We start from the raw sequence: 57671 nt of genomic DNA on the forward strand, positions 1-57671 counted from the left end.
CGCGATTTCCAACGAAACACGACGAATAGCCGCAACGGGGTTGCAACGCAACCCGGAAATCCGGCGGGCCGGCCGGGGGAAAGAAGCGGCCCGCAACATTGTATAGTCCAGTGGCATCAAATGGACTCGGACGGAGATCGAAAGGGACGGGTGGGTCAGCGACGGGGGCGAGTAAGCCCCCGGCGTTACGGACGGGAGGGCAACGCGATGAACGCTTTCAAATACCCCGCGATACAAGAGCTAACGGACCAGCAGGTCCGGTTCGCGCCCCCGTCCAAGCGGCGGGAACAGATCGCGAACGCCGAGAGGCTGTTGGCCGAGATCGAACCCACCAAGCAGTACCCGTATCAGTTCGTCTGCTTCCGCCTCACGGAGTTCCGGTCGAACGCATACCCGGAACTGCTGATCCGCGGCGACCGGCTGAAGCAAGACCTGGCGCTGTTCATCATCCAGGTCGAGCGCTCGCTGCCGCCGCTGCCCCGCGATCAGGTCGGGGAGGAGATGCTGACGCTGGAGGAAATCTGCCAGCGGTTCAACGTCTCGACCAAGACGATCAGCCGGTGGCGGCTCCGCGGGCTGGTGGCCCGCCGGTACAAGGCGAACGGCCGCAGCCAGCTCGGGTTCCCGCTGTCGAGCGTCGAGGCGTTCGCCAAAGCGCACAGCGACCGGGTGAGCAAGAGCAGCCGGTTCAGCCACCTCACGGACGCGGAACGGGAACAGATCGTCCTCACGGCCCGCGACCTCGCGGCGAAGGGCGACTCCCTCGTGGACGTGAGCAAGAAGATCGCCCACGACTTCCACCGTTCGCCCGAGGCGATCCGGTACACGATCAAAAACTTCGACAAGACCCACCCCGACGCGGCGGTCTTCCCCACGCACACCGGCCCGCTGGACGCGACGGCCAAGGAGCAGATTTTTAACGCCCTCCAGGAGGGGACATCCGTGGACACCATTGCCAAACAGTTCAACCGGACCCGGTCGAGCGTCTACCGCGTCGCCAACGAGGTGAAGGCGGAACGGCTCGTCGCCCAACCGGTTGACTACATGTATAACGCCGAGTTCGACGACGCCGGCCGCGAGGCCGACATCCTCGGCCCGATGCCGAACGAGGAAGAGTTCAACGCCAAGGTCCAGTCCATGCGGCCGCCGAAGGACGTGGAGGCGCACATGGCGTACCTGTACGAGAAGCCGCTGCTCACCCGCGAGCAGGAGGCCCACCTGTTCCGCAAGATGAATTTCTTGAAGCACAAGCTCCACAAGCTGCGGCAGCGGATCGACCCCGCGCGGGCGCGAGTCAACGACATCCAACAGGTGGACGCGCTGCAACGGCGGATCAAGGCGACCCGCGACCTGCTCATCGAGTGCAACCAGCGGCTCGTCCACTCCCTGGCGACGAAGCACATGCAGCTCGGCCAGAACCTGGACGAGCTGAAGTCGGACGCGAACATCTCGATCATGCGGGCGGTCGAGAAGTTCGACTACAGCCGGGGGAACAAGTTCAGCACCTACGCCACCTGGGCGGTGATGAAGAACTTCGCCCGGAGCATCCCGGACGAGAACACCCGCCGGCAGCGGTACATGACCGGCGCGGAGGAAGTGTTCGACTCCCGCCAGGACGTTCGCACGGACGAGCACGAACTGCTCGCGGTCGCCGACATGGCCCGCGAACGAGTGAACAACCTGCTCGACCATCTGGACAGCCGGACGCGGGATGTCATTAAGATGCGGTCCGGCCTGGCCGGCGGCGGCCAGATGACGCTGGAACAGATCGGCCAGCACTTCGGCATCACGAAGGAGCGGGTGCGGCAGATCAACGTCCGCGGCATGAAGCAACTCCGCGAGTGGGCCGCCGAGCAGAAGGTCGAACTGCCGTAACGTTCGCGCCCGAGGCGCAGTCATGAGGGCCGCTCTTAATGAGCGGCCCTTCATTTTTGCCTTGCTTTCTCAGGGATTTCTCAGCTTCGTCTCACCCCTTGCTCACCACCCGGATGCTATCGTTCCCCGTGTCGGACGCTCCCGTCCGCGCACCGGGGACACGCAAGACATGGAATCGTTGGGCGACTTCGATCAGCAACTCTACTTCTGGGTCTCGACCGGGATCGGGCTGTGCCTGATCGGGTTGGCGAACCTGTTCGGCTCCCGCCTTCCCGTCCTCGGCCGCGTCGTGGTGTCGGCCGTCGCCGCCGCCGTCCCCTTCGGCATCCTGTCGTCGCTGGACGCCGACCGGTTTGCGTACCGGCTGTCGGCCGCGGTCCTCGCGGCCGGCCTCGCCGTCGTGGGCGTGCTCCAGACCCGGCTACCCGGCCGGGTCATCGAGTTCGTCCGCCGCCCGGCCGCCGCGTGGGGGCTGTTGCTCGCCGTCGGGGTGGGCGTCACGGTCGTCGGGATCGTCCGCCACGAGCGGGCGTTCGACGCGGCCGTCGATCGGCAGATGGAAGAGTTTAACGCGCTCACCTACGTCCCGGAGCGGGAATTCGTCCAGGGCGTCGCGGCCGTGACCGACCGCGGCTACGCCGTCCCGGTGGCCGTGGCGAAGCCGACACACACGAAGCGGCAACTCGACGAGGTCGAGCGGCGGAGCGGGACGCTGGAACAGTTCGGGGACGCCACCATCAAACTGCGGCCGTGGGATGTGAACTCGAACTGCCACGGGTGGGTGTTCACCGGCGGCCGGTACATCGTCGGCGGTGACGCGGTGGACGCGATCCTGCAGGACAACGGGTACGTGCCGGTGAAGGAGCCGGGGCCGGGCGACATCGCCGTCTACCGGGCCGACGGCGAGGTGACGCACACCGGCCTCGTCCGGTACGTCGGGGCCGACCGGTCGGTCGTGGTCGAGAGCAAGTGGGGGTGGATGGGCGTCTTCCTCCACGCCGCGGACAAGAGTTGCTACGGCACGAACTACACCTACTACCACACGGCCCGCGGCGGCAACCTGCTGAAGGGGATCGAGTCCCCGGCCGTGCCCCTCGCCGCGGCGAACGAGCCGGACGCAGACGCGGTGGACGAGTAACGTAGGGCGGGTCAAGGCTTTGCGCCGACCCGCCGGGACACGCGCGGCGTCGGCGGTCTTGTAGGGCGGGTCAAGGCTTTGCGCCGACCCGCCGGGGGTGGCTGGCACCGACGGCGGGTCGGCGCAAAGCCTTGACCCGCCCTACAAGTCACCCGACGAACACGCCGCCGGGCAGGATGGCCCCGAACGGGTCGAACTCCTGCAACAGCGGCGGCTCGACGCCGTTCGCCTGCGGGACGGTCGAGCCGCGGTACACCCGCACCCGGCTCGGCAGCCGGTCGCCGCTCCCCGTCACCAGGTCCGCCCGGTCGTCGCCGTCGATGTCCGTCACCGCCAGCCGCACCCCGCCCCGCGACACGGAGTCGTTGTTCACGAAGAAGTTCGCGACCGGCTGCGCGTACACCACGTCGAGCGGTTGCGTCAGCATCAGCCGCCCGTCCAGGGCGTACACCCGCGGGCCGCCGCCGGGGCCGCCGCCGAAGACCAGGTCGCCGAACCCGTCGCCGTTCAAGTCCCCGACCGTTACGAACACGCCGTTCCGCAACGTCGTCGCGTCCGGGCCGGGGAACGCGAAGAAGTCGGGGACCAGCTTCGGCGGGAAGGTAATCCCGGACAGCGGCGCGAACAGCGTCGCGCCGTCGAACACGGCCACCCGCGGGCCGCCCCGGAACCCGGCCCCGACGACGAGGTCGGCCCGGCCGTCCGCGTTGATGTCGCCGAGCGCTACCCGCGCCCCGCCGCGGAAGTTCGGGTCGTCGATCCCGAAGAAGTTCGTCCGTACCGTCACCTTGTTGTTCGGCGTCAGCGAGTAGACCGTCACCCGCGGCCCGCCGCCCACGTCGGGGCTGACGGCGAACTCGGCCCGGCCGTCGCCGTCCACGTCCCCGGCCGCGACGAACACGCCGCCGTTGAAGTTCCCCTCGAACGCGTCGAAGTCGATCGTCGCGCCGCCGCCGAGGCGGACCCGGACCCGCGACCCGCCGCCCGGCCCCGCGCCGAGGACCTGGTCCGGTACGCCGTCGCCGTTCAGGTCCGCGACCGCCGGCCGGACGCTCGCCGCGGCCGCCGGGCCGGGGACCGCGCCCTGGTTCGCGAACCCGGTCGCCACGGCGGTGTAGCTCAGGGCCTGGCCGTTGGTCGGCCCGCCGACGACGAGTTGCGACGACAGCCCCGTCGTGCCGATCAGCCGGGCGACGCCGATGTCCGTGTCGTTCGCGGTGGCGGTCGTCACCGTGCCGACGACGACGATCCGCCCGCCCGCGTCCTGGGCCACGCCGCCGGCGGCGTCCGCGTTCGCCCCGCCGCGGTCGAACGCGACGACGGCCCGGCCGTCCGTGCTGAAGCTCGGGTCGAGGCTGCCGTCGGCCGTCAGCCGGGCGACGCCGATGTCCGTGTCGCCCGCGGCCTCGGAATCGACCGTCCCGACGACGAGGATGTCGCCGGTACTCGCGTTGACCGCCACGCCGCTCGCGCGGTCCTGGTTGCTCCCGCCGAGGTCGAACCCGAGCGCGAGCTTGCCGTCCGCGTCGAACGACGTGTCGAGGGAGCCGTCCGCGTTCACCCGGACCACGCCGTAGTCGATGTCGCCGTCCGACCCGACCGTGACCGTCCCGACGACGACGATCCGCTCGCCGGTATCCAATGCGACCGCCTTCGCCGCGTCCGCGTTCGTGCCGCCCTGGTCGAACTCGACCGTCACCCGGCCGTCGGTGTCGAACGTCGTATCCAAGATGCCGCCGGCCGTCAGCCGGGTGATGCCGAAATCCGTGTCGCCGAAGTTGCTGATCTGCACACTTCCCACGACGACCACGCGGTCCTGCGAGTCGATGGCGACGCCGAACGCGAGGTCGGCATTCGCCCCGCCCTGGTCGAACGCGACCTCCTCCTTCCCGTCGCCGTCGAACGTCGCGTCCAGATCGCCGGCCATCGTCAGCCGGACGATGCCGAAGTCGAAGTCCCCGGCCGTCGGCTGCGCGACCGACCCAGCGAGGACGATCCGCCCTTGCGAGTCGAGGGCGACGGCGTTCGCCTTGTCCTCCAGCGTGCCGCCGAAGTCGAACGCGACGGTCTGCCGGCCGTCGGTGTCGAACGTCGCGTCGAGGTCGCCGGTGGAATTCAGGCGGATGACGGCGAAGTCGAAGTCGTTGCCGTCGCCGGCCTGGGCGTACCCGGCCACGACGATCTTCCCGTCGGCCTGGACCGCGACGCTCGTGGCGACATCGACGTTCCCGCCGCCGAGGTCGAACCCGATGGCCCGGATGCCGTTCGTTCCGAACGTCGCGTCGAGCGTGCCGTCCGGGTTCAGCCGGGCGACGGCGAAGTCCACGTCCGTCGGCCCGTTCTGCGCCGACCCGACGACGACGATCTTGCCGTCCGGCTGCACGGCGACGGCCGCGCCGAGGTCGGCCTTCGTGCCGCCGAGGTCGAACGCGATGTCGGTCAGGCCGGTCCCGTTGAAGGTGAGGTCGAGGCCGCCGACGGCGGCGGGGGTCGAGCGGTCTTCGAGGCGGACGAGCTGCGGACGTGCCATGAGTGCGGACTCCGGGGGAAGGTGGATGTCTAATGCGCGTCCCGTGCCAAGTTGCGCGGTAAACTGAGCGGCTGGGGAAGTTTACGGGAGGCCGCGCCAATGTCGCCGGACGAATTCGCGTTACTCCAGGCCGTCCGCGCGACCCCGGCCGACGACACGCCGCGGCTGGTGTACGCCGACTGGCTGGAGGAGCGCGGCGACGAGGCGAGCGTGGCGCGGGCGGAATACATCCGGCTGGAGTGTGCGGCCGACCGGTTGAAGAAGGGCACGCCGGAATGGCAAGAGTTGGATAAGAACGCCTCCGAACTGGCGGAAGTCTTCGCCGACCGATGGCGGAAGGAATTGGAGGAAGGGATTCAATCCCGGTATCCGACGATCCGGTTCGGCCGACCGCCGGACGGGGATGTGTTCGACATGCTGTACGACCGCGGGTTTATCACCACGTTGGCCATGAGTTGGGGCGGACTGAGGGCGTTTCCCGATCTCGCGCCCCTCGTCGGCCCAATCGAGTTCCTCAGCCTTCACCTCGCCGACGGGGAAGGTTTCTCCGACGATGTGTCCGAGAACTGGAACGTCCGCCGGCTGAAGGTTCTCGAACTCCGCAGTGAATCGTTCTCGTTCGGCGAGATGCTATTACGGTTTCACGTTCTGAACGTGCGAGCCCGTGGGGGTCTTTCGTCCGTGCCGATCTTGCGGCTGGTTACATCGCTCACACACCTTGAGGTTACGATGGCCGATGTCGTCGGGAGCATCATGGGTAGCGAGGTCAACCCGGTCGTGATTCACGCCATGCCGATGTCTCACTCGGTCGTCGTGGACCCGCTCAACCTCTGGCCGCTCGTCGGGCCGTGGGCGGAACGGTTTGCCACCTCACGGTGGCACTTCGCCGACCACGTGCTGTCGGCCGCGCAACAGCAACGCATCCCTTCGGCCCGCTACCCGCACCTCGTCCGGTACTACCAACTCGCCGGGCTGCCGCCGCCGTCGCCGACGGGCGAGCGGGTCCCGAAGGGCGTGCCGCCGAAACGGGGTATCCTGTCGCGGGCCGCTCGGTGGTTTCGCCGTCGCGGGTAGGAAAAGAAGTGGGGCGTGAGATTCGGCCGGAGACTCGCATACCCGGCTAGTCTCACGCCCTATTGGTGTGATGGGAGGGATTGAATTTCTTCAATCCTCGCCAAGCGGGACTCGCATACCGCTTGACGCCGGTGTTAATGGCATACCCGATGCCAAAGTGTCCAATCGGCCCGTGAAAAGGCTGTGTAGTTCAGCATAAGATGATTCTGGTGAACGATTTAAGAATTTAGTTTCAACTAACCGACGAGTGCGAGAGTGTGGCAAGATTTCGCTGTGGCCTGAAGTGTTGGATCAATCTGAGACAGGTTGTTGTGTAATTCTGCGGGGCAATCTCGACCGCAATGGTCGTGGTTTGTGTCTTTCCATTTACTTCACCTGCGGCAACGCCACGCGGCCCGGCTTCGCCGGTTCCGCGACGCACTTCCCGCCACAGCCGGAGCCGCACGCCTTCTTGCCGCGGACAGTTTGCCACGCCGACCGCGCGAGGTACGCCGCCGCCGCCGCCACGAGAATGCCCACAACTAGCAACTGCGTGTCCATCACGCCACCCCGTCCACGACGAGCTTGCCGCCCTGGAAGACGACGAGCGCCGCGACGTAGGCCAGCGCCGTCATGTACGCGAACGTGAACGCCGGCCACGCCCAGCTCTTCGTCTCGCGGCGGATCACGGCCAGCGTCGAGGCGCACTGGCAGCACAGCGCGAAGAACACCATCACCGACAGCGCCACCGGGACGACGTACTTCCCCCGTGCGGGGTCTTCGGCCCACTGCGCTTCGAGCGTGTCGCCGAGTTTCTTCCGCTGCTCCTCGTCGTTGGGGTCCACGTCCCCCTCGTCGTAAAGGATGCCGAGCGTGCCGACGATCACCTCGCGGGCCGGGAAGCTCGCCAGCACGGACACGCCGATCTGCCAGTTCCAACCGAGCGGCCGGAACGCCGGCTCCAGGGTTTGTCCGAACCGGCCGAGCAGCGAGTTCTTCTTCCACTCGCCGCGGACGGCGTTCGCCTGCTTCTCCAACGCTTCCTTCTGGTCGTCGCCTTCCGCCTTCTCGACTTGCTCGGAAATCTCGGCGATGCGGTCCTCGTACCGCTGCCCGCTCGCGTCCGTGTGCGGGAAGTAGAGCAGCGCCCAAACCACGATCATCGACGCGAGGATGATCGTCCCGGCCCGGCGGACGAACGCCCAGCCCGCTTCGATCACCCGCCGCAGGATGGCCCGCAGCGCCGGCCGTTTGTACTGCGGCAGCTCCATCACGAACACCGGCGTCTCGCCCTTCAGCAGCGTCCGCTTCAGCACGAGCGCCACGAGCGGGGCGACGACGAACCCGATCATGTACATGGCGAACATGGTCAGCCCCGGCAGCCAGAACGGGCGGCCCTTCGTGAGGAACGCCCCGATGAGGAGGCTGTACACCGGCAGTCGGGCGGCGCAGCTCATGAGCGGCGCGACGACGATGGTGGCGAACCGGTCGCGGCGGTTCTCGATCACCCGCGTCGCCATGACGCCGGGGATGGCGCACGCCACGGACGACAACAGCGGGATGAACGACTTCCCGCTCAGCCCGCACCGGCTCATCACCTTGTCCATCAGGAACGCGGCACGGGCCATGTACCCGCAGTCCTCGAGGACGGCGATGAACGCGAACAAGAACAGGATTTGAGGGAGGAAGACGAGGACGCCACCGACGCCGCCGATGATGCCGTCCACGACCAGCGACCGGAGCGGTCCCGGCGACAGCCCGGTTTCCACCAGGCCGCTGAGCCACTTCATCGCGTTCTCGATCCACTCCTTCGGCTTCTCGGCCCCGACGAACATGAACTGGAAAACCAGGAACATGATCGCCAAGAAGATCAGCGTGCCCCACAGCTTGTGCGTCAGCACCTTGTCGAGCTTGTCCGTCGTCGTCACCGGCCGCACGCTCGGCTTCGTCACCGCCGGGGCGACGGCCTGCCGAATCCACCCGTACCGGGCCTTCGCCTCGGCCGCGGGAATAGGGTGGCCCGCGTCTTGAAGGCGCTGCCGGGCCGCGGCGAGCGTGTCCGTCAGCGACGGGCCGTGCTTCTCCGTCAGCCACTTCTCGGCGTGCCCGCCGACGTCCAGCAGCAGCCGCCGCGCGAGGAACGGCGGCAGGTCGCCGTTGAACGTGCCGTGCAGCGCACCCGCCTCGGTGTCGATCACCGCGGGCAGCGCCGGCGGCGTCGGCGGCGACCCGGTGGCCGCTTCCAACAGCTTCTTCTTCAGTTCCTCCAGCCCGACGCCCTTGTTCGCCTGGATCGCGACGACGGGCAGCCCGGTGGACTGAGACAGCTTCTCAACATCGACGGCGACGCCCTGCGCCTTCGCCACGTCGATCATGTTCACCGCCAGCACGACCGGCGTGCCGAGGTCCATCAGCTGCGTCGTCAGATAAAGGTGGCGTTCGAGGTTCGACGCATCGACGATGGCGAGGATCACGTCCGGCCGCGGCTCCTCCGGCCGCCGGCCGAGGAGCAGATCGACCGCCACCATCTCGTCCGGGCTGCGGGCCGCCAGGCTGTACGTGCCGGGCAGGTCGATCACCTGCACGTCGCGGCCGTCGATGGCCAGGTTCCCCTTCTTCAGCTCCACGGTCACGCCGGGGTAGTTCCCGACGTGCTGGCGGAGGCCGGAAAGAGCATTAAAAAGGGTCGATTTCCCCGCGTTCGGGTTACCGACGAGTGCGACGGTGAGCGGCTTGGCGGTCATGGGTGGAAACGAGTTGTCACCGCAGAGGGCGCAGAGAACGCGGAGTTGAAATCCGTTTTCAAACTCCGATTTCTGTCTCTTCTCCGCGCACTCTGCGCCCTCCGCGGTGAATCGGATTTGTTACTTCGGTCGAACGTGGACGCCGGCGGCTTCGGCCTTCCGCAGGCTGAGGCGGGTGTTGCCGAACCGAATCTCGATCGGGTCGCCGAGCGGGGCGGTCGTCAGGAACTCGACCGTTTCCCCCTCGAACAGCCCGAACTCGCAGAGCCGCTGCACGACGGCCGGCGGGCCGGTGACGGACAGCACCTCGGCCGTCTGGCCGGGCGTCAGGTCGTTGAGCGTGGGCATCAGCCGTCGGCCCCGCAGACCGGCCGGACGAGGATTTGCGCACTCTCCGTGCCCCGGAGGCAGAGGCGGCCGTTCGCGACTTGCAGCAGGCACGGCGTGCCCGGCTGGAGGACGCAGAGCCGTGCGCCTTCGCGGAGGCCCAACTCGGCGAGCCGGCCGACCCACGCGGGATCGCCGGCGAGTTCGGCGACTTCGCCGTGTTCGCCGGCCCGGAGCATGTCTAAGGGCATCAACATGAACCACCGCCGCGGGGCTTGTTGAGATTGCGTCTCAGTCATTATCGGCGACCGGCCGGCCGTGTCAAGAAGAAGTGTTGAAATTGAACTTCTTCCGGAATTCTTGGCCGGGGCGGGCCGGGACCCGGATTCTGAGAGTGAGCCGACAAAATCTTGTCCCACACGTGGAACCCGGTTGAGGTCGCAAACGGGGTCATAACGCCGTCGCCGCCGCTCCGGGTTCCACCGAAAAACAAGCGGGCCGTCCGCCGGAGTAGGCGAACGCCCGAACCGATAGATCGGAGCCGTCCCATGGTCACGACCGCGCGTTCCTTGTCTACGGCCGATTCCACGGATCGCGGGGCGTGGCTGTTCCACACGGGGACGGATCGGGTGACGGCCGGGTCGCGGCAGCCGGCGGTTCGCCGCGAGCGGCCGGCCGCGGGCGTCGTGATCCGCCGTTGCCCGACCTCCCCGGACATTCTGCGGCACGCGGTCGTCGTGATGAACGCCCTGTACGGCGACGGCGTCTTCCCAAGCCGCGAGAACGGCGAGCACGGCGAGTTCCAAATCTTGATCGACGGCGTCGTCGTCGCGGAGTCCGCGGGCGAACAGTTGCCCTCGGTCGAGGACGTGCGGGCGGCCCTAGATAGCCGCCGGCTTGCCGGCGGGGTTCTGGAGTCGCAAAATCCCGCCGGCAAGCCGGCGGCTATCTAGGGATCAACCCGGCCAGGGCTGCATTCCGTCGCGGGCCGCTGTATCCTGAGTTCATGCACCACGCCGTCCGTTGCCCGTACTGCGACGAGCTGTCCCGCGTCCCGGACGCCGCCGTCGGCCAGTACGTCGCCTGCCCGAACTGTCGGCGGCCGTTCTCCGCCGTACCCGAACCGGTCGCCGAGGAGGTCCCACGCCGCGACGTGCCGACCGTCTACCCGCCGAAGAAACGCCCCGTCCTCGCAGACGACGACTTCGACACCGAGGCCGACGCCGGCGGCAAGAGCGTCCTGTTCGGCCTCGCGCTGTTGCCGTTCGTCATCCCGTTGCTGTGGATTCTCGGTCCGACGCTGACCGGCAAGGAGGCGATCTTCACGTTCGCCCTGCCGATGGCCATCGCCGTGTCGTCCGCCGCCCTGTGCCTGGGCGTGGTGCTGGCCGCCGACTGGTCGTTCGCCACGAAGGTGAAGAGCATCCTGGCGATCGTGTTCGTCATGCACTTCCTGGCCGCGTTGCTCTACTTCATGAAGGCCGAGTGGGTCGAGGCGCTCCGCAAGCGGGTCGGCCGGAACGCCGACCAGGTGTGGCAGCCGTTCGCGCCGCCGGACGGGAAGTACAAGGCGGCCGTGCCGACGGCGATGCAGAAGGACGAGGGCGAGTTGATCGCCGGGTGCAAATTGGAGGCGTTCCGGTCGGCCGACCGGGCGGACCTGGCGACGTACTTCCTCGCCCACGGCCGGCAGCCGGCGGACGTGACGAACGAGCCGGACGACGAGAAGTTCTTCGCGGCGGTGAAGGCGAAGGCGATGGAAGCGGCGAACGGCACGGCCGCGGCCGAGCCGGAGAAGAAGCGGCTGTCCGGGCATCCGGGCCGCGAGTTCGTGTTCGTGCTACCGGACCGGAACACGAAGCGGATCGTGCGGGTGTTCCGGATCGGCGGGGCGCAGGGGCTTGTCTTCGTGGCGGCCGTCGAGGGCGTGTTCCTGACGCCGGACACGGCCGACGTGAAAGAGTTCTTCAACCGGTTGGCGTGGGCGGGGAAGTAGTTCTTGTAGGGCGGGTCAAGGCTTTGCGCCGACCCGCCGGGGGACCGCAACCACACGGGAGAACCGTCGAACCGGCTTGGACCGTGACGGCGGGTCGGCGCAAAGCCTTGACCCGCCCTACGTGTTTACGAATCGTCTTCGCCGAAGTGCTCGAACAGGAACACCTCGCCGTCCGTCAGCGCCTGCTCGAAGTACGGCCGGAACTCGTCGCCTTCCTCGTAGTCCTCGACGCCGCACGGCCGCTGCTCGGCCAGTTCCGTCGCCCGGTACTCCTCGCCGGCCTCGATGTTCCCGACCGCGATGAACACCGCGTTCGCCTCCGTCTGGTCCGCGATCCAGCCGTGGACGGTCACCGTCGGCCCGCCGGCGACCGGCTCGGCGTCGAACCGCACGTACTGCATTGGCCACCGCCGCCACCGGGCCGCGTCCTCGCCGGTCGGGTCGCTCAACTGGCTGCCGGCCAGCACGACCTCGCGTGCGAGTTGTAGCGCCTCATCCTCGGTCAGTAGCGCGCCGCCCGCCGGGGCGGTCAGCCGCACCTTCTGGTCCTCGACGGCGATGACGACCTCGCCGTCCGCGAGCGGCAACCGAATCGGTTCGGCCATGATCTGTTCCCCTGGGGCGGTGGGGGCATTATCGGCGTAAGATAGGGTTCTCGCAAAAAAACTTCAGGGTGAACCCGATGCCGATGCCGGTCCGGTCGCTGCCGGTACTCCAGAACTGGGACTGCCACGGCTGCTCCGACTGCTGCCGAACGTATGCCGTTCCGGTGTCGTTGGAAGAGAAGGAACGCATCGAGAAGCAAGGTTGGGACGCGGACCCGGACCTGACGGGCGTGGCGATGTTCACGACGGTCCGCGGGAACACGTCGCTGGCGCACCGGCCGGGCGGCGGGTGCGTGTTCCTCGGCCCGGACAGCCGGTGTCGGATTCACGCGAAGTTCGGGTCGGCGGCGAAGCCGCTGGCGTGCCGGGCGTACCCGTTCGTGCTGATCCCGACCGGCGACCACTGGCGCGTAGGGTTGCGGTTCACCTGCCCGTCGGTCGCGGAAAATAAGGGCCGGCCGATGGGCGTCCACGCGAAGGACGCCGCTGTTTATGCGGCGGAGTTGGAGCCGCGGAGCGGCGCGGCCGAGCTGCCGCCGCCGCCGCTGCAGCCGGGGCAGGCCGTCGCGTGGTCGGACGTGCAGCGGTTCGTGGCCGCGTTCATCGGGATCGTTTCGGACGAAAGGCGTCCGATGGAGACGAAGTTGCGGCACGCCCTCGTGCTGTCGAAGCAACTGCGGAAGCTCGTCTTCGACAAGGTGACCGGCCCGAAGCTGACGGAACTGCTCGACGTGCTAACGCAGGCGACCGCCGAGGAGGTCGTGCCCATCGACGCTGTGCCGCGGCCGGGGTGGGTCGGGCGGACGGTGTTCCGGCAACTCGCGGCGATCCACACCCGCGTGGACCTCGGCCCGAACCGCGGCACGATGACCGAGGGCGGCTGGGCCCGCCGGATGCTCGCCGGGTACAAGTTCGCGTGGGGGTCCGGCCGCGTCCCGCCGGTGAACGGCCTCTTGCCGCCGGGCGTGACGTTCGAGGCCGGCGAGCGTCCCGCCGGCCCGCTGCCGCCGGAGTCGGAGCAACTGCTGACGCGGTACTTCCGCACGAAGCTGGAGTCGTTCCAGTTCGCCGGGGCGATCAACTTCCACCTGCCGTTCTGGGCCGGCCTCGACTCGCTGGTGTTGATCTTCCCGATGACGTTGTGGCTGTCGCGGCTGCTGACGACGGCCGACCGGCCGCGGCCGGTCGCAATCCGCGAGGCGCTGCGGGTGGTGGACGACAGTTACGGGTTCAACGCGCTGCTGAAGGGGAAGCTAGCGAGCGGCCTACGGTCGCTGGCGATCAAGGACGAACTGCCGCGGCTGGTCCCGTGGTACGGGCGGTAGATTTGTAGGGCGGGTCAAGGCTTTGCGCCGACCCGCCGGGACCGCAATCACCCCGAGCGACGCCGAGCGGGTTGGGCGAAACGGCGGGTCGGCGCAAAGCCTTGACCCGCCCTACAAGAACCGCGTCCGCCCGTCGGAAAACCCGTAATTATACGCCACGCGTCAATGTCTCCCCGCCACGCCCCCACCCCGTGGCGGTGGCGGCGGTGGCGGCGGCGCTGTCATCCTGGCAGCCGACGTGCGAAAACAAGGCGAATCGGCCCACCGAACTTTTCCCACATTTTTCCGAGGTTCCCTCACATGCTCCGTCTTCTCCCCCTCGCCGGAGTCTGGCTCATGGCCGTGACCGCGTCCGCCGCCGACTACCCGCCGGCCGCCAACCTCCCCGCGCGGCAGGGCTTCCCCGACCCGCTCACGGCGTTCGACGGCAAGAAGATCACGACGAAGGACGAATGGGAGAAGACCCGCAAGCCGGAGCTGAAGGAGCTGTTCCAGCGGTACATGTACGGCCGCCTGCCGCCGACGCCGAAGGTCATCGGCTTGTTGAAGCACGAGGACAAGACCGCGTTCGGCGGGAAGGTCACGCTCCGCGAGGTCGAGTTGCAGTTCGACCTGTTCGAGAAGAAGAACCCGCTGCCGATCTACCTGCTGATCGCGATTCCGAACGAGCGGACGGGACCGGTCCCCGTGTTCGTCGGGGCGAACTTCGGTGGCAACCACCTGTACTGCCCGGACCCGAACATCCGCGTGCCGGACTCGTGGATGTACCCGAAGTACCCCGGCGTGAAGAACAACAAGGCGACGGCCGAGGGCCGCGGCAAGGAACCCGGCGTGTGGCCGCTCGAGTACGCCGCGTCCCGCGGCTACGCCGTCGCCACGTTCTACAACGGCGACGTGCAGCCCGACCGGCCGGAGGTGGCGGAAGGCTTCCGCGCGCTGATGGCGACGACGGACGGGAAGGCGGCGGACGACCTGACGGCGACGATCATGAGCTGGGCGTGGGGCGTCCACCGGTGTGTGGACTACCTGACGACACTGCCGGAACTGGACGCGAAGCGGGTCGCCGTCGTCGGACACTCGCGGCTCGGCAAGACGGCCCTGCTGGCCGGGGCGTTCGACGACCGCATCGCGCTGGTCGTGCCGAACCAGGCCGGGTGCGGCGGGACCGGGCCGAGCCGCCACTCGGACCCGAAGGCGGAGGGCGTGAAGCGGATCAACACGAGCTTCCCGCACTGGTTCAGCGCGAGCTTCAAGGCGTTCAACGACGCGACGGAGAAGATTCCGTTCGACCAGCACTGCCTGGCGGCGTTGTGCGCCCCGCGGCCGGTGCTGTACACGAACGCGGCCGAGGACCTGTGGGCGAACCCGAGCGGCCAGTTCGAGATGCTGAAGTTGGCGTCGCCGGTGTACGAGCTGTACGGCGTGAAGGGCGTGGAAGCGGCCGCGATGCCGCCGGAGGGGAAGCTGCTCGACAGCCGCCTGGGTTACTGGGTCCGCGCCGGCAAGCACGCGATGACGACTGAGGACTGGAAGGTGTACCTCGACTTCGCGGACAAATGGCTGAAGTGAAACGATTCGTGAAACGTCATCCCTTGTGAAAGCCCCGGCACGGCCGTGCCGGGGCTTTCGCCCCAACCACCATGCGCACCCTGTTCCCGCTCGCCGTCGTCGCGCTGATCCTCTTCGCCCTGCCCGGCGTCGCGGTGTTCGCCGCCGACCTCGTGGGCTACGAGGCCGCCGTCAACGAGTGGCTCGAAACCCGCCTCGGCGTCAGCCACCGGATCGCCGTCGCGCTGCCGGCCGCCGTCGTCCTGTTCTGCGTCCCGCCGCTCATCGTGCTGCTCTACTTCCTGCGGCTCCGCCGCAAGCCGGTGGCCGTGTCGTCCACGTACCTGTGGAAGAAGAGCATCGAGGACCTGCACGTCAACCGCCTCATGCAATGGCTCCGCCGTAACCTGCTGTTGCTTTTGCAACTGCTCGCCGTGTTCCTGTGCATCTACGCCGTCCTCGGCCCGCGGCTGCACGGCTCGATCTTCGGCGGCCGGCACTACATCCTCGTCATCGACAACTCGGCCAGCATGTCCGCGACCGACGTGGCCCCGACCCGGCTGGCGTGGGCGAAGCAGCAGGCCCTCCGCGAGATCGACGCGGCGACCGACGAGGACACCGGCATGGTCATCGTCTTCAACTCGACGGCCGAAATCCTTCAGTCGTACACGAACAACCGAGGGGAACTCCGCGCCGCCGTCGAGCGGATCGAGCCGACGGAGAAGCCGACGCGGATCGAGGAAGCCCTCGGCCTCGCGGCAAGCCTGGCGAACCCGATCAAGTCCACGGAGAACGAGAACGCCACGCCCGGCGGCGTCGAACCCGGCAAGGAGCGGCAGTACGTGCCCACGGAGGGCATCCCCGCGGACGTTCACCTCTTCTCCGACGGCCGGTTCCCGTCCCCCGGCGAGTTCGCGCTGACGAACCTGAACCTGACGTACCACGTTCCACCCGCCGACGGCGCGAACAACCTCGCGATCTCGCGGCTGACGCTGGATCGGGGCTGGCTGAAGCCCGTGCCGGACGACGACGAGAACGACCCGGCCGACCCGTCGCCGAAGGTCGCCGACCGCGACGCGGACGACCCGAACAAGGCGACCGTCACGGCGTTCGTCCGCAACTACCGGGACAAGCCGGTCGAGAAGCTGGTCGTCCGCCTTGAAGTCCTCGACGCGGACGGCAACCTCCAGCGGAGTTACGCGAGAACTCTCCGCCCGGCGGCGAAGCGGGACCAGAACGCGGCCGGCAAGGCGGTGCAGTTCTTTCTGCCGGAACTCGCGGAGGGGGCCGACGTGACGCTGCACGCCCGGCTCGAAGGGGCGAACGACGCGCTGCCGCTGGACGACGACGCGTGGCTCGTCCTCGGCGTCGTCCGCCGGGCGAAGGTGTTGGTGCTGACGCCGGACGACAACAAGCTGCTCCGCGCGTTCTTCGACAGCCCGGCCCACAAGGCGCTGGCCGACGTGACGTGGGACGCGCCGGCCGCGCTGACGGACGCCGCCCGCTACCAGACGCCGGCCCGCGAGGGGAAGTTCGACCTGATCGTGTTCGACCGGTGCGGCCCGCTGACGGACGACCAGATGCCGAACGCGAACACCTGGTTCGTCGGCCACCCGCCGCCGCCGTTCAAGCCCGCGAAGGCCGTGGACGACCCGCTCAGCGTCATCCCGGCGAAGGGGCCGAGCGTGCAAGGGGCGCTCGACCGCCACCCGATCATGCGGAACCTCCGCGGGCTGTACGACATCGCCATCGACGATGCGTTCCAACTGCCGTCGCTGCCGAACGGCACGCAGAAGCTGCTCGAAGCGGCGAACGGCCAGGTGCTGATCGCGGGCATCCCGCGGGGGCCGTTCACGGACCTCGTGATGTGCTTCCCGCTCATGAACTCGCCGACCGACTGGAACACGCTCTGGCCGTTGCAGCCGAGTTTCGTGCTGTTCGTTCGGAACGTGGTGACGACCCTCGGGAACGTCCGTGACGCGGCGTCGGAAGACCCCATCGCGCCGGGGAAGGAAGTGCCGATCGCGACCGGCGTGGTGAAGCGTGTGACGGTGACGGCCCCGGACGGCCGGACGCGGGCGTTCGACCGCGAGGTCGCGCGTCCGGAGTTCACGTTCACGAACACGGACAAGGTCGGCCCGTACACGGCCGCGTGGACGGAGGCCGGCACGAACAGGGCGGCGACGCGGCGGTTCGCGGTGAACCTGATCCCGACGGCCGACCACGACGAGAGCGACATCGCGGCGACGACGGAAATCCGCATCGGCGCGGAGACGATCGCTGCGAACGAGGCCCGCAAGCAGCCGCGGGAGTTGTGGAAGGCGGCCGTCCTCGCCGGGCTGCTGGTGCTGGTGCTCGAGTGGTGGGTGTACAACCGCCGCGTGCAGATTTAGCACGACCGGCACGATCCCCAAATTCGCCAAAGTCTTCCCATCTTTTCCGCCGATACCTTCGATGTGGGTCCGTACCGTCGAGGGGTGGGAATGCCGCGGGGGTGGCCGGTCGCGTTGATCGCGTGCGTCGTCGGGTGTCACGGCCCGTCGGTCGTCGTCACGTCCCCGCCGCCGTCGGCGGCGCCGCCCGCCGTTTCGACCGACCTGCCGGCCGTCACGCCGGCGAAGATCGAGCCGCCGCTCGACAGCCTGCCGACCATCGACCCGAAGAACGCCGACGCTACGAAACTCTTCTCCGCGAACGCCGCCAGCTTCCGCGGGCTGAGCGAGCAAGCCTGCGCCGCACTCGCGGCCCAGCAATCGTCCGTCGGCAACCTTCTCGACAAGGAGAACGCGAAGCCGAGCGTGCGCATCGTCACGAAGCGGCAGCCCTGTCCCGAAGAAGCCAGCGACCAACTGCTCCGCGACGTTCGCGAGCTGGCGGCGGCCGAGGCCCGCAACCGCGACGCGGCCGAGGCCGTCGAGCGGTTCTACCAACTCGCCGACGCCGAGGCCCGCACCGAGTTACTCGCCGCCGGATTGAAGTCGTTCGACGAGTTGCGCGACCTCGCGCCGCGGGCGCGGGCGGCCGGGCTGCCGGTCCCGGACGAGGACGAACTCCTGCGACAGCGGTCGAAGCTGCTCGGCGACGTGGAGGCCGCCGAGGCGGGCATCCGGCTTTTGAACGTGGAACTCCAGGCCCGACTCGGCCTGTCGGTGAAGGGGGACGAACGCCTCTGGCCCACGGGGTCGTTCGAGATTTCGGCCGACCCGCCGGACGTGGAAGCGGCCGTGCAGACGGCCCTCGAACAGCGGCCGGACCTGCGGCTGCTCCGCCGCCTCTACCACGGGCTGACGGCCGACACGCTGCCCGCCGCACGGGAGCAACTCCGGAACGTGAACGGCCTCGCCGGGGCCGCCGCGCCGCCGTTCGCCCGGCGGCAGGCCCGGCGGGTGACGGAGCAACTCAATGCGGCCGCCGAGGGCGAGGTGAACGTCCGCAAGGAGCAACTCTTCGCGCTGACGGCCGAGCGGGAGAAGCTGGCCGCCGCCGAGGTGCGGGTCGCGGCCGTGCAGATGGCGAGCGCCGCCCGGCGGGTGGCTCTCGCGAAGAGCCGCGCCGAGAGCTGGCAGGCGAAGATCGAGAAGGTGAGGAAGGACGACAAGCCGCTCGACCGGTTGCCGCTGGAGGCGGAGTGGTACAAAGCCCGCGCGGAGGTGGTGCAGGAGGTGATGGCGTGGCACCGGTGGCACGCCAAGTTCCGGGCCGCGCAGGGAAGGTTGGTTTCGAGCGCGGTTGAAGGGCGGTGAGTCTTGTAAGGCGGGTCAAGGCTCTGCGCCGACCCGCCGCACTCCCAGCCCGCTCGTCGGTTCCCCCTGTGGTTGCGGTCCCCCGGCGGGTCGGCGCAAAGCCTTGACCCGCCCTACAAGACCCGGCCCTTCGTGCTACACTTCAGGCATCAACTCTCTCCCGGAGACTCGCGATGCTCTCCCGATTCCTGGCGGTGACGCTCTGCGCTTTGATGGCCGTCTCGATCAACGCGGCCGAGGACAAGAAGAAGGCCGAGGAGAAACCGGAAACGGACAAGATGTTCACGAAGCTCGACGCCGACACCGACGGCAAGGTGACGGCCGAGGAGTTCGCGTTCCTGCCGAACGTCATGAAGGACGCGAAGCGGGCGAAGAACACCGAACTGACGGCGGCGTTCGCCAAGCTCGACAAGAACAAGGACAAGAAGCTGACCGCCGAGGAGTTCAAGAAGGTCGGCGAACTGTTCGTCGCGAAGACGGACCCGAAGAAAAAGAAGTAGGCGCGGGTTCAAGGCCGGGGTGACCTGGGACCGCGGGCGTCCCGCCCGCCACGGCCCCAGCCACGAAAGATCGATCCCCGAAACCCCGCGGGTTGGCGGGCGGGACGCCCGCGGTCCCAGCACGGACGCGCCCAAGATTTCGTCCGGGGCCGCGTCGTTTACTTCTCCGTCACCAGCTTCTCGTCCAGCTTGCTGTGGAAGAACGCGGACGCCGGGATGAGTTCCTCGGACTTGCTGCCGGGGCGGAGCCACTTCAGCTTCAGCCCGTGCTGCTGGCCGCGGATGAAGCCGGCGAACTCCACCACGATCGGGACCGGCCGCTCGCCGAAGACGTGGTACGCCTCCTTCGGCGTGGACACGCCCTTGCTGATCGCCTCGATCAGCTTCTTCTCGTCGGGCTTCGCGCCGACGACGACCCGCACGTCGTCGCGGGTCTCGGCCACGATCTTGTACCGGCCGGCCGTCGGCGGCACGATCACCCCGCTCCACTTCGCCCCCATCGTCGGGCTGCCGAGGTTCTGGAACTCCGGCACGTCCGCCGTGAAGTCGATCGTGTACTCCAGGACGCCCTTGAACTTCCGCCCGCCCCGCGGGACGTACAACTCGGTAACGAGGCCAGGCAGGTAGTCCACGCCCAGCGCCGTGAACTTCAGCCGGGCCTCCGCCGCCGCCTTCTCCGGGCCGCCGGCGCGGTTCAGCACGAGCGCCTTCGCGTACCAGAACTTCGCCCGCGCCGTGGCCGGCGGCCGGTCCGCTTCCGGCAACTTCGCCGCGTACTCCCGCCACAGGTCGCCGCGCTTCATGTCGCTCAACTCCGCATCCGTGTCGGCCTTCAGCTCCACCTCGGCGAGTCGCTTCAGGTCCGCGTCGGACCCCTGGGCGAGCATCTTGAACGCCTCGTCCCACCGGCCCTGCCAGAACCCGCGGAACTTGCCGACCGCCGCGTTCGCGTCCTTGTCGTCGGGGGCGGTCTTGAGTTTCTCGGCGGCGGTCTTCACCGCCTCGAACCGGTCGCGGAGTTTCTTCAGGTGCGCGAGCCGCTGCTCCAGTTCCCGCTGGTGGGCGCTCGCGCCGGCCCGGCTGTAGCAGGACACCGCCACGGCCGCGAGCTTCGCCGCCTTCTCGTACTCGTCCTTCTCGACGAGTTCCTCGACGAGTTCCTGGATCGCCTCGGCCGCGGCCCGCAGCGGCCCGGCCTGGCCGGCCGTCCCGGCGACCTTCTCGAGTGCCGCGAGCTTGATCGCGAACCCGTCCACCTCGAACACCTCGTTCGTCGCGTCGGCCGCCTTCAGGATCAGCGCCGGGTCGATCGTCTCGACGCCGACGGCCGTGGCCTCCTTCAGCATGAAGTATTGCTCGGCCGGTTCCTTCGCCTTCTCCTTCGCGTCGGTCAGGAGCTTCTCGCCGAGCCGCTTCCGGTCGTCCGGCGTCTTCTTCGCGAAGTCGGCGGCGTAAGTTTCTTTGACCGCCTTCTCGGCGACGGTTAGCTCGGCCGCGGTCGGGACGGCCAACCGCTTCGGGGTGGCCGGGGTGGCCGGCGGCGGTTCGACCGCGACCATGCCGGGGCCGCCGGCGGTGCGGTAGATCGTGACGCCGATTCCGGACCCGAAGACGACCACCTCGCCGCCCGGCCCCGGCACGGGCGTCATCGTGCCGCCGAGCGTCCGCGGCGTGACGCTGAACACCGGCCGGCCGGCGGCCGCGTCGTAGAGCGTCAGCCGCGCGTCCTCGGACACGACGACCCGCCGACCGTCGCCGACGAACCGGGCCTGCACGGCCGTGCCGGTCGCGGCCGTGGTGATCGTGGCCGGGTTCCGGCGGTCGGCGAACGCCATGACGTAAAACTTCGTGCCGACGCCGTCCTCGCCGCGGGTGCGGAACACGACGGCCGCCGCGTCCGGCGACACGTCCTCGATTTCCAGTTCCGGCTGGTCCTTCAGGAACGTCGGGACGACCCACGAGAAGTTCGGTCGTTTCGCGAGTTCGTAGACGTGGACCCGCTTGCCGCAATTCGCGATAACCTTCGACCCGTCCGCGTTCGGGAACGCCGCAATCGCGACCGGGTCCGGGTGGTACGTGTAGAGCAGCTTGCCGTTCTTGAGCGTGTACACCGCGACATGGCCGTTCGCCTTCACGACCGTGGCGAGCGTGCCGCTGGCCGAGACGTTGACGTGCTTCGGCGAGTCGTCCGCGATCGTCACCACTTCCGCGCCGGTCGGCTTCCCGGTCGCCGGATCGACGACGTGCAGCTCGGCCTTGTTGTTCCCCTTGCGGACTTCGAGGACGACCTCGCCGGTAAACGTCGCCCACACGCCGCGGATGCGGCCGTCGGTCGTGTACTTGCTCGTGACCTTCTTGTTCGCCACGTCCACGGAATGTAGTTCGGTATCTGTGGCCAGGAACGCCGTCTTGCCGGTGCGGTCCACCGCGGCGCGGCGAATGAGGCCGATCCGTAGGTCCGTCGTCAGCAACGACGCAGTTTCGATGAGCCGGTTGATCCCCGCGTCCGGCGCGGCGGGCGTCACAGCGACCGGATTGCCGCGGGCCGCCGTTTGGTAGATAACGGTGCGGGCGGCGTTCGCCACGATTGCAACGTCGCCCTCGCCGCCGACGGCCGCGACCGGCGATTGGCCGGGCGTGCGGTAACTGACCCGACCCGCGTACCGGGCGAGCGCCGTGTCGTACACGGAAGTGTCCATCTGGGAGGCGATCAGCACTTTCGTGTCCGAGACGTAGCGGACCTTGTAGTTCGCGTAGGGTTGGGCCAGGCCGAGGAACGACGTCTTGTTCCAGTCGTCCACCGAGCGGAACTGGAACCGCGCCCGCTCCTGTTGGGCTTCGAGTTGCAGGACGACGGACTTCCCACCGGGGGAAACGTCCTCGACGCCGACGACCTTCGTCCGCGGGCCTTGCACGAGGGAGATGGTCCGCGTCGCGTCCTGGCCGGCCGTGTCCACGACGAGGAGGTCGTCCCCGCAGTGGGCGAACAGCTTCTTCCCGTCGGCCGTGAGATGGGCCGTCGTCGCCTGCGTGGGAACCTTCGGGTTGGGCAGTTGTCGCTTGCCCGTGAGGTCGTGCAGTTGGACGCTGCCGTTCGCCTGCACGACGGCCGCGACCATCGCGGCCGGGGCGACGTGGACGTGCTTCGCCGGAGCGTTCCCGCTCACGATCACCGACGCGCGGGTTCCCGGCTTCAGCGCCTCGCCGTCCAGGGCCATCAGGTACGTGCTGTTCGCCCCGTCGAGCATTTCGAGAACCAGGTCGCCGTTCGCGATGCTCCAAAGGTTCTGAACCAGCAGCCCCGGCGTGTACGTCGCCGTTACCTTCTTCGTCGCGAGATCGACGCGGGACACGGCCTTCTCGTCGGCCGCGTAGTAGACCGTCCCGGACCGGTCCACGGCGACGGCCTTCGGGGCGGGAAGCGGGATGTCGGTCGGCGCGACGACGGCGAGTTCCTGCAAGGCGTTAGCCGCGGTCGGCGGGTTCCCCGGCGGCAGGACAGAGGGGGCGTCGCCGGCGAACGAGACGAGGTAGTGCGTCCGCTGGTACGTCGTTACCACGGCCCGCGCGCCGTCGGGCGTCACGTCCAGGTCGGTCAGGTTCTCGTTGCCGGCCGCGGCGAACTTCGCGGTCGCGGCCCGGTCCCAGGTGGCCGTGTCCAGCAGCTCGACCGCGCCGTTCTGCGCGACGGCGAGGTGGCGGCCGTCGGCGGTGAACGCGGCCGGGATTTGGTGCGAACCGACGAGTTCCTTCACCACTTCGCCCGTCGGCACGTCCACGACCAGCACGCGGCCGCGGAGGGTGTCGCCGTCCAGTTCGCGGATCGCCGCTAGCTTCCCGTCGGCCGACCACGCGGAGACGATCCCCGGCTTCTCAGCCTTGATCGGCTTCTCGCTCGTCACCCGGCCGGACGGCAGCGCGACGACCTTGAGCTTGTAATCGTCGGTGATCGTCAGCACCGCGGACCCGTCCGGCCGGATGGCGGTGGCGGCGTGGTTGTGCGGCGGCTTCGGCGTGGTGAACGTCTGCACCGCCCGGCCGCTCTCGATGTCCAGGACGGTCGCCTTTTCGTCGCTGACCAGGACGGCATACTTCCCTTGCTGGTCGGCCCGCACGGCGGTGAGGCCGATGATCGGGTTCGCCATCGGGGCGCGGGCGGCGGCCTTGCCCGTCTCCTGGTCCCACACGAGCATCACCGGCTCGCGGGCCACGGACATCGCCTTGCCCTGCGGCAGCGGGAACGGGAAGGCGTTCGCCGGCGGTTCGTGGTCGCGGAACGTGGCGACCTTCTGCCCGGTCCGGGCGTCGAGGACGTCGACGAGGCCGGCGGTCTGCGCCGCCGATAGGACGCGGCGGCCGTCGAGCGTGAACTTGCCCGTCCGCCCGCGGTGCTCCGGGTTCGCGGACGCCGGAACGGACCAAACGAGCGTGCCCTTCTTGACGTTGTCGGCCGGCGGCTTCTCGGGCGGATCGACCGGCTGGGGCGCGACCGGTTTCGGATCCACGGGCTTCGGGTCCACCGGCTTGGGATCGACCGGCTTCGGGTCCACCGGCGGGTTCTCGTTCTCCTTTTGAACGACCTCCGGCGGCTTCTTGCCCGTCGTGAAGTAGACGGTCGCGGCGACGATGCCGCCGAGCACGATCACGCCCGCGATGATCGCCGGGACGAGGTTCGAGGCGTTCGCGGCCGGCTTCCGGCGGCGCGGCCGCCGCACGTCGTCGGCGTCACCCGCCGAGTCGAAACTCAAGTCCTTCCGCGCCGCCGGCTGGGCCGGGACGGGTACGGGCTGCGGGGCGTACTGCGGAACCGGCTGAGCGTACTGGGGCGGCGCGACCGCGACCGGGACCGGCTGCACGGTCGGCAAGCCCGGCGCGGCGACGGCCGGCGTCCCGCCGGGGATGTTGAACCCTAAGACGGCGGCCGCCTGCCGCTCCTGGCTCGGCGTGAGGATCGGCGGCTGGCCGCCCGGCATGAGCTGGTCCAGCCACGGCGTCTGGTGCAGCGGCTTCGTGCAGCTCAGGACCATGTGCCCGACGAGGCCGACGGTGAACGGATCGCCCGTCTCCCACAGTTCCTTCATCAGCTTCGACTGGCCGGGGTTCTTGAAGTCCCGCTCGGTGAACAAAAGGTTGTCGCCGTTGTCGTACCGGTCCCAGAGCGCCTTGCCGCCGATCAGCAGCCCGCGGAGGGCGGTCGCGACGACGAGGTGCGGGAACCGGTCGAGGTCCGCGGAGTAGACCTGCGACGGAACCCGCTCCGGGTGCTGGAAGCTGGCGTGCCCCGCCTCGCCGGTCGGCTGGTTGGCGAGGGCCGGGACGAACATGCCGTCGTAGTCCACCAACTTCAGGCCGAGCGAGTTCCCGCCGGCCGGCACGAGCAGCACGTTGCCGTGCTGGATGTCGCCGTGGGCCATGCCCGTCTCGCGGAGGCGGCGGCAGAGCCGCACCCACAGCGAGAGCATGTTCTCCAGGATCGTCGAGCGGTTCAGGTTGTCCCGGACGAACGCATTAATCGGGAACCCGTCCACCCATTGCATCTTGACGATGGGATACCACTGCCCGCGGATGCGGATGCCCTGCGGCAGGAAGTTGAACCCGACGGTGAACGGCAGGTTGGCGGTCGCCAGGTGCTCGCTGACGGCGGCGTACCGCGCGTCGAGGCCGGCGGACGTGGCCCGCGTGAAGCACTTCACGGCCCACTTCGTCCCGTTCGCGGCGGTGATCTGATATACGTCGGCGTAGTTCCCCGACCGCGGGACGGGCATCCCCATCGGGTTGGTCGTGACCGTGCCGCCCTTGAGGTCGGGGTCGCCGAACGCGGTGGACGGGTTCTGGACCGCCTCGTTGAAGTCCTGCGACAGCGGCCAGCTCATGGCGAATCCTGGGAAGGTTGTACCGCGATCCGAACCGCCGTCGAATCGTCGTTCTTCATCTGTTTCCCGTCTCGGAGCGATTTTACCCAGACGGCGAACGCGGCGGGCGGCAGTGACGAACTCGTTACCTGGTCCAACTCCGCCCACGGCATCTTGTTGGCGTCGCGGGTGCGGAGGAACCATTCCGCGACGGCATCCGTTAGAAGGTAGAACACGTCGCCGAGTTCCGCCCGGCCCGCGAACCACTCGACTTCCGGCCGCGGGGCGGTCTCCGCCGACCCGACGAGGTTCGGCCGGTTGGAGAAGTCCGCCACGGATTCAACCGGGAATTTTGTGAGAAGTTTCGCTCCGCGGACCTGGAACAGGCAGGAGTCGCCGACGGCCGCGGCCCGCCACTTGATGCCGCCGTCCTTCGTTTCCTCGAACGCAACGCCTAGAAGCGTGGCGAACGACCCGAGGGCGGATTTCTCCTCGGCGTACCACGACTTCGCCTCGGACCGTGGAGCCTGTTCGCGGGCGGCGGCGGCCCATTCGTCGAATGTCGGTGGCTCCGGCGGCGTGCGGACGTAGGCGGTGGCGAGGACCTTCGCCCACGGCCCGGACTGCCACCCCTCGGACGCGCCGTCCGCGACGGCGACCCGCCGCAGCTTCGCCGCGACGGCGGCCGCGTCCTCGTTCTGGGCGTCCGTGTTCCCGGCCTTCGGCACGGTGCGGACTTGCACATCCAACGCGAACGGCATCCTGCTACCTCATCGTGGTGGTGACGCGTGTGCCGATGTCGAGGAACCGCACGACGGCAACGAGGTCGGCGTTGAACACCACGCCCCGCGCCCCGGTGTTCACCGGGAACCCGTCGGCCCGCGCCGCGTGCAGCAGCTTCGGCGGCAGCGGACTCGACATGCGGAACAGCAACTTCGAGTACGTGTCGAGCAGTAGGCTCTCGTCGTCGATGAAGTAGATCGGCGGCTTCGGTTCCGCGGACAGCAGCAGGTTGAAGATCAGTACCGACCCGTCCGTGCTGGCGAGTTTCTTCAGCCGGTTGGCCACCGCCAGTGGGTTCGCGTCGCTCGGCCGGCCGTCGGTGATGTTCAGCACGATCGGCGGGTACGACTCCGGGTACGACAGGATGAAGCTGGAGACAATCAGTTCCGCGGCCTCGAACGCCGTGTTCATGAGCGTCCGGCCGCGGGCGACCGGGTCGTACCAGACCGGGAACTTCACGTTCTGTTCGAGCGTGCCGCCCTCGCCATCCTCGACGTACCGGACGCGGTTCTCGACCCGCAGCGGCTTGTCCGCGAGCTTGCCGATCGGCACGAGCACCTCGTCCGGCAGCTTCCCGCCCAGCCCGGTCGTCAGCTCGCCGCCGTAACCGATCAGGCCGACATGGAAGTAATCGCGCACGCCGTCGATCTTGGCGCACTTGAGGACCATGTTCTGGATGAGCCGGTTTACGGCGTCGGCCACGCCCTCGGACTTCAGCTTGTCCGGCTGCCCGGCGAACGGCTCCTCCATCGACTTCGACTGGTCGATGAGGATGAGGACGCACGCCGGGTTCGTCCGGCTGATTTCGGCGGAATAGGGCATGACGACGCTCGCGCGGATCGGGATACCATGAGTCTACCGCGAACTGGTACACCGGGGTATCGGGAACCCGACTTCCGAAGTCCGGCTTCGAGTTCGGGAGTCGATCCGGGCCGGCGAGCTGTTCGGACGCCGTCGGAAGCACCGCCTCGGCCCCTGGTCCCGTTCGACTTCCGAACTCGAAGCCGGACTTCGGAAGTCCAAAGCAAGGAGCACGAATGGCAGCACCGGTATCGTCCACCGGCGGCCCGACCGAGGCCGTCCCCGGCGCGGGGGCCGCGCTCGGCCTGCTGTTCGTCATCAACCTGTTCAACTACATCGACCGCCAAGTCCTCTCGGCCGTGCTGCCGAAGCTGCAACTCGACGCGACGCTGTTCGACCCGACCGACCCGAACCTCCAGTTCAAGCTCGGCCTGCTCACGTCGGCGTTCCTCGTGTCGTACACGCTGCTGTCGCCGGTGTTCGGGTGGTTCGGCAACCGCGGCCGCCGGTGGTGGGTCGTCGGGTTCGGCGTGATCGTCTGGAGCCTCGCGTCCGCCGGGTCGGGGTTGGCCACGGGTTTCGTCGTCTTGCTCTTCACCCGCTGTCTCGTCGGCATCGGCGAGGCCGCGTACGGGCCGGTCGCGCCGTCGATGCTCTCGGACATGTTCCCGGTGTCGAAGCGGGGCAAGGTGATGGCCCTGTTCTACCTCGCGATTCCCGTCGGCAGCGCGCTCGGCTTCGTCCTCGGCGGGCAGATCGAGGCACACTTCGGCTGGCGCACCGCGTTCCTGGCAACCGTCGGCGGGTTGGGGCTGGGCGTACTTTGCTTCTTCATGCCGGAACCGCCGCAGCCCGCCGCGGCCGCCGGTCCCAAGCCGAGTTACGGCGGCGTGCTCCGCGAACTGCGGACGATCCGGTCGTTCGTCCTGTGCTGCCTGGGAATGACCTGCACGACGTTCGTACTCGGCGGCGTGGCGGCCTGGGCACCCACGTACATCTTCCAGCGGGAGGCCCGCTTTGCGGTGAGCGACGCCACGTTCGAGGCGTTGGAAAAAGAAAAGACGACCGACGACCGCCCGCTCGTGCCGGCCGACGTGGTGGCGAAGCTGCAACCGCTCAAGGGCACGGGTGTAGATTCGTTCGCGGGCTTCAAGTCGCGTCTGCGCGACGCGCTCGGCGACGACCACCTGAAGCAGTACGGCGAGCGCGTCTTCACGGCCGCGACCACCGGCGATTCGATGTCGCTGGGAAAGATCAACTTGATCTTCGGCGTCATCGTCGTGGTGTCCGGGCTTGGCGCGACGATGCTCGGCGGGTGGGTCGGCGACAAGCTCCGCAACCGCGGCGTCCGCGGCGCGTACTTTCACACCATCGGCTGGTCCACACTGCTCGCGTTCCCGTTCTTCGTTGCGATGCTGCTCGTGCCGTTTCCCTACGCCTGGGGGTTGTTCTTCGTGGCCGTGTTCTTCCTGTTCTTCAACACCGGGCCGGCGAACACGATCCTGGCGAACGTCACCCGGTCCGAGATTCGCGCGACGGCGTTCGCGGTGAACATCCTGGTCATCCACATGCTCGGGGACGTGATCTCGCCGCCGATCATCGGCCTCGTCGCGGACTTCGCCAGCTTGCAGGCCGCGTTCCTCGGCGTGTCCGCGTTCATCCTCCTCGGCGGCACGCTCTGGGTGCTGGGGGCCAGCTCGCTCGACGCCGACACCGCGAAGGCGGGGTCGTAGAATCTCGAAATGAATTGGACGCCACCGCCCGGCACGCGGGCCTTGATCTTCGACTGTGACGGGACGCTCGCGGACACGATGCCGATCCACTACCGGGCGTGGACGGCGATGCTCGGCCGGCACGGGATCGCGTTCGCCGAGAAGCGGTTCTACGAACTCGGCGGGATGCCCACGAGCCGTATCATCCGGCTGCTTTCCGACGAGACCGGCGTTCCGGTGGCGGACGTGGACGCGATGGTCCACGAGAAGGAGTCGATTTTCCTCGACTTCCTGCACGAGGTCCGGCCGGTGGCGCGGGTGATGACACTGGCGGAACAGTTCCGCGGCACATTGCCGATGGCCGTGGCGAGCGGCGGCTATCGCGACGTGGTCCGGCAGACGCTGGAAATCATCGGCGTGTTGTCGTGGTTCCCGGTGGTGGTGACGGCCGAGGACACGCCGCGGCACAAGCCGGAGCCGGACGTGTTCTTGGAGGCCGCGAAGCGGCTGGGCGAGCGGCCGGCAGCGTGCGTGGTGTTCGAGGACACAGACCTGGGGCTGGAGGCGGCGCGACGGGCCGGGATGCTCGGCGTGGACGTGCGGCCGTGGTATGAGCGGTGAATTACTTAAACAGCTTGAGGAACCGGAATGACTTGGGATACTCTCCCCGCGGTCTGAACGCAATCGCGACTTCTTGGCCGTCGATGGCCGACTCCGTCAGCACCACATGATCGGTCACTTCCTTTGCTCGTTGAAACTCTTCATCCGTAACCCGACAAACAGTTTTGTAGAACGGGCCGCTTAGCCAGTCAGCGACTTCTGGAGATTCACGGAATCGCAGATACGCGGCGAGCGAGGCGTGGGCGGCCGCCAAAACCGCGAAGCCTGTCGGTACGGATTCACGGATGAGGATGTACATGCGGAGTTTGGGCGGGGCCGATAGGTCCACGACTCACCTCACGTTGGTCAAAGTTCGGAATGTGCCTGCAAGAATCCCTCGTGCGTTTGTCGAAGATATTTCAGGAACGCGCCGGCAAGCGGTTCGGGACCGTTGCCAAGTTGCCAATTGACCCGATTGTGGACGGCGCGAACCGCCGTGCTGCCGTCAACTTCCTCGCTGAGTACGTAGCAAACCACTTCGTCCGTTTCTCGATCCAGTACCACGGCCGCAACAGAAATCGCTGGCTTGGCCCCTCCCGGTAGTCGCGGGAACTCGATCATGTAGAACTCGCAATCCTCACCGAAATCGCCGAAGTGCGAGCGCAGTTGCTGGGCAACTGCGTCGTCTCTTGGGAACCCCATCCCTCGAGATGCTTCGCGGAAAAGCCGGGCGGTGAACCGTTCTGGGTTCACCATGTAGTTCGCGATGAACTCGACCGGCTTGCTGCCAACACTCCTCGGCAGAACTTCAAAGGCCAGATGCCGAAACACCTGTTGCAACGGGTTCGGGGCAGCCGTCGAAGGTTCGGCGCTCATCGGTTCGCCCCTTGGATCAACCCCTCGGTCGGGCTGCTCGCGGTCGCGTACAGCCGCTTCGGGATGCGGCCGGACAGGTACGCCAGCCGGCCGGCGTCGGTCGCGTACCGCATCGCCCACGCCATCCGCAGCGGGTCGGCGGCGCTCGCGACGGCCGTGTTCAGCAGCACCCCGTCGCAGCCGAGCTCCATCGCCACCGACACGTCGCTCGCCGTGCCGACGCCGGCGTCCACGATCACCGGGTAGTCCGGGTCGCCCTCCTTCAGGTACTCCAAGCAGATGCGGATGTTGTTCGGGTTGAGGATGCCCTGCCCGGACCCGATGGGGCTGCCCGCCGGCATCACGCTCGCAGCCCCGGCGTTCTTCAGCCGCTTCGCCAGCACCGGGTCGTCGCTCGTGTAGACCAGGACCGTGAAGCCTTCCTTCACGAGTTGCTCCGTCGCCTTGAGCGTGTCCACCGGGTCCGGCAGCAGCGTCCGCTTGTCCGCCAGGCATTCGAGCTTCACCCAGCCCGCACCGGGGTTTTCGAGGTTCGTCAGCAGCTCCCGCGCGAGGCGGGCGTGGCGGATCGCGTCGTCGGCGCTGAAGCACCCGGCCGTGTTCGGCAGGATGGTCAGCCGCTTCAGGTCGAGGAAGTCGAGGAGGTTTTTGCCGTCCTTGTCGATGAGCCGCTCCCGCCGCACGGCCACGGTCGTCACCTCGCAGCCGCTCGCGTCCATGCACTGCTGCATGAGTTCATAGCTCGTGTACTTCCCGGTCCCGGTGAACAGCCGCGAGCGGAAGGTGAACTTGCCGACCTTCAGCGGCTTGTCCGCCGGCGGGTCGAGCGCCGGCGACCCGCCGCCGACGAGGGTGACTATCTCGACGGCGTCGCCGTCGCGGAGGGGCGTCGTCGCGTGGTCGGCCCGCGGCACGACGTTCAGGTTCACCTCCACGGCCAGCTTCGTCGGGTCGCGGCCGAGGTCGGCGAGCAGTTCGGCGACGGTCAGCGGGCGGGGGAAGGAGCGGGCTTCCGCGTTCACGGTGATGGTCGGCATGGCTCTGGTCCTGTCGGGATACGGTCAAGATACCAGCCCGCGAACGTGGCGACTGTCGCGATTTCTGCACTAGAGTAGGGGCGTGACGCAGCAGCCCGAATATCGCACCTGCCCGGTGACGGGGCGGACGGTCGTACTCGCCCCGGAACGGGCGGACCGGCCGATGACGCTCCGGCACGCCGAGCCGCACCACCGCACCCGCAAGTCGGACGGGCCGTGCCCGTTCTGTCCCGGCCACGAGGCCGAGACGCCGCCGGAGGCGTTCGCCGTCCGCGACACGCACGGGTGGCAACTCCGCGTCGTCCCGAACAAGTTCCCGGCCGTGCGGCCCGACACGCCGGAAGCGTTCGGCTTCCACGAAGTCGTCGTCGAATGCCCGGACCACCTCGCGAACCCGACGGAACTATCCGACACCCAGTTCGCGAACGTCTTCACCGCCTACCGCGAACGACTGCTGCACTATTCCGCCGACCCGCGGATCGAGTCCGTGTCCATCTTCAAGAACGTCGGCGCGGAGGCGGGGGCGTCGCTCGACCACTTGCACTCACAACTCGTCGCGCTGCCGTTCGTACCGGACGCACTGCGGGAAGAACTCCGGTCGCCGCGATGCCACTTCTGCGAAATGATTGAGCCGGCGCGGTTAGTTGTGGAGTCGGAGAACTTCCGGATCGTCTGCCCGTTCGCGCCGCGGTTCGCCTACGAAACGTGGGTGCTGCCGAAGGACCACGAGCCGCGGTTCGAGACGATCTCGGATGTGGCGGAACTGGCGACGCTGATGAAGCGGGTGCTCGTCGCGCTCGACCGGGTGCTGCACTTCCCGGCGTACAACTGGTTCCTGCACACCGCCCCGCGGGGCCAGTGGCCGCGGTTCCACTGGCACGTCGAGCTGATCCCGCGGCTGAGCCGGGTGGCCGGGTTCGAGTGGGGCAGCGGCGTGTTCATCAACGACGTGTTCCCGGAGCGGGCCGCCCGCGACCTTCGCGATAAACTACCGGCATGAACATCGGCATCTTCGGCGGGACGTTCGACCCGATCCACCTCGGCCACCTCATCCTGGCGGAGCGGTGCCGGGCCGACGCCGGGCTGGACGAGGTCTGGTTCCTGCCGAGCTACCAGCCGCCGCACAAGCAGGGGCAGCAGATCACGCGGTTCGAGCACCGCTGCGACATGATCGCCCTCGCGACGACCGGGCAGCCGCTGTTCCGCGTCGAGCCGATCGAGAAGGAGCTGCCGCCGCCGAGCTACACGGCGAACACGCTGGCGGAACTCCGCGGCCGCCACCCGGAGCATTCGTTCAGCCTGATTGTCGGCGCGGACTGCCTGCCGGACCTGCCGGGGTGGTACCAGCCGAAGCGGGTGCTAGAACAGGCGGCGCTCGTCGTCGTGCCACGGCCCGGAACGCCGCTGTGGACGCGCGAGCAGCTGGCGGCGGCGCTGGAAATGTCGCCGAACGACGTGCGAATGACGGTCGTGGACTGCCCGCTGATGGAGATCGCCAGCCGCGACATCCGCACCCGCGTCGCGGCCGGGAAGTCGATCCGCTTCCTCGTGCCGCGGAGCGTCGAGGAGTTCGTCCGCGAGCGGAAGCTGTACGTTTCGTAGGGCTGTGCGATGCCCCAACTCGTCGTCATCTCGGGTGTCGATCAGGGGAAGAAGTTCACCCTGAAGGACCTCGCCGTCGTCGTCGGCCGGCACTCGACGAACCCGATCCAGCTCCTCGACAACCGCGTCTCCCGGCGGCACGTCGAACTGCGGGCCACGCCCCGCGGGTACGTGCTGGCCGACCTCGGGAGCGGGAACGGCACGCGGCTGAACGGCCAGCCGGTGCAGACCGCCGAACTCCGGTCCGGCGACCACATCGCGCTCGGGGACACCGTCCTGCTTTTCACTACGGACGGCTCGACGGGGACGGCGTCCGTGCGGCTCACGCCGGACCCCGGCTCGAGCGCCATCTCCGGCGTCGTCCGCCGCGTCCCGGCCGACGCCGGCAGCGTCATCCTCAAGGACCCGTCGCAGGCTACGACGCCCTGGCTGCGGACGCGGCTGTCGAACCTCGCCGTGCTGTACGAGGCGGCCACCGCCGTCAGCCACATCCTCGACGTGGACGAGCTTCTCGACCGCATCATGGAGCTCGTCCTGCGGACGACCGACGCCGACCAGGGCTGCTTCCTCGTGAAGGACGTGGAGACGGCGGCGCTGATGCCAAAGGCGGTGAAGGCCCGCGGCCGGGAGAAGTCCGACCTGACGGTCAGCCGCACCATCGTCGATCACGTCCTGAAGGACCAGACCGGCATCCTCGTGGCGAATGCCGCGGCTGACGACCGGTTCCGCGAGGGGCCGAGCATCGCGAAGCACCGGCTGCGGGAGGTCATCTGCGTGCCGATGCGCGGCCGCCACGAGACCGTCGGCGTGCTGTTCCTCGACACGCAGTCCGGGGCCGACGAGCCGCGGTTCACCGACGACCACCTCCACCTGGCCATCGCCATCGCGCACCAGGCCGGGTTGGCCATCGAGGAGACGCGGTACTACCAGGCGATGGTGAACGCCGAGCGGCTGGCGGCCGTCGGGCAGACGATCGCCGGCATGTCGCACCACATCAAGAACATCATGCAGGGCGTCCGGTTCGGCAGCGACATGGTCCGCACCGCCCTCGCCGAGGACGACAAGGAGCTGCTGGCGAAGGGCTGGCGGCTCGTCGAGAAGAACCAGGGCCGGATCGACGACATGATCCTCGACATGCTCAGCTACTCGAAGGAGCGCGACCCCGCGATCGAGCCGACGGACCTGCCGGCCCTGATCGCGGACGTGCTGGACGTGGTCCACGGCCGGGCGGCGGAGCAGGGGGTCGAACTCGAATACCACCCGCCGACGAACTTCCCGCCCGTGCCGTGCGACCCGGACGGCGTTCACCGGGCGCTTTTAAACCTCGTGAGCAACGCCATCGACGCGCTCGACGGCCGCGACGGGGCGAAGGTGAGTTTGGAGTTGCGAACGACGGCGGATGGGAAGTGGATGGAGCTCGACGTGCGCGACAACGGCCCCGGCATCCCGGCGGAGATGCGGGACGAAATCTTCAAGCCGTTCGTGAGCACGAAGGGCAACCGCGGGACCGGCCTCGGCCTGCCGGTCAGCCAGAAGACGATCCGCGAGCAGGGCGGCGACCTGCTGCTGTTCAGCGAGGAAGGCGTCGGCAGTTGCTTCACGATCCGGCTGCCGCTCGTCTTGTAGGGCGGGTCAAGGCTTTGCGCCGACCCGCCGTCGGGATCCAGGCAGTACGGCATCTCTTCGGCGCGGTTGCGGTCCCCCGGCGGGTCGGCGCAAAGCCTTGACCCGCCCTACAAGACGCATCGTCGGAACACCTTCGCCAGTCCCGCCCCCTTGCCCGACCGGGCGACTCTTCGCGGCCGGCGCGTCGCGCTGCCGACCTTCCTCCGAATTGAAAACTTTTCATCAAGTTCGGTTTCGCCCGGCGTTCCCCGGTCGCAGAATGCAGCACGTATTCTCACCCAGCAGCGGCCACCGCCATGCGAATCACACTCCTCACCCTGTTCCTACTCGCCCCGCTCGCCCGCGGGATCGAGCCGCCGGCCGCCGGCCGCGTCTCGGACGCCGAACTCACCCGCCGGGTGCAGACGGTACTCCAGACGGATGCCGTGTTGAAGGCGCGGTCGTTGATCGTCAGCGTGGTCGATGGCGTGGCCGTCGTCGGCGGGCCGGTCGCGTCCCGCGACGAATCGGACCGCATCGGCCAGCTGCTCCGCGTCGTCCCGGACCTGACGGACGTGAAGGTGTCCGCCTGGGTCCCGGCCGTGGAAGACCCGTTGAAGAAGAAGATCGCCGAGAAGTTCCGCGGCGTCGAGCAACCGACCCGCGCCCCGGCCGCCGACCCGCGGCCGAGCGGCCAGGTCGTGGTCCAGCGGGCCGCGCCGGCGGCCCCGGCCGTGCCGCTCCTGCAAGACCCGGTCGCAAGATCGGAGAAGCCGCTCCCGTCCCGCGCGGCCAGCGGGTACTCGCCGATCCCCGCCCCGGCCCCGCCCGCGCCGGAGGGGCCGCCGCAGTACCCGACGATCCCGCCGACGGCCGTGCCGGTCGCGCCGAACCAGGACGTGGAAGCCGCGATCGAGGATGTGCAACGCGGGCAAACCCGGTTCGCCGGGCTGACCGCGCGAGTGCGGGCCGGCGTCGTCACCATCGACGGGACCGTGAACGACCCGGAGGACGGCTGGGCGTTCGCCGCGGAGGTCCGGAAGGTCCCCGGCGTGGACCGCGTCGTGTTGGGCCGGATCACCGCACCGTAAGGCTTCTGTCGGTCGCAGGGGTCCCGCGACCGACAAAATCGACACGCCCGGCTAGACCGTTGACTTGACCCGTTCTAGGATCAAGATCAACGCCTATCACGGACGGGTCGATGCGAATACTCCTCGTCTCCGACATCCACGGCAACTGGCCCGCCCTGGCCGCCCTCCGCGAGCCGCACGACATCTGCCTGTGCATGGGCGACCTCGTCGAGTACGGCCCGGAACCCGGCAAGGTCGTCCAGTGGGCCCGCGAGAACTGCGCGTACTGCGTCCGCGGCAACCACGACCACGGCGTCGCCCAGAGCGTGGACGTGATGGGCGTCGGCGGGTTCCGCTACCTCACGATGGCCACCCGCGTGCCGACCCAGCAGATGCTCAACTCGGCCGACCGCCGCTACCTCGCCGACCTGCCGACGATGAGCCTGTTCACCCTCGCCGGCAAGCGGTTCTTGCTCGTCCACGCCACCCCCCGCGACCCGATGGACGAGTACGTGATGGCCGACCCGGTCCAGTGGGCGAACCGCGTCGCCGGGTGGAACGCCGATTACGTCTGCGTCGGGCACACGCACGTTCAGTTCGCGCTCGACGTGGTCGGCACGAAGGTCATCAACCCCGGCAGCCTCGGGTTGCAGCGGGACGGCGTGCCGCTCGCGAGGTACGCGGTCATCGACGGCGACGAGGTGCAGCTGAAGCAGATGGAATACGACGTGGAGGCGACGGCCGCGGCCGTGGACGGCAGCCCGTTCGACGACAAGGCGAAGAAGATGCTCAACGAGGTCTACCGGTACGGCCGCTACCAGCACCCGCTGCCCGGCGCGAACGGCATCTACAACCCCGTCCCCGAGCGGGTCGGGGCGTGAGGCTCACGTCAAACTCGCGTGCGACCCGACGGGTCGCACGCCGATCGCGTTTCTTACTTCTTGTTCGTCGGCCGGACCATGACGAACGCGCCGGCGTGGCCGGGGACCGCGCCGCGGACGAGGATCAGGTTGTTCGCCTCGTCGATCTTGATGACCTTCAGGTTGCGGATCGTGATGCGGGTGTTGCCGTACTGCCCGGCCCGCTTCAAGCCCTTCTTCGGCCGACCGCTACCCCGGTTGCTGGCCAGCGACGAGGTCGAACCGGCTTGCCGGTGGACCTTCTTCGCCCCGTGCGCGGCGGGCAGGCCGTCGAAGTTGTGCCGCTTCATGACGCCCTGGTAGCCGCGGCCCTTTGACGTGCCGATCACGTCCACCGCGGCCACGTCCTTGAACACCTGACCGACGGCCAACACGTCGCCGACCTTCGCCTCGGTGCTCTCGACGCGGAACTCGCGGACGTACCGCTGCGGCTCGCAGTCGGCCTTCGGCGGCAACTGCACGCCGGCCTTCTGCCGGGCGTCCTTCCGCTTCGACTTCAGCCCGGCGGCGACGTGCCCCTGCTCGGAGCGGATGGCGTTCTTACGCGGCTTGTCCTTGAACCCGAGTTGCACGGCCGCATAGCCGTCCTTCTTCGGGTCCTTGTCCTTGATTTGCAGCACCCGGCACGGGCCGAGTTCGATGACGGTGACGGGTTCGGCGTCGCCCTTGTCCGTGAAAACTTGCGTCATCCCGACCTTGAGGCCGAGCAGTCCGAGGGCCATGTGCCCCCTCCTTTAGTTGTGGCATCCGGCCGACCTGCGGTCCGTCACGAGCGACGCCGCACCAGTCGGGTTGTGTGCCGGATGGCGTGAACGGGGATTGTAGAAAGTTGCGGGGGAACGACAACTCGGATAGCGGCGACCTAAACCTGACTTCCGAAGTCCGGCTTCGACTTCGGAAGTCGATCCCGCGCGGGAGCCTTCACTGCGATCGGATTCGCCGTTCGGTCAGATCGACTTCCGAAGTCGAAGCCGGACTTCGGAAGTCGGGCGCTAAGGATTCTCCCACGACAGCACCACCCGCGACAGCGGACCGGTGACGCGCAGCCGCACCATCGGGATCGGGTCGTAGGGGTCCGGGTCGCGCTCCACGACGAGCACGCCGGGGCTGGCCCGCAGGCCGGCCTGGTGGTGCAGGCTCAGCACGACCACCTTCGTCGGGACCGGGCCGCCGTCCGGGTTCGGGGCGTCCGCCGGGACCACGTCCGTCAGCACGATCTTCCGCCGGTCGGCCTGTTGGAGCGTCGCCTGCCCGGTGAGGACGAACGACCGCGGGCGGTTCAGCTCGAACAGCCGCACGTCGCCGCCGTCGCGGTACTGCCGGACCTCGCGGGCGAACAGCGTCCGCTGCCACCGGTCGCGGGCGGCCTGTGATCGCGTCACCACCCACCCGACGTTGTACCGCCGACAAAACTCCTCCAACTCCGCGTCCGACCAGTCGACCAGCCGCCGGCCGTTGAGCGTGTCCCCGCGGAGGCGGCAGAACGCATGCTCGAACTTCGCGTCCGGGTCGAGGCCGCCGATGTACGCGCGGTTCGTCAGCCACGGCAAGAGCGCCGTCCAGTTCCACCCCGGCTCCCCGGTCGGGGATTCTTCAAACAGAATCCGTGCCTCCGGCGTCGTGCGTTCCATCAGCCCGCGGACGAGGTCGGCCTGGTCCCGCGTCAGCCCGACGGCGAGCGGCTCGTTCCGGACGCCGAGGTATTGGCGGACCGCCGCCGCCCAGTGCCCGCCCCAGCCGAGCGCGACCACGCCGCCGACGAGGGCGAGGACGACGACCCGCGTCAGCCCGGTCCGCTTGCACCAGATCGTCACCCACCCCGCCGCGGGCAGGACGGCCAGCCCGACGACGAGCGGGGCGGCGCGGTCCGCCTCGCCGTTCGTCAGCGGCGACCAGACCGCGCCGAGGCGGGCGACGAAGAACGCCCAGCACCCGGTGAGGATCAACAGGAGCGGACCGCTGCGGTGCTTCTCCAGCCGCGCCAGCCAGACGCACCCGATCAGCCCGGCGGCGACGACCGGCCAGCCGAACGGGGCGGGGCCGAGCAGCTTCGCGTGCCCGGCCCACGAGTCGAGGACCGCCCCCCACGTCGGCAGCGGCGCGATGTCGTCCACGGACGGCTGCCGCAGCCACCAGAACTTCCCCCAGTCGAGCAGCCACCAAATGTTGGGCGCGAGGCCGAAGAACGTGACGCCGAACAGGCCGAGATGCCACGCCAGCCCGTGCCGCGGGGCGACGGCGAGGTAGTAGAGGCCGAGGACCGGCGCGAGGCCGAGCCAAATGACCGGGTGGCCGAACCACCCGACGGCGGACGCGACGGCGAGGATCAGCCACGCCGTCACGCCGGGTTCCCAGTGGTACCGCGACAGCCACGCGACGTAGACGAGGACCGCGTGCCCGGCGAGGAGGAAGTCGAGGTGGCCGGCGTCGAGCAACTGCCGCACCGGCGGCGACCACCAGACGCCGCACCCGAGCACGCCGGCGACGCACGCCCCGGCCGCGGACAGCCCCACGCCGCGGGCCGCGAGGACGTACACCAGCGGCACCGCGAGGCACATCAGGAACAGGCCGAACTTGTACGCCCCCGGCCCGGCCCCTTCGCCCGACAGGTACAGGACCAACTCGGCCGGCCGGCAGCCGCCGTCGAACACCGGCGTCTTCGGGTAGCCGGCCTGGAAGCTCGGGTCGAAGCACTCGGACGCGCCGCGCTGCCGGAACGTCTCCGCCCCGAGCGTGCCGTGGTAGAAGTGCAGGGGGTGTCGCCCGGCGACGACCGGCCGCGAATCGTGCAGCCCGACCCGGCCGCCGAACAACTGCAGCGCCAGCCCCGCCTGGCCGACGACGAGCGCGACGACGACCGCCAACCACAGCGGCTGCGTGCGGAATCCCGGCATCGGCGGAGGCTCTTCGTTCATGACCGCGTCCGTGCGAATCACCGGCCGGATGGTAGCCGTTACGGGTGGGCCACAACAAGCCGAAGAATATTCACCGCGGAGGGCGCAGAGGGCGCGGAGGAAAACAGAAACGAGTTCAAAGGACAACTCTTTGAAATCTCTTCTTGGTTTTCTCTGCGTCCTTTGCGCCCTCCGCGGTGAAATCGGTTTTCGTTTTCCCGCGCAAGGGTCTTTCAAATCACCGTTCCACTGGCAACAATGAGCCAACCGGTTTCGGGGTTTCCCATGACGTTGCCAGCCGCCAAGATTGCCCAGCCTTCCCTCGCGGACCTGACCGCCCGGTTTCTCGCGCGGCCGGCGACGGACGACGCGACGGCCGCGGTCGAACCCCACGAGGTGATTGCCGGGTTCGCGACCGACGCCCGCGCCGCGTGGGTGGAAGCGACGGCGACGGCGAAGCTGCTCGGCGTCAAGGACTTCCCGGCCGCGACACCGGGCGAGTGGGCGAACCACGTCCGCCAGTCGGCGACCGTCGATTTCCTGCCGATGGCCGTCGGACACTTCCCGCAACAGGTCCGCGACGTTTCGGCGCTGATTCATGGCGCGAAAAAAGCGGCCCCCGCCGAAAGTCGCGGCTGGTCCGTTTCGACGGCGAAACAATCGACCGCGGGTTTGATCCTCGCCGCCGCGTCGGCCCGGGTTTCCGGAAATACGAGCGAGACGGAACGTTTGCTGGACCAAGCTGAGAGCGGCGGTGCGGACGCCACGCTGGTTCAAAACGAGCGGGCCGCGATCCTGTGGCAGACGGGCGAGAAGGCGGCCGCGGTCCTGATTTGGAAGCAACTTCCGGCGTCCGCGGTGACCGCGTTCAACCTCGGCGTCGCCGCCCTCGCCGCCGGGCAGAAGGCCGACGCGAAGGGCCACCTGAAGGCCGCCGTCGCCCAACTCCCCGAGTCGAGCGGGTGGCACCACCTTGCCCAGCTCTACCTTGCTCTGGCTTGAGTGCTGTCGGGTAATTCTGCAATTTGTGAGAAAGTGGATGAAAATCCGACGAGGCTGATTGCCTCCGCGATGATGTCATGGTAATGTCACTGTGTCCCGCCGTGTGGCAGCTTTGGTGACTGGGCGACGCTGAAGAGGTCCGCGGCGGGACACTTTTTCTTTCTGACGGTCACATCCCGCACATCTTTCGTTAGAATCCAACACACTAGGAACCGTGTTTCGCACCTGGAACCGCGATGGCGTTGCTTCGCGCGGACGGAATCATCACCCCGTTGGCCCCGCTGTTGGCGGCCGTGCGCGCTGACGCGCCCGAGCCGATCTCGTTCGATTCGCACGTCCTCGATTCGCCGAACTACGTTGACGAGTTGCTCGCGTTCTACCGCCGCGCCGTGCCGGATGCGTGGCACGAAGAAAGCGTGCGAAGTTCGGCCGCGATCCTGCGGTACTCGCTGGCGCACCTGATCCGCGGAACCGACCCACTGCCGACGCGACTCGAACGCTGCCTCTCGCCGGGCGGGGCATATTTCGTCGCGGGTCTCGGCCGCGGGTTCTGGTCCGCGGTCGTGCAGTCGCTTTCGCCGCGGGCGTTGCCGCGCTGGCTGCCCTCGGTCGAAGCCGGGGCGCGGCGGTGCGGCCTGATCGCGACCCGCACGCCGGTCGGCTCCGTCGCCGCGTTCGCGGAGTTGTGCGACGCCTACCAGAAGCACTCGCCGAAACTTCCCGCGTGGCAACTCGACGACTTGCTCATCCGCGTGTCGATGATGTCCGGCCGCGAACTGCCGCCACACGGCGTGGAAACGAACCCGATCGCGAAGGCACTCCGCGAGGTGCGGACCGCGTACCCGCTCCGGCAGCGGCTGAAGGACAACGTCGCGACGCCGCTGTCGCCGCTCGCGTGGCAGGGCCTGCGACGGCTCGACGACGCCTTCGCGGAAGGGCTGCCCGGCGACGACGAGGCGGCGATGATGGCGGAAGCCGTCGCGCAACTCCGCGAGCGGCATCGCGTGCATTCGCTGGAAGTCAACGACCTGCTCGAACGCCTTGCCGCGACAGGATCGCGCGACAACTTGTCGCGGTCGTTCCGCGGGTTCTGCTCCGACAGCTTCGCGTTCCTGCGGAAACTAGCCGGGCACAACCACCGCGACTGGATGGAGGCGAATCGCGACCGCTACCAGTTCGCCGTGCGCGAGCCGATGGTCGAGCTGTGCGACGCGCTGGCCGAGCGGTACGTGTGGCCCATCCTCCACGGCGAGCACGGCTGGCAGATCGAGTGCGAACCCCGCACCGGCAAGGCGCTCACGAGCATCGTGAAGAACGACTACGGCCAGACGTGCCCCTACGTGCCGGAGATGTGGCTGACGTTCTACCCCGTCGCCGGCAAAACGCGGCAGGCCGCGGCGCAGCTGTTCGTCCGGCTCACGGCCGATGGCTTGCGGTTCGGCTTCCACCTCGGCCGCACCGCCCGCGACGCCGGCCGACGGCTCCGCGGCGCGATCCAGGACCACGGCCAACTTCTCTTCGACGCGCTCGCCCGGGCGACGGAGGCGACCCGCTTCGGCGACAGCCTGCTGAAGTCGGCCGACGACCTGCGGACGTGGGCCGCGCAGAAGACGCTCACCGCGTGTCAGCACCTCCCGGCCGACGCCGCGATCCTGCGGAGCGACGATCTCGTCGGCGAAGTTCTGCTCGCGTTCGACCGGCTGCTGCCGCTGTTCGCCGCGGCCGTCGAGGACGACGCGACCGCCATCCTCAACCGCCGCGCGGGACGGCAAGCCGGAACGGTCTTCGACGCCGCCGCGTTCGAGCGGGAGACGTTCCTGCCCGCCGTCTGGCTCGACCGCACCCGCGGCCTCTTGAAGTCGAAGAAGCAGCTCATCCTCCGCGGCGTGTCCGGCACGGGCAAAACGCACGTCGCGAAGTGCCTCGCCCGGCTGCTGACCCGCGACCGGCCGGACGCGGTGCGGTTCGTGCAGTTCCACCCGGCGTACACCTACGAGGAGTTCGTCGAGCGGCCGCTCGGCGACACGTTCCGCGACGGCGTGCTGCTGTCCGCCGCGGGGGACGCGGCCCGCCACCCGGCCGAAACGTTCGTGCTGGTCATCGACGAACTCACGCGGGCGAACCTGCCGCGCGTCTTCGGCGAACTGCTCTATCTGCTCGAATACCGCGGCGAGGCGGTGACACTGCCGTACTCGAAGCGGACGTTCCGCCTACCGGGCAACCTCCTACTGCTGGCGACGGCGAACCCGACCGACCCGGCCGCGGACACGCTCGACCAGCCGTTGCGGCGGCGGTTCGCGTTCGTGGACATGCCGCCGGACGCGGCGTTGCTCGCCCGGTGGTTCGCGGCCAACCCGCCGGCCGACCCCGACCCGACGTTCGGCCCCCGCGTGTTGAAGCTGTTCGAGCAGCTGAATGCGAGGCTGGCCCGCGAGGGCGGCCGCGAGTGGCAGGTCGGCCACAGCCCGTTTATGGTCCCGCACCTCGACCGCGAGAAGCTGGCGACCCTGTGGAAGCACCACGTCACGCCGCTGGTGGACGCGCGGCGGGGGTCCGCGGACTTGCTCGCGAGCTTCGATCTGGACCGCTTCTTTGCCCCGTCTCAGCCCGTATGAACGATCCGTGAACTTCCGCCCCTTCTCCGCCGCCAGCCTCTTGCGGCTCGTGAATTCGTCGCGGTAGAATACTCCCATGCCGTGGTTGAACCTTCTCTCGTGCCGGCGCGTCGTTATTGGCAACGCGCCACCGTCCGCGCACAGCCTTTTCGGCCCACACCGGCCGGGACAAGGGGGACACCTGCCATGAACTCGGCCTCGTACTCGTCGCTCGACTCCAGCGTGCTCGTCCTGAACAAGATGTTCATGGCCGTCCACGTCATCTCGGTGCGGCGGGCGTTCTGCCTGCTCTGCAAGGACCTCGCCGAGGTCGTCTGCACGGAGGACGGCACGTTCCTGTCCTACGACTTCGCGTCGTGGCAGGAGGTCAGCGCCGCCAAGGCCGCGTTCGCCCGCGCCGAGGACGACGACTGGGTCCGCACGCCGACGGCCGAGATTCAGGCCCCGCGGGTGATCCGGCTGTTGGAGTACGACCGCGTGCCGAAGCAGACGGTGAAGTTCAACCGCCGGAACATCTTCGCCCGCGACCACAACCAGTGCCAGTACTGCGGGAAGAAGTTCCCGACGACGGAGCTGTCGCTGGACCACGTGATCCCGCGGAGCCAGGGCGGGGGGACGTCGTGGGAGAACATCGTGTGCGCGTGCGTGGACTGCAACGTCCGCAAGGGCGGCCGCACCCCGCGGCAGGCGAACATGACGCTGATCCGCAAGCCGGAGAAGCCGAAGCGGAGCCCGATCCTGAACGCGAAGATGGCGCAGAAGAAGTACCGGTCGTGGCAGTCGTTCCTCGACAACGCGTACTGGTCGGTGGAGTTGAAGTGAATGGCACCTGCACCACTTGCCCGCCTAACAGGGAATTGTTAGGCGGGCAGAATTGACAAGCAATATGCCAGCACCCCTCAACACGGCAAACAAGATTACGAATATCTGTGCAACCTCATCTCAACTCTCGTATTTGGCTTCACGTTATCAGCCACCATAGCAGAGAATGTATCTTTAATTGTATCTATAACCGCATCGGAAGACATAAAGCCCTGAGTGATCATATCGACAAATGGGTCGCTATCATCAATTGTGGCTCTGCCACCTAGAAATGGCTTGTAAAAACGGAACTTGTTTTCGTTACCAGTCGATTCGACTGTAAATCCCTCGTTCTTAAGTTTTTTGACCAAGAACGAAGGATTGTAACACGTGACCAGCACAACCTCCTGGAACAGCACCTGACGTAAAAAATCAGCATCTAGATCCCAAAGTGGCAATGGAGTTGCGCAATGCAACTTGGCAATGCTTACCGTTCCAACCGATATGCTATTCCAGTTTTCACCCGGTGGTTGATCAGTATCAACAATTCCATTTAGATCACTCCTGAAAGCTTCTAAGTCCATTCCGTCAAAACCACCACTTGTCCCGAATAATCTTGCAGACAACGAGCGAGAATCCCCAGCACGCACTCCAACTACTAACAAACCATCGCCGCAACTCGCACAGGCAATCTTGCTGCCCGCCATACCATTTTGTATCGTTTTTAGGCAACCAATTTTAGATTCATGCTCAATCCTTATGCTTGCCTTCGTATCGGTTGGCGCAAAAGCATTAGCCATTCTTTTGATCTGCTTTTGGAGTCGCTCCTTTAAGGGAAGCGGCATCTGAACCGCTGGCTGAACTTTGCCTTTGACGGCAACTTCGTCTAAAAAAGATCTAACTCGATCGGGCAAATCAATCGTTCGCCCAACAGCATGGAGCGATATAGACAGCGTGCCTGGGCTCGACTCGTGACTTTTCAAATCACCAATTCCGTGTATCTCCAAAGACTTCAAATCGATGAGCGTTACATCGCCGATCCTTAAAATAGATGTAATCCCATGATATAAAACAAAGTATCCTGCCATTGCAGGAACGTTTGAAATGAAAGCAAGCTCTCCCTCAGACCCGATACCTCTAGGCGTATGCTTGGTAACCGGATGATTCGCGTGCCTAAAAATCAAATCGGAATATGGCGAATAAAACAACCACGCAAATCCATCCCCGATAGCCTTGCCGATTTTGATCGCCTCACTGACGACTTGTTCATATTTTTCCAACATACGAAGACGATGTCGGAACCGATTCGGCATCACCTTCGACCTACGCAACCTGAGATTCTTTTCAACCGATTTGATCGAGTAATGTAACTGGTCGAGACGATTAATAGCCTTTGCCAATAGAGGCTGAAACCGAAAGACTTGTTCTTTGATATCAACCGTGTTATCACCTCGACGAAGAGATTGGAGAATAGACCAACAATTCTCGAATTCGTCGGAAACCTCATCAACGCATTTTTTGACACTTCGACGCGAAACCATAACCGTACTCCATCTTTGCCACAAGACTAATGCTCCACTGGCAAGTGACGGTTTTTGTTTCAAAAGGTTCACACCTGCGGTTCATATCTTGTCGATCGAGTCGATCCACACGCACAACTCGATGAGCGTCTGCTGGAGCATGTACTCCTTGCCGAAGTCCTTCAACTGGCGGTAGATCACCGGGAACTTCTTGTCCTTCAGCGGCTTCACGCTGTCGGCGATCGACTTCACCGCCGGGTCCTTCTCGCCGCCCACGAGGAAGAACGCCAGCGGCTGGTTCGGCACGTTGTCCTTCGGCTGCGTGCCGAGGCTCGCGCCGGTCGTCGCCACGCCGCGGACCACGTCGCGGGCGTTGAACCCCAGGTAGAACGCCATCTGCCCGCCGACGCCCATGCCGTGGGCGATCACCCGCGACCGGTCGATCGTGTGCCCGCCCATGACCTCCTTCACGTCCTGGACGATGCCTTCGGTTTCGCTCGCCACCCAGCCGTCGGTGCTCTGCGACTTCGGGCCGACCAGGATGTAGTGGTAGTCCTCCAGGAACGGCCGCCAGATCTTCACCATCTCGTCCGCGTCCTTGCCGCCCTTGCCGGCCGGGTGCAGCCAGACGATGACCCCGTGCGACACGCCCGGCTTGTAGTTCTCCGGCACGTACACCCAGTACTCCCGGCCGAGCGCCGCGTTCTTCTTCTTGAGCAGCCCGACCTCCGCCTGGGGCGTGTCCTTCTTCTCCTCGTCCTTCTTGGGGTCGTCCTTCTTCGGCTCCTCCTTCTTCGGCGTCGGCGCGTCCTTCGCCCCCTTCGGCTTGTCGAGCGCCCGCTCCGCGCTCGACGGCAGCGGCAGCGCCTCCGGCAGCTCCTCGTCCGGCACGGCGGCGAGCTTGACCTTAACCGTCTCCGTCTTGCCGCCGTCCTTCCGCTTGACCTCGAACTGCAGCTCGCCGTCCGGCGGGGTGCGGCCGACGACCTGCGACAGCATCGCCCGGCCGCCGACGAGGTCCACGGCCGGCGGCGGCGTCTTCGCGCCAGGCGGCAGTTGCGTGACCTTCATGATGCGGTCGCCGGCCTTCAGCCCGGCCTTCTCCGCAGGGCTGTTCGGATAAACGAACCGGAGTTGTACGCCGGGGTCCGGGTCGTCGCGGAGCGGCAGGACGCCGAGGAACCCGGACGCGAACGCGGCGACCGCGCCGGACAGCTTCACGCCGGGGAAGTCCATGTCGTTGCCGTCGCGGAGGACCTTCACGTCCACCACGTCGCCCTCGTACTTCGGGCCGAGAACGTGTTGCAACGCGGTGAAGTGCGGGACCGGCTTGCCGCCGATGCTCACGACCTTGTCGCCGACCTTCATCCCGGCCTTCGCGGCCGCGGAGTCCGGCGAGATCGTGCCGATGACGACGGCCGCGTTGTAGAGTTCCGTGCTCTGCGGCGTGATGCCGAGCAGCCCGCGGCGGAGGTCTTTGCCTTCGCGCAGCTTCGGCACGACGGCGAGTACGTCCTCGAACGGGATGGCGAACCCGATGCCGGAGTCGTACCACTCGACGCCGGACACGTCGCCCTCGCCGCGGGTGGACGCCGGGACGAGGACGCCTTGCACGCGGCCGTCGATGGCGACGAGCGGGCCGCCGTAGTTCACCGGCGACACCTTCGCGTCCGTTTGCAGGCACTTGCCGTTGATGCGGCCGGTCGCGCTGATGATGCCGGCGCTGATCGACGGCGGGGCAGTTCCCACGTCCGGCATCAGCGTGCGGCCGAGCGCCAGCGACCACTGGCCGACGGCGATCTCGCTCTTGGGAACGATCGGCGGCACGGCCAGATTGGGCAGTTCCTTGCCCTCGGGCTTCTTGAGCTTGATGAGCGTCAGCATCCGCGTCGTGTCGGTGGCGACCTGCTCGGCGAGCAGCCGGTCCGGGTAGCCCGGCACGGTCACGTAGATGGTGGACGGCTTGTTCGCGAAGTTGAAGGAACTCGTGACGACGTACCCGTCCGCGGCGACGACGACGCCGGTGGTCGGGCCGACGCCCTTCCGCACGCCGGGGCCGGCGGGCGCGCCGCGGGGGCCGGGGGCGGCCGGCGTGCCGAACGCCTCGGCCCCGCCGCCGGCCGTCTCGATCTTCACGACCGACGCGGCGACCGCGTTCGAGGCGTCCTTCATGGCCCGCTCGTTCTTCTCGTTCACGTCCTGGGCGAACGCGACCGGCGCGAGCAGGAGCAGCGTGAGTATCGAAAGGTAGCGCATGGGATTGGCTCTCAAAAATTGGCCCGCAGATGACGCAGACTTCGGCGCAGATGAAGAGGATCAAAACCAAGATCGTTCTTCGGTCTTATCTGGTTTTCATCTGCGCTCCTATCTGCGTCATCAGCGGGCCATTCTTACTTCTTCGGTTCCGTTGGCTTCATCGGCAGCGGCTTCGGCGGGTACTCGCCGAGTTCCATCTCGACCGTCTGGAGGTTGTCGCCGCGGCGGACTTCCAGCCGCAGCTTCATACCGGCCTTAGTCTTCTTCAAGTAGTCGTGGAACATCTTGATGCTGTAGATCGGCTCGCCGTCGATGAAGCTGACCAGGTCGTCGGCCCGCAGCCCGGCCTTGTCCGCCGGGGAGCCGGTCACCACGTCCTCGACGTAGGGCGGCGTCTTCTCCAGCACGTTCGGCACGAAGATGACGCCGTGGTAGCCGCCGATGCTGGCGACGACTTCCGGCCGCTTCACCGGCTTGTACTGCCCCTTCAGGCCGAGCGACACGAACTCCGGCAGCGTCAGCTTCACCGTCTTGTCGCCGTCCTTCACCTCGACCTCGGCAGCGAGCGGGATGGCGTAGTTCATCCACGTCTCGCTGAGCGAGTTCTTGATTTCCTTGCCGATGATGCCGAGCAAGTTCCCCTTGCGGTCGGTCAGCGGGCCGCCGGCCGCGCCGGGGTTGTTCGTGATCTGGTCGATGACGTACACGTCGCCGTGGTACGGGAAGTCGAACACGCCGCGGCGGCCGTGCATCTTCGTGTACGCCATGACGACGCCCTTCTGCACGCTGAACGACTCGTCCCGCATCGCGATCTCGAACTGGTTGCTGAACCCGAGAATCCAGTCGCCCGGCTGCGCCTTCGGCCGCTTCACGGCCTCGGCGTAGTCGAAGAACTCCAGGTTCAGGTCGGTCGGCTCGTCGATCTTCTTCCCCTCGACCTTGATCTTGAGCAGGGCCGCGTCGAGTTCGGGTTCAGTAACCAACACGACAGCCTTCATCTTCCGGCCGTCGCTGAGGTGGACGACGATCTCGGCGGAGTCGAGCATCTGGCTGGCGGCGGTGAGGATGTGGCCGTCCGACGAGATGAGGATGCCGGACCCGTAGTTCGCGACGCCGCGGAACCCGCCGGCCCCGAACAGCTTCACGACCTTCGCGTTGACCTTCTCCGCGACGGCGTGGAACGGGTCGGCCGCCGGCAGCGGGGCGGCGAGGGCGACGACGGCAGCGAGAGCGAGGAACCGCATGGTGAATCTCTTAAGTATGGCCCGCAGATGACGCAGACTTCGACGCAGATGAAAACCGGATAAAACCAAAACTCAATTCTTGGTTCTTGATCCTCTTCATCTGCGTCCGAAGGTCTGCGTCATCTGCGGGCCAATGTTTTCACTTTTTTAGATCGAACTTCGCGAAGAACAGCGACCCATAGTTCTTGTCCCCCCACCGCGCGTCCACGCGGTGCGGGAGTTGGCGGCCGTCCACGGCCTTGTAGTCGCCGAAGTACACCTCGCACGGGTCCTCGTCCGGCAGCACTTGCGCCTCGCAGGCGAGCAGCCGGGCGTCCTTGCGGTCGAAGTACCACTTGCAGTCGATGGCCGCGTGCTTGGTGCGGATCACCTCGCAGTCCACCCGCCGCTTCGCCCAGTCCTCGACCGGCTTGCCGTCGGCCGGCGGCGGGTAGACGGGCTCGACGCCGCCGTGCGTGAACCCGCCGGAGAAGCCCTTCGGCCCCATCGTCACCAGTCGCCGGTAGTTCACAAGCACCGCGAGCAGCCCGCCGCTATTGTCTGGCACTTTCAGTTCCAGCACGTCGGAGGTCGGCATCTTGAGGGCGAACGGCACGTTCATCGTCAGCTTCGCCTCCGTGCTGCCGTCGGTCGTGTCGGCCATCGTCAGCGCCAGCGGCCCCTTGCGGTCGTTCGCGTCGAACGTCCCCTCGACGGCCCACGCCCCGCCGACGCCCGCGAAGTCGCCGTGCTTCTGGAACGCGGCCCACAGCTTCTTCTGTTGCTCCTCGTTGAAGTGGTAGTTTGCGAACCCCTTCTTCTCCTTGAACAGCTTCATCGCCGGGGACCGCTTCGCCTGGTCCTTCGCCGGGTCCGGCCGCTGCGGTTGCGGCGGGCCGGGTTGCTTCGGCTCGCTCGACTCGACCGGCTCGTTCATGTTGCCCATCAGCCGGACGAGCGTTTCCTTCCGCGTGTTCTCCCGCCGGTAACTCAGCGGCAGCCGCCACTCCTTCGGGAAGATGCCGAGGATGTTCTTGTACTGGTTCGTACTGGTCAGCGGCCGGCCGGCGAACGAGATGAGCTTGTCCCCGGCCTTCACCCCGCGGCGGAAGATGTCGGCCTCCTCCAGCATCGTGCCGAACTTCATCTCGGACAGCGCCCCGTCCTCGTTCTCCGTCTCGACGGTCGCGCCGAGGGTGGCGTGGTCGGTGTCGATGCCGGCGCGGAAGTGGCCGAGGAAGTTCTTGATCTGGTTGATGCTGATCGCGTACCCGACGCCGGAGTTCACCCGGCCCCGCTTGTCGAACGACCCGCGGCCGTTGATGCCGATGAGCTCGCCGGCCATGTTGAACAGCGGCCCGCCGGAGTTGCCGGGGTTGATGCTCGTGTCGATCTGGATGCAGTCGGTGTACTCCAGCATCCCGCCGCCCTCCGGCGGCTGGTAGCGGTTCACCCCGCTGACGAGGCCGTAGGTGACGGTCGGGGTGAAGTCCATCGACAGGCCGAACGGGTTGCCCATCGCCAGCGACCAGTCCCCGGCCTTGACCTTGTCGCTGTCGCCGAGGGCGGCGAACGGGAACGGCGTGCCGGGCTTCTTGGGCAGCAGCTTGATGAGCGCCACGTCGCCGACCTTGTCCTGGCCGACGATGACGGCGTCGTACAGGTTGCCGTCCGCGAGGCCGGCCTGCATGACCGGGCTGATCGAGTCGGTGACGTGGTAGTTCGTGAGGGCGTACCCGTCGGCGTCGATGAGGACGCCGGACCCGACGGCCGTGCCGCCGTAGGCGCAGACGCAGACGACGGCCGGCCGCACCTTCGCGACGGCCGCCGTCCGCTCGGCCTCGGCCTTCTTCACGTCCGGGTCGAGGGCGGCGGACGGTGGAAGCATCGCTACGACGGCGGTGAGGGCGACGAGCGGCGAGAGCAGGAGGCGTGATTTCATGGATGCGTGTCTCGGAGAACCTGACTTCCGAAGTCCGGCTTCGACTTCGGAAGTCGATCGCCGCGGGAACTCGTCTCTGTTTGGGCAAACCATGTGCGGACCCGCCGCACGGGTCATGAGTCTAATTGGACGCCATCTTTCGTGCACGGCCGAACACAAACAACTTCAAGGGCTTCACACCGGAAGGAAGCACCCAACCCGTACGTCGAGTGAAAGGTCACTTCCCACGCCCGCTGTTGGAGTCCTACGCCCCGCGGTTCCGAAAGGGTCAAACCATCAAGGACGTTCTGATGGTTGAACTCGTCAAGTCGTAGGTCGTTGACGCCGTCGAATCGCAAATGAACCAGTACATGGTTCTTAAGGACATAGTAGCCGTCCGTACCGACCGTGTTTGTCATCTCGAAGGTATGGATCATCGCCTCCAGGAGTGGTTTCCCGACACTCGCCGGTCCGCGATCTAATCGTACCCATAAGACTTCGGCGTCGTGGAATGAAGGCCAAGAGCCGAACACCGCGAGGAGCTGCTCAACACCGGGTATCCGGTCGGTCTTCTCCATTCGCGAACGCCCCTGCACGAAACGACTTCCGAAGTCGAAGCCGGACTTCGGAAGTCGGGCTTACTTCTGCACCCGCGCCTCGGCGAGGTTGATCTGGTTGCCCAGGTACAGGCCGTCGCGCTCCAGCGTGATCCGTAACTCTTTGACGCCCTTCACGTCCAAATTTAACGCCTTCGCCGCGTCCTTCCGGCTCACCTTCGCCGCGAACAGGTTCTTCCCGTCCGCGGTGATGACCAGCCGGACGGTGCTGTTCGCCACCGGCACGCCCTCGTCGATGCCGACGAGCATCTTCAACTCGCGGAAGTCGCCGCCGAGCTTGTACGTCAGCGTCGTGTCCGGGTAGAGCCACAGCCCCTTCGCGTAGGTCACGCCGTCGAGCTTCAGCGGCGCGCCGTCCTGGTTCTTGTCCCGCAGGTACGTGAAGTACGGCTCCCCCGCCACCTGCGGCGGGGCCGTCACCGCGACCTCCAGGTCCGACAGGTACGAGATGTTCCCCTGCGAGAAGTCGAACTTTGCGAGCGCCGCCTTCGGGTAGTCGAACACCGCCCCGGCGACGGTCGTGACCTTGAACCCGTCCTTCGTGACCTTCAGGTCGCGGGCGATGAGCGTGTTGCCGAACAGGTCCACGACCTTGCACAGGGTCGGCGGGATCTCGCCCCGCGGCGGCTGGTTGAACACGAGGCCGCCGGTCACGCGGGTCATCTTGTACGTCACCCGCCGGTTGCCGACCTCCTGCTCGAACGTGAACTCGTCGCCGTCGTCACTGCCGCCGAGGACCGTGCCGGGCACGGAGTTGAAATCGTCCCCGGCCTTCACGACGAACAGGTCCCGCTTGCCGCGGGCGGACAGGAGCTTCCGCCACGCCAGCCGGGTCTTGTTGTCGTCCGCGCCGCGGAAGAAGCTGAACGCCGTCTCCATCGGGATGGTCATCGTCGGCGGCGGCACCTCGCCCGGCGGCTTGAGGGCCGTCGCGGTGATCGTCTTCCCCTTGATCGCGAGGCCGGTCGTGCGAATCACGGAGCCGTCGATGAGTTCGAGTTCGTCGAACTTCGCGTCCTTCGCGGGGACCTCGACCTTGCGGCCGTAGTCCACGACGAACACGTCCTTGACGGCGACGCCGACCGGCCCGTCCTCGGTCTTGATGACGAGCACGCCGTCCGCGAGCGACTGGAGTTCGCCGGCGTGCTTCTTCCCAGTGAGCGTGCTAAGGTCGGCGGCGGACGCCGCGGCGGCGAGGGCGAGGAGCGCGAGGCAGGCCAACGGGGGTCGCGTCATGGCACACGAGGGGTTGCGGGGACGGACGTGAGTAGCTTACCAAATCTTACGCGGCGGCGGAACGACATAGTAGTGGGCACACTCCGTGTGCCGTCTCCTTTCGGTCGCCGCGACTCGAACGAACGCCCCGCGACCGACAGCAAACGGCACACGGAGTGTGCCTACTACTATGAAAACACGCCGGGCGGCGTCCCTCTGCTCGAAGAACGCCGCCCGGTTGCTTGTCGCCACTCGCCGCGTTACGGCTGGACGCCGTGCAGCTTGTTCAGCGACTTGAAGTACTCCTCGATCATCGGCTTGAACTTCGGCGGCAGGTCGCGGGTGATCTCGGTGATCGCCTTCGCCCGCTCGGAGGCCGGGAGCTTGCCCCACTCCTCGCCGAGCTTCTTCAGCTTCTTGTCGTCGATCTTCCCGTCCCCGCCGCCGCCCATGATGTTGCTGTCGGACGCCGGGTTGCTCGGGTTCAGGTTGCCACCTTGGTTCGGCTGACCGCCGGAGGGGCAACTACCGCCGTTTCAGGTCCCGCCACTTTTTGCCTGGTTCTCCAGCTCCTTGATCTTCTCGTCGAGCCGGAAGATGATCTTCTTCTGAATGTCCTGCGTCTTCTCGCCGCCGCGGGCGAGGTCGAGGCGGCGGCCGCTGTTGTCCATCAGCCGGCCGACGTTCGCCAGGTCCTTCGCGTCCGCCGACCAGTTCTGCATGTCGAAGAACATGAGCGTCGCGACCATCTTGTACCGGTCCGGCGCGTCGGCCACGTCGTCCAGCAGCCGCACGATCGAGGTCACGGCCGCGTCCTTCTGGATCAGGGCGTGCTCGGCGACGGCCTTGTAGAAGTAGTACGTCGCCGGGTCCACGACCTGCTCCGGCTGCACGGCCTTGAGGGCGTCGAGGGCCTCCTCGTACACCCGCTTGCCGGACAGGGCCTTCGCGTAGGCGGTGGCAACGTTCGCCCGGAAGAACGGGTCGGCCTTCGCGTCCGTCAGGAACGCCGGGATTTCGAGCGGGGCGTCCGCGTCCGGGTTCTTGGCCGTCTTGAGGAGCGTCGCGACTTCCGGGTTCCCGGCCGTCAGGCTCTCGACGGTGCGGTCGAAGACCGAGCGGGCCTCGTTCGCCCACGTCTTGTCGAACGCGGCCCGGTCGAGCTTGCCGGCGGCCTTGAGGTATGCGGCGGCCTTCGCCTTCGCGTCCTCGGCCTTGACCGTCCGGAGCGTGCCGAACGTGTAGATCATCGGCGACGCGGCGGGGGCCGGCGCTTTCGGGGCCGGCTCGGCGGCAGGTATCCCGGTCACGGCGGCGGCCGAAAGTGTGGCGGCCGCCAGCCACTTGCGAAGGACCACGGTACGACCTCCTCGGACTGAGGAACACACGGGTCGGAGAGAAGGAAACCCGGCAGGAAAAGGGTCATCGGCTTTATCGGCCGATCTTCACTCCCAACTCTAACGTCTGTCGGGCTATCCGACAACGAGAATTCTCGGTTCTCATCGCCCTCTCCTCTTTGGAAGCGAGGGCGGGCGATAACTTTCGGGCAAGGCGGATACCAACCGCCTACTGAATCATACGTTCGCGGGGTCCGGGCAGATTACCGGTTAGCCCCGGTCGCGATCTTTTGGACCATGTCCTGGAGCTTCGCCTGCCGCTGGGACAGTTGCCGCAGCTCGTTCTGGATGATCGGATCGGATGCCTGCTCGCCGGTGTATTTCGTGGCGTACATCTTCGTCCGGCTGTTCACCTGCGTCTGGAACGCCCGGATGAGCTTCAGTTCCGCGAGCAGGTCGATGAGTTGCTTGGCCCCCGGCTTGCCGCCGCTCGGCGGCTTCGGTTGGTTCTGTTGGTTCTGGATGTCTTGCTGGGCCTTCTTGAGCGCCGCGATCATGTCCTTGAGCATCTGGATGATGTTTTCCTCGATCTGCTGGGTGTCGGTGTCCACCCACGTCGCGGCTAGCCGCTTCTGGACGGCCTGCATGTCGCCCATCACCTCTTCGAGGACGCTGGCGAACGCGACCGCCGAGCCTTCGGACTCCAGCAGCTTCATCGCCTTCTGGGCCTCGGCGACGATCTCGCCTTCCTTGTCGCCGAGTTGCTGCGACTTCTGGTGGTCGGCGGTCGTCTTCTGGTTGTTGTTCTTGACGACGGCAGCGTGAACGACCTTCGTGGCCTCGTAGACCTCGATCTGCATCGAGAGCATCCGGTTGCACCGGGCCTCCAGCGCGGCGAGCGTCTTCAGCATCTCCTCCTCGCGGAGTTGCTTGAGCTTCTTCTTCAGCTCCTCGATCGCCTTCGCCAGCTTCTCGATGGCCTGATCCTGCTGCTTGGCGGCCTTCTCCCGTTCCGGTTTGCGGAGTTCGTCCTCGGCCTGCTTCTGGTGCGGGTAGGCTTCCTCGACCTGCTTGCGGCCGGGCGTCTGGGCCTGCTGCTGTTGCTGCTGGCCTTGCTGCCCCTGTTGGCCTTGTTGGCCCTGCTGCCCTTGCTGGCCGCCCGGCTTCGACTGGGCCTGTTGCTCGCCGGCCATCGGCTGGGCGTTCTTGCCCTTCCCCTCGCCGCCCTGGGCCTGCTGGCCCTGCGACGACTTCGCCTCGCCCTTGCCCTGATCGGTGCCCTTGCTCTGGGCCTGTTGGCCGGGCTTCGGCTCGCCGGGCTGCCCCGCCTTCGGCTCTCCACTCTTGGGATCGCCCGCCTTGGGGTCACCGCTCTTGGGATCACCGGACTTGGGATCGCCCGCCTTCGGTTCCCCGGATTTCGGATCGCCAGACTTGGGTTCGCCCGCCTTCGGCTCGCCGCTGCCCTTCGGCTCCCCGGCGTCGCCCTCCTTCGCGCCGTCCATCGGCTTCTTCGCCTCGCCGGCGGACTCGTTCGGCTTGCCCTCCTTGCCGCCGGCCTTCGCCTCGGCGCTCTTGTCGCCGGCCATCGGGTTGCCGTCCTGGCCGTCCTTGTCGGTCGCCTTCGCGTCCTGGCTGTCGGCCTTCGGCTCCGCCGCGGACTCGCCGGCCTTCGGCTCGCCCTTCGGCGTCGCCTTCGGGTCGGCCTTCGCCGTCTTGTCCCCGCCCTTGTCGTCGCCGGGCTTCTTGCCGCCCATGCGGTCGGCGAGGTCCTTCGTCTGCTCCGCGAGGTCCTTCTGGGCGTTCGCCTGCTTCGTCGGGTCCCCCTTGCCGGCCTCGGTCATCGCCCGTTGAACTTCCGTCTTCCGCTTGAGGGCCTCCGCCTCTTTCAGGAACTTCTCGAGCGTGGCGATCTCCTTCTTCAACCGCTCGGACTCGTCGTCCGTTTGCAGGATCGTGATCATCTCCAGCAGGGCCTTGACCAGTTCCTTGTTCTGGCCCTTGAGGGCGTCGAGGTCCTGCGGGTTCTCGGACCCCTTCGACAGCCCGGCGATGAGCGTCTTGAACTGGCCGTCGATGCTCGCCTTCTGCGCGTGTTCGAGGGCGGCGTAGATCGTCTTCGCCCGCTCCTTGTCCTCCGGCCGGTCGCTCTTCTCGAGCCGCTGGGCGAGGGTCAGCAGGCCGCGGGCCAGCTCCTGGAAGACCTTCGCGTTCTGCTCCTGGGAGCCGCGGAGGTCCTTCGTCGTCATCGGCGTCTCGGCCGGGGCCGCCTTCGGCGGGTCGGCGGGCTTGGCCGGCGGCTGGGCGCGGAGGGTCGTGCCGACGAGGACGGCGGACAGCGCCGCGACGGTCACGAGCAAGGCCGATTGGACGCGACGGAGCATGGCGGTTCTCCCGAACGCGAGGTTCGGATAACGGACGGTCATAGAGAGGACGAGTTACATTCTACCCACCAACCGCGGATTTTCGGAATCGCCCGGCCCCATATAGCCGCCGGCTTGCCGGCGGGGTTTGCGGCTCCCAAAAACCCCGCCGGCAAGCCGGCGGCTATATAAGGCGGAAATCACTTCACCCGGACCTTCACCTCGACCGGGTTGCCGACCGACGGTATCAACTTAATCGAATACTCGCCAGACTTATTTCCGGCCGTGACCTCGTACTCCACGTCGTTCTTGTCGTCGCCGACCGTCACCTCGGCCGGCAGCTTCAGCTCGCCGCCCTTCGGCCCCTCGAACTTCACCGCGTAGGCGTTGCCGTCGAACGCCAGCCAGTTCAGCGGGTTCTTGACGAGCTTCTTCTCGCCCGGAGCCAGCTCGACCGTGGGGATCGTCGCGATGACCGGCATCCGCAGCCGCTCTAGGGCGTTGCGTTGCAGGTTCTCCAGCACCTTGCCGCGGAGCTGCTCCTCGGTCACGAGCTGTTGCAGCCGGGCGAGGCTCTTGCTGAGGCTGTTCGACTCGCCGAGCTTCTCGCGGAGGGCCTGGACGAGCGAAATCAGCGTTTGCAGGTCGGCCTGGTCCTTGCCGATGAGCGACTCCTCCGGCCGCCGGCCTTCGAGCAGGGCCGTCAGGAAGTTCTTGTGCGTTTCCTCGGCCGTGGCGAACCCGGACTCCAAAATCAGGGCCAGGTCGCGGAGGATTTCGTTCTCGATCCGCTCCCGCGTCTTCTTGATGCCGTTGAACAGGGCCTCGTTGCCGAGCCGCTTGTACTCGGTCTGAATCTGCGCCGTCAGCTCGCGGGCCTTGCTCACGTCCTGCGCCAGGTCCTGCGCCCGGACCCCGGCCGAGATCAGGATGTCCGGCGGCGGGGCGAGGTCGCGGAGCCGCCCGGCCGTCTGGCTGAGCTTGCCCTGCGCCTCCCGCAGCTTCTTCAGCACGTCGTCCAGCCGGGCGATCTGGATTTCCTCGTCCTTCGCGATCTCGACGAGCAGTTCCGCTTCCGAGATTACGGTCAGGCGGACGGACTCGACGTTCTGCCCGGTCTTCGGCCCGGTCTCGAAGTTCGTGTCCGTGGCCAACACGTTCATCTCGATCCGGTAGCGGGGCTGAATCTTCGCCGGGTCGGTTTCCGCCAGGCCGGGGATCGCCGCGGCCAGGTCGAAGGCGTCCGCGTACTGGTCGCGGATGCGGACTTCCTTCACCGTCTGCGGCTCGTCCGGCGGCTGCGGCACGTCGAGCTTCTTCTTCAGCACGTCCATCGTCTCCGGCCGCCGCTTCGCGAATTCCTCGGTGAACCGGGCGACCGGGAGCTCCCCGGCGACGACCTTGCCCAGGTTCTTGTCGGACGAGTCCTGCACGATCTGCGCCGCGACGGCCGTGCGAATCGGCGACCCGACGGTAGAGGCCAGCGGCGCGCCGGCGAACAGCCCGGCGAGCAGCGGCAGCTTCGCCTCGACGGTGACGGCCGCGTCCACCTGCTGGTACGTGTACGCGAACACGACCTTGCTGAGGCCGGCGTCGTCCTTCACCTTGCTCTCGACGAGGAACGGCACGCGGGCGACCGGCGTGACGAGGTACGCATTCCCCTGC

At 67.4% G+C, this 57671-nt stretch carries 44 protein-coding genes (1 of these 44 running past the window's edge); 20 read left to right on the forward strand and 24 right to left on the reverse strand.

Going from position 1 to position 57671, the window contains the following annotated elements; translation table 11 throughout:
• Positions 1-207 precede the first annotated feature (207 nt).
• Both AC5JJ2_RS11295 and AC5JJ2_RS11300 read left to right on the forward strand, forming a co-directional pair.
• Entirely contained in the window at positions 208-1875 is a 1668-nt protein-coding gene (locus AC5JJ2_RS11295; RefSeq protein ID WP_495858088.1) for a sigma-70 family RNA polymerase sigma factor, read from the forward strand.
• A 169-nt stretch (positions 1876-2044) separates the two neighbouring features.
• Positions 2045-3013 (forward strand): hypothetical protein, encoded by a 969-nt coding sequence (locus tag AC5JJ2_RS11300; protein WP_495858089.1) that lies wholly within the window; start codon positions 2045-2047, stop codon positions 3011-3013.
• A gap of 148 nt (positions 3014-3161) precedes the next feature.
• Here AC5JJ2_RS11300 and AC5JJ2_RS11305 read toward each other — a convergent pair whose 3' ends face one another.
• Positions 3162-5543, reverse strand: a complete 2382-nt coding sequence (locus AC5JJ2_RS11305; protein WP_495858090.1) for an FG-GAP-like repeat-containing protein — start codon at positions 5541-5543, stop codon at positions 3162-3164.
• 99 nt (positions 5544-5642) lie between these two features.
• Between AC5JJ2_RS11305 and AC5JJ2_RS11310 the strand changes: the two genes are divergently transcribed.
• On the forward strand, positions 5643-6617 hold the full coding sequence (locus tag AC5JJ2_RS11310) for a TIGR02996 domain-containing protein (RefSeq protein WP_495858091.1): 975 nt from the start codon (positions 5643-5645) through the stop codon (positions 6615-6617).
• 366 nt (positions 6618-6983) lie between these two features.
• Here the strand turns inward: AC5JJ2_RS11310 and AC5JJ2_RS11315 are convergent, their stop codons facing one another.
• From AC5JJ2_RS11315 to AC5JJ2_RS11330, 4 genes are all read right to left on the reverse strand, one after another.
• Positions 6984-7157 carry a FeoB-associated Cys-rich membrane protein gene (locus AC5JJ2_RS11315; protein WP_495858092.1) on the reverse strand — a complete coding sequence of 58 codons (174 nt, stop codon included), beginning with the start codon at positions 7155-7157 and terminating at the stop codon, positions 6984-6986.
• Positions 7157-9340 (reverse strand): ferrous iron transport protein B, encoded by a 2184-nt coding sequence (feoB, locus tag AC5JJ2_RS11320; RefSeq protein WP_495858093.1) that lies wholly within the window; start codon positions 9338-9340, stop codon positions 7157-7159. Before feoB ends, AC5JJ2_RS11315 begins: the two co-directional genes overlap by 1 nt.
• Before the next feature lie 120 nt (positions 9341-9460).
• Complete coding sequence (locus tag AC5JJ2_RS11325; protein ID WP_495858094.1) at positions 9461-9688, reverse strand: FeoA family protein; 228 nt, start codon at positions 9686-9688, stop codon at positions 9461-9463.
• Positions 9688-9924: a FeoA family protein gene (locus AC5JJ2_RS11330; protein ID WP_495858095.1), complete on the reverse strand. Its 237-nt coding sequence runs from the start codon at positions 9922-9924 to the stop codon at positions 9688-9690. Before AC5JJ2_RS11330 ends, AC5JJ2_RS11325 begins: the two co-directional genes overlap by 1 nt.
• 291 nt (positions 9925-10215) lie before the next feature.
• On the opposite strand from AC5JJ2_RS11330, the gene AC5JJ2_RS11335 reads away from it, so the two are divergent.
• Positions 10216-10620 carry a hypothetical protein gene (locus AC5JJ2_RS11335; RefSeq protein ID WP_495858096.1) on the forward strand — a complete coding sequence of 135 codons (405 nt, stop codon included), beginning with the start codon at positions 10216-10218 and terminating at the stop codon, positions 10618-10620.
• 53 nt (positions 10621-10673) lie between these two features.
• Positions 10674-11663 (forward strand): hypothetical protein, encoded by a 990-nt coding sequence (locus AC5JJ2_RS11340; RefSeq protein WP_495858097.1) that lies wholly within the window; start codon positions 10674-10676, stop codon positions 11661-11663.
• Positions 11664-11788: 125 nt separating this feature from the next.
• On the opposite strand, the gene AC5JJ2_RS11345 is transcribed toward AC5JJ2_RS11340, so the two are convergent.
• Positions 11789-12268, reverse strand: a complete 480-nt coding sequence (locus AC5JJ2_RS11345) for a hypothetical protein (protein WP_495858098.1) — start codon at positions 12266-12268, stop codon at positions 11789-11791.
• 77 nt (positions 12269-12345) lie between these two features.
• Between AC5JJ2_RS11345 and AC5JJ2_RS11350 the strand changes: the two genes are divergently transcribed.
• The 5 genes from AC5JJ2_RS11350 (at position 12346) to AC5JJ2_RS11370 (ending at position 19384) form a co-directional block, all read left to right on the forward strand.
• Entirely contained in the window at positions 12346-13593 is a 1248-nt protein-coding gene (locus AC5JJ2_RS11350; RefSeq protein ID WP_495858099.1) for a YkgJ family cysteine cluster protein, read from the forward strand.
• Positions 13594-13893: 300 nt separating this feature from the next.
• A complete protein-coding gene (locus tag AC5JJ2_RS11355; RefSeq protein ID WP_495858100.1) occupies positions 13894-15162 on the forward strand; it encodes a glucuronyl esterase domain-containing protein in 1269 nt (422 codons plus the stop codon).
• Positions 15163-15233: 71 nt separating this feature from the next.
• Positions 15234-17534 carry a VWA domain-containing protein gene (locus AC5JJ2_RS11360; protein WP_495858101.1) on the forward strand — a complete coding sequence of 767 codons (2301 nt, stop codon included), beginning with the start codon at positions 15234-15236 and terminating at the stop codon, positions 17532-17534.
• 90 nt (positions 17535-17624) lie between these two features.
• Positions 17625-18884: a TolC family protein gene (locus AC5JJ2_RS11365; protein ID WP_495858102.1), complete on the forward strand. Its 1260-nt coding sequence runs from the start codon at positions 17625-17627 to the stop codon at positions 18882-18884.
• A 173-nt stretch (positions 18885-19057) separates the two neighbouring features.
• Entirely contained in the window at positions 19058-19384 is a 327-nt protein-coding gene (locus tag AC5JJ2_RS11370) for a hypothetical protein (protein WP_495858103.1), read from the forward strand.
• 158 nt (positions 19385-19542) lie between these two features.
• On the opposite strand, the gene AC5JJ2_RS11375 is transcribed toward AC5JJ2_RS11370, so the two are convergent.
• The 3 genes from AC5JJ2_RS11375 to AC5JJ2_RS11385 are packed head-to-tail and all read right to left on the reverse strand — an operon-like array spanning position 19543 to position 26841.
• Complete coding sequence (locus tag AC5JJ2_RS11375) at positions 19543-25257, reverse strand: WD40 repeat domain-containing protein (RefSeq protein ID WP_495858104.1); 5715 nt, start codon at positions 25255-25257, stop codon at positions 19543-19545.
• Positions 25254-25997 (reverse strand): hypothetical protein, encoded by a 744-nt coding sequence (locus AC5JJ2_RS11380; protein WP_495858105.1) that lies wholly within the window; start codon positions 25995-25997, stop codon positions 25254-25256. The genes AC5JJ2_RS11375 and AC5JJ2_RS11380 overlap by 4 nt, the downstream gene beginning before the upstream one ends.
• Before the next feature lie 4 nt (positions 25998-26001).
• Positions 26002-26841, reverse strand: a complete 840-nt coding sequence (locus tag AC5JJ2_RS11385) for a VWA domain-containing protein (RefSeq protein ID WP_495858106.1) — start codon at positions 26839-26841, stop codon at positions 26002-26004.
• 215 nt (positions 26842-27056) lie between these two features.
• Between AC5JJ2_RS11385 and AC5JJ2_RS11390 the strand changes: the two genes are divergently transcribed.
• Both AC5JJ2_RS11390 and AC5JJ2_RS11395 read left to right on the forward strand, forming a co-directional pair.
• Positions 27057-28553 (forward strand): spinster family MFS transporter, encoded by a 1497-nt coding sequence (locus tag AC5JJ2_RS11390; protein ID WP_495858107.1) that lies wholly within the window; start codon positions 27057-27059, stop codon positions 28551-28553.
• Positions 28554-28562: 9 nt separating this feature from the next.
• A complete protein-coding gene (locus tag AC5JJ2_RS11395; protein WP_495858108.1) occupies positions 28563-29153 on the forward strand; it encodes an HAD family hydrolase in 591 nt (196 codons plus the stop codon).
• Between the two features lies 1 nt (position 29154).
• Here the strand turns inward: AC5JJ2_RS11395 and AC5JJ2_RS11400 are convergent, their stop codons facing one another.
• From AC5JJ2_RS11400 to thiS, 3 genes are read right to left on the reverse strand one after another with little or no spacing between them, the layout of a single operon-like run.
• The gene (locus tag AC5JJ2_RS11400; protein ID WP_495858109.1) at positions 29155-29451 is read right to left on the reverse strand and encodes a hypothetical protein; all 297 of its coding nucleotides are present in this window, start codon (positions 29449-29451) and stop codon (positions 29155-29157) included.
• A gap of 47 nt (positions 29452-29498) precedes the next feature.
• Positions 29499-30008, reverse strand: coding sequence for a hypothetical protein (locus AC5JJ2_RS11405; RefSeq protein ID WP_495858110.1), 510 nt, complete (start codon positions 30006-30008; stop codon positions 29499-29501).
• Positions 30005-31045: a sulfur carrier protein ThiS gene (thiS, locus tag AC5JJ2_RS11410; RefSeq protein WP_495858111.1), complete on the reverse strand. Its 1041-nt coding sequence runs from the start codon at positions 31043-31045 to the stop codon at positions 30005-30007. Before thiS ends, AC5JJ2_RS11405 begins: the two co-directional genes overlap by 4 nt.
• 82 nt (positions 31046-31127) lie before the next feature.
• Here thiS and AC5JJ2_RS11415 point away from each other — a divergent pair, with 82 nt between their 5' ends.
• The 5 genes from AC5JJ2_RS11415 (at position 31128) to AC5JJ2_RS11435 (ending at position 36203) form a co-directional block, all read left to right on the forward strand.
• Entirely contained in the window at positions 31128-32045 is a 918-nt protein-coding gene (locus tag AC5JJ2_RS11415; RefSeq protein ID WP_495858112.1) for a galactose-1-phosphate uridylyltransferase, read from the forward strand.
• The gene (gene nadD, locus AC5JJ2_RS11420) at positions 32042-32647 is read left to right on the forward strand and encodes a nicotinate-nucleotide adenylyltransferase (protein WP_495858113.1); all 606 of its coding nucleotides are present in this window, start codon (positions 32042-32044) and stop codon (positions 32645-32647) included. The genes AC5JJ2_RS11415 and nadD overlap by 4 nt, the downstream gene beginning before the upstream one ends.
• 9 nt (positions 32648-32656) lie before the next feature.
• A complete protein-coding gene (locus tag AC5JJ2_RS11425; RefSeq protein ID WP_495858114.1) occupies positions 32657-34273 on the forward strand; it encodes an ATP-binding protein in 1617 nt (538 codons plus the stop codon).
• A 296-nt stretch (positions 34274-34569) separates the two neighbouring features.
• On the forward strand, positions 34570-35343 hold the full coding sequence (locus AC5JJ2_RS11430; RefSeq protein ID WP_495858115.1) for a BON domain-containing protein: 774 nt from the start codon (positions 34570-34572) through the stop codon (positions 35341-35343).
• Between the two features lie 110 nt (positions 35344-35453).
• A complete protein-coding gene (locus AC5JJ2_RS11435) occupies positions 35454-36203 on the forward strand; it encodes a metallophosphoesterase family protein (RefSeq protein ID WP_495858116.1) in 750 nt (249 codons plus the stop codon).
• Positions 36204-36256: 53 nt separating this feature from the next.
• Here AC5JJ2_RS11435 and rplC read toward each other — a convergent pair whose 3' ends face one another.
• Together rplC and AC5JJ2_RS11445 are read right to left on the reverse strand one after the other, a co-directional pair.
• The gene (gene rplC / locus AC5JJ2_RS11440; protein ID WP_495858117.1) at positions 36257-36964 is read right to left on the reverse strand and encodes a 50S ribosomal protein L3; all 708 of its coding nucleotides are present in this window, start codon (positions 36962-36964) and stop codon (positions 36257-36259) included.
• Positions 36965-37234: 270 nt separating this feature from the next.
• Positions 37235-39157: a hypothetical protein gene (locus AC5JJ2_RS11445; protein ID WP_495858118.1), complete on the reverse strand. Its 1923-nt coding sequence runs from the start codon at positions 39155-39157 to the stop codon at positions 37235-37237.
• A gap of 264 nt (positions 39158-39421) precedes the next feature.
• Between AC5JJ2_RS11445 and AC5JJ2_RS11450 the strand changes: the two genes are divergently transcribed.
• From AC5JJ2_RS11450 to AC5JJ2_RS11460, 3 genes are all read left to right on the forward strand, one after another.
• On the forward strand, positions 39422-40138 hold the full coding sequence (locus AC5JJ2_RS11450; protein WP_495858119.1) for a tetratricopeptide repeat protein: 717 nt from the start codon (positions 39422-39424) through the stop codon (positions 40136-40138).
• 236 nt (positions 40139-40374) lie between these two features.
• Positions 40375-42753 carry an McrB family protein gene (locus tag AC5JJ2_RS11455; protein ID WP_495858120.1) on the forward strand — a complete coding sequence of 793 codons (2379 nt, stop codon included), beginning with the start codon at positions 40375-40377 and terminating at the stop codon, positions 42751-42753.
• 186 nt (positions 42754-42939) lie between these two features.
• Positions 42940-43575, forward strand: coding sequence for an HNH endonuclease (locus AC5JJ2_RS11460; RefSeq protein WP_495858121.1), 636 nt, complete (start codon positions 42940-42942; stop codon positions 43573-43575).
• A 95-nt stretch (positions 43576-43670) separates the two neighbouring features.
• Here AC5JJ2_RS11460 and AC5JJ2_RS11465 read toward each other — a convergent pair whose 3' ends face one another.
• From AC5JJ2_RS11465 to AC5JJ2_RS11510, 10 genes are all read right to left on the reverse strand, one after another.
• On the reverse strand, positions 43671-44837 hold the full coding sequence (locus AC5JJ2_RS11465; protein WP_495858122.1) for a hypothetical protein: 1167 nt from the start codon (positions 44835-44837) through the stop codon (positions 43671-43673).
• Between the two features lie 339 nt (positions 44838-45176).
• Positions 45177-47330, reverse strand: a complete 2154-nt coding sequence (locus AC5JJ2_RS11470) for a PDZ domain-containing protein (protein ID WP_495858123.1) — start codon at positions 47328-47330, stop codon at positions 45177-45179.
• Between the two features lie 134 nt (positions 47331-47464).
• The gene (locus tag AC5JJ2_RS11475; RefSeq protein ID WP_495858124.1) at positions 47465-48574 is read right to left on the reverse strand and encodes a S1C family serine protease; all 1110 of its coding nucleotides are present in this window, start codon (positions 48572-48574) and stop codon (positions 47465-47467) included.
• A 139-nt stretch (positions 48575-48713) separates the two neighbouring features.
• Positions 48714-50495: a S1C family serine protease gene (locus AC5JJ2_RS11480; protein ID WP_495858125.1), complete on the reverse strand. Its 1782-nt coding sequence runs from the start codon at positions 50493-50495 to the stop codon at positions 48714-48716.
• 113 nt (positions 50496-50608) lie between these two features.
• The gene (locus AC5JJ2_RS11485; protein WP_495858126.1) at positions 50609-51052 is read right to left on the reverse strand and encodes an Imm50 family immunity protein; all 444 of its coding nucleotides are present in this window, start codon (positions 51050-51052) and stop codon (positions 50609-50611) included.
• Positions 51053-51112: 60 nt separating this feature from the next.
• Positions 51113-52327: an NPCBM/NEW2 domain-containing protein gene (locus AC5JJ2_RS11490; RefSeq protein WP_495858127.1), complete on the reverse strand. Its 1215-nt coding sequence runs from the start codon at positions 52325-52327 to the stop codon at positions 51113-51115.
• Positions 52328-52566: 239 nt separating this feature from the next.
• Positions 52567-52758 (reverse strand): hypothetical protein, encoded by a 192-nt coding sequence (locus AC5JJ2_RS11495; RefSeq protein ID WP_495858128.1) that lies wholly within the window; start codon positions 52756-52758, stop codon positions 52567-52569.
• Positions 52759-52842: 84 nt separating this feature from the next.
• Positions 52843-53664, reverse strand: coding sequence for a hypothetical protein (locus AC5JJ2_RS11500; RefSeq protein WP_495858129.1), 822 nt, complete (start codon positions 53662-53664; stop codon positions 52843-52845).
• 242 nt (positions 53665-53906) lie between these two features.
• Positions 53907-56027: a hypothetical protein gene (locus AC5JJ2_RS11505; RefSeq protein ID WP_495858130.1), complete on the reverse strand. Its 2121-nt coding sequence runs from the start codon at positions 56025-56027 to the stop codon at positions 53907-53909.
• Positions 56028-56206: 179 nt separating this feature from the next.
• Positions 56207-57671: the 3' portion of a hypothetical protein gene (locus AC5JJ2_RS11510; protein WP_495858131.1), read on the reverse strand. Its footprint extends 1856 nt past the window's final position; 1465 of the gene's 3321 nt are visible here — the last part of the coding sequence; its start codon lies off the right edge, out of view; it ends in the stop codon at positions 56207-56209.

The sequence above is a fragment of the Limnoglobus sp. genome, from assembly GCF_059499385.1.

Excerpts from the sequence above, each read along its gene's own strand:
- AC5JJ2_RS11295 (WP_495858088.1), top strand. The coding sequence starts at position 208 with ATGAACGCTTTCAAATACCCCGCGATACAAGAGCTAACGGACCAGCAG.
- AC5JJ2_RS11300 (WP_495858089.1), top strand. The coding sequence starts at position 2,045 with ATGGAATCGTTGGGCGACTTCGATCAGCAACTCTACTTCTGGGTCTCG.
- AC5JJ2_RS11305 (WP_495858090.1), bottom strand. The coding sequence starts at position 5,543 with ATGGCACGTCCGCAGCTCGTCCGCCTCGAAGACCGCTCGACCCCCGCC.
- AC5JJ2_RS11310 (WP_495858091.1), top strand. The coding sequence starts at position 5,643 with ATGTCGCCGGACGAATTCGCGTTACTCCAGGCCGTCCGCGCGACCCCG.
- AC5JJ2_RS11315 (WP_495858092.1), bottom strand. The coding sequence starts at position 7,157 with ATGGACACGCAGTTGCTAGTTGTGGGCATTCTCGTGGCGGCGGCGGCG.
- feoB (WP_495858093.1), bottom strand. The coding sequence starts at position 9,340 with ATGACCGCCAAGCCGCTCACCGTCGCACTCGTCGGTAACCCGAACGCG.
- AC5JJ2_RS11325 (WP_495858094.1), bottom strand. The coding sequence starts at position 9,688 with ATGCCCACGCTCAACGACCTGACGCCCGGCCAGACGGCCGAGGTGCTG.
- AC5JJ2_RS11330 (WP_495858095.1), bottom strand. The coding sequence starts at position 9,924 with ATGTTGATGCCCTTAGACATGCTCCGGGCCGGCGAACACGGCGAAGTC.
- AC5JJ2_RS11335 (WP_495858096.1), top strand. The coding sequence starts at position 10,216 with ATGGTCACGACCGCGCGTTCCTTGTCTACGGCCGATTCCACGGATCGC.
- AC5JJ2_RS11340 (WP_495858097.1), top strand. The coding sequence starts at position 10,674 with ATGCACCACGCCGTCCGTTGCCCGTACTGCGACGAGCTGTCCCGCGTC.
- AC5JJ2_RS11345 (WP_495858098.1), bottom strand. The coding sequence starts at position 12,268 with ATGGCCGAACCGATTCGGTTGCCGCTCGCGGACGGCGAGGTCGTCATC.
- AC5JJ2_RS11350 (WP_495858099.1), top strand. The coding sequence starts at position 12,346 with ATGCCGATGCCGGTCCGGTCGCTGCCGGTACTCCAGAACTGGGACTGC.
- AC5JJ2_RS11355 (WP_495858100.1), top strand. The coding sequence starts at position 13,894 with ATGCTCCGTCTTCTCCCCCTCGCCGGAGTCTGGCTCATGGCCGTGACC.
- AC5JJ2_RS11360 (WP_495858101.1), top strand. The coding sequence starts at position 15,234 with ATGCGCACCCTGTTCCCGCTCGCCGTCGTCGCGCTGATCCTCTTCGCC.
- AC5JJ2_RS11365 (WP_495858102.1), top strand. The coding sequence starts at position 17,625 with ATGCCGCGGGGGTGGCCGGTCGCGTTGATCGCGTGCGTCGTCGGGTGT.
- AC5JJ2_RS11370 (WP_495858103.1), top strand. The coding sequence starts at position 19,058 with ATGCTCTCCCGATTCCTGGCGGTGACGCTCTGCGCTTTGATGGCCGTC.
- AC5JJ2_RS11375 (WP_495858104.1), bottom strand. The coding sequence starts at position 25,257 with ATGAGCTGGCCGCTGTCGCAGGACTTCAACGAGGCGGTCCAGAACCCG.
- AC5JJ2_RS11380 (WP_495858105.1), bottom strand. The coding sequence starts at position 25,997 with ATGCCGTTCGCGTTGGATGTGCAAGTCCGCACCGTGCCGAAGGCCGGG.
- AC5JJ2_RS11385 (WP_495858106.1), bottom strand. The coding sequence starts at position 26,841 with ATGCCCTATTCCGCCGAAATCAGCCGGACGAACCCGGCGTGCGTCCTC.
- AC5JJ2_RS11390 (WP_495858107.1), top strand. The coding sequence starts at position 27,057 with ATGGCAGCACCGGTATCGTCCACCGGCGGCCCGACCGAGGCCGTCCCC.
- AC5JJ2_RS11395 (WP_495858108.1), top strand. The coding sequence starts at position 28,563 with ATGAATTGGACGCCACCGCCCGGCACGCGGGCCTTGATCTTCGACTGT.
- AC5JJ2_RS11400 (WP_495858109.1), bottom strand. The coding sequence starts at position 29,451 with ATGTACATCCTCATCCGTGAATCCGTACCGACAGGCTTCGCGGTTTTG.
- AC5JJ2_RS11405 (WP_495858110.1), bottom strand. The coding sequence starts at position 30,008 with ATGAGCGCCGAACCTTCGACGGCTGCCCCGAACCCGTTGCAACAGGTG.
- thiS (WP_495858111.1), bottom strand. The coding sequence starts at position 31,045 with ATGCCGACCATCACCGTGAACGCGGAAGCCCGCTCCTTCCCCCGCCCG.
- nadD (WP_495858113.1), top strand. The coding sequence starts at position 32,042 with ATGAACATCGGCATCTTCGGCGGGACGTTCGACCCGATCCACCTCGGC.
- AC5JJ2_RS11425 (WP_495858114.1), top strand. The coding sequence starts at position 32,657 with ATGCCCCAACTCGTCGTCATCTCGGGTGTCGATCAGGGGAAGAAGTTC.
- AC5JJ2_RS11430 (WP_495858115.1), top strand. The coding sequence starts at position 34,570 with ATGCGAATCACACTCCTCACCCTGTTCCTACTCGCCCCGCTCGCCCGC.
- AC5JJ2_RS11435 (WP_495858116.1), top strand. The coding sequence starts at position 35,454 with ATGCGAATACTCCTCGTCTCCGACATCCACGGCAACTGGCCCGCCCTG.
- rplC (WP_495858117.1), bottom strand. The coding sequence starts at position 36,964 with ATGGCCCTCGGACTGCTCGGCCTCAAGGTCGGGATGACGCAAGTTTTC.
- AC5JJ2_RS11445 (WP_495858118.1), bottom strand. The coding sequence starts at position 39,157 with ATGAACGAAGAGCCTCCGCCGATGCCGGGATTCCGCACGCAGCCGCTG.
- AC5JJ2_RS11450 (WP_495858119.1), top strand. The coding sequence starts at position 39,422 with ATGACGTTGCCAGCCGCCAAGATTGCCCAGCCTTCCCTCGCGGACCTG.
- AC5JJ2_RS11455 (WP_495858120.1), top strand. The coding sequence starts at position 40,375 with ATGGCGTTGCTTCGCGCGGACGGAATCATCACCCCGTTGGCCCCGCTG.
- AC5JJ2_RS11460 (WP_495858121.1), top strand. The coding sequence starts at position 42,940 with ATGAACTCGGCCTCGTACTCGTCGCTCGACTCCAGCGTGCTCGTCCTG.
- AC5JJ2_RS11465 (WP_495858122.1), bottom strand. The coding sequence starts at position 44,837 with ATGTTGGAAAAATATGAACAAGTCGTCAGTGAGGCGATCAAAATCGGC.
- AC5JJ2_RS11470 (WP_495858123.1), bottom strand. The coding sequence starts at position 47,330 with ATGCGCTACCTTTCGATACTCACGCTGCTCCTGCTCGCGCCGGTCGCG.
- AC5JJ2_RS11475 (WP_495858124.1), bottom strand. The coding sequence starts at position 48,574 with ATGCGGTTCCTCGCTCTCGCTGCCGTCGTCGCCCTCGCCGCCCCGCTG.
- AC5JJ2_RS11480 (WP_495858125.1), bottom strand. The coding sequence starts at position 50,495 with ATGAAATCACGCCTCCTGCTCTCGCCGCTCGTCGCCCTCACCGCCGTC.
- AC5JJ2_RS11485 (WP_495858126.1), bottom strand. The coding sequence starts at position 51,052 with ATGGAGAAGACCGACCGGATACCCGGTGTTGAGCAGCTCCTCGCGGTG.
- AC5JJ2_RS11490 (WP_495858127.1), bottom strand. The coding sequence starts at position 52,327 with ATGACGCGACCCCCGTTGGCCTGCCTCGCGCTCCTCGCCCTCGCCGCC.
- AC5JJ2_RS11495 (WP_495858128.1), bottom strand. The coding sequence starts at position 52,758 with ATGGGCGGCGGCGGGGACGGGAAGATCGACGACAAGAAGCTGAAGAAG.
- AC5JJ2_RS11505 (WP_495858130.1), bottom strand. The coding sequence starts at position 56,027 with ATGCTCCGTCGCGTCCAATCGGCCTTGCTCGTGACCGTCGCGGCGCTG.